Here is a 57,247-nt window from a genome sequence, read left to right on the forward strand (position 1 = left end):
GCGGCCCTCGATCTTGACGGCCCGCACGCCAAGGCGCATCAGCTCGGGCAGCAGGGCCAGCGTGTTCAGGCTGGTCGGCTCCTCGATCGCGTAGTCGCGCTGGCCCTTGACCTCGAAGCGGCCCTTGCACAGCGTCGGGTAGCCGCGCGGCTCATCCGGGCCGTAGCGGTCGATCAGCAGCCCGCCCAGCCGCGCCTCGACGCCGTCGGCCGCGTCCTGCCAGCGCACATGGGAAGGCGGCGAGCAGACGCCGGCATTGTTGGGCGACTGGCCGGTCACATACGAGGACAGCGCGCAGCGTCCCTCGACCATCACGCACAGGCTGCCGAAGCCGAACACCTCGATGTCCACCGCGGTGTGGCGCAGCACCTGGCCGACCTGGGACAGGGTCAGCACGCGCGGCAGCACCGCGCGCTGGATGCCGTAGTGGCGGCGGTAGAAGTCGATCGCCTCGTGGCTGCTGGCCGAGGCCTGCACCGACAGATGCAGGCGCAGCTGCGGATGGGTCTTGCAGGCATAGGCCATCACCGCGATATCGCCGACGATCAGCGCGTCGGCGCCCAGCTCGACCGCGGCATCGACGGCGCGGTACCAGGTCGCGACATCGTCGGCGCGCGCATAGGTGTTCAGCGCCATCAGCACCTGGCGGCCGCGCTGATGCGCATAGGCCACGCCCTCGCGCAACTGCTGGTCGTCGAAGTTCAGTCCTGCGAAGTTGCGCGCATTGGTGGCGTTGCGCAGGCCGAGGTAGACGGCGTCGGCGCCGGCATCAATGGCCAGCTTCAGCGCCCGCAGCGAGCCGGCGGGGCAGACAAGTTCGGGGATGGTGGTCGCGCTCATCGCAGCGGGGTTCCTTGCTTCAGTAGGAGAGGGATTCAGTCCGGGCGTCCGTCGGCGCGCGGCAGGCCCCACCAGCGGCCGTAACGCAAGGTCCAGCCCAGGCAGACGGCGCCCCACAGCAGGGCGGCGGCACTCAGCAGCGGTGCTGCCCGGGCGGCGGCGACCAGCGCAGCGGCAATCCGCAGCAGCACGGCCAGTTGCAGCAGCCAGAACAGGCGCCACAGCGTGTCGTCCGCAACCACACTGCGGCCGCTGTGGCCGCTGCTGACGCGACCGACCATGGCCAGCAGGATCGAGCCGAGGAAGCCCATCGTGTAGGCATGCAAGGGCGCCAGGCCCAGCGACTGCATGCCGCCAGCGCTGAGACCCTCGGACAGGCCGTCCAGCAGCAGGGCCAGGCCCAGCCAGACCAGCCCCAGATGCAGCATGGTCAGCAGGCGCGGCCGCAGACTCTGGTGGCGCGCCCACTGCAGCGCCAGCGCCAGCACGGCCAGGCCGGCTGCGGCCTCGATGCCGGCATGCAGCCACAGCAGGCCGTTCGAGCGCGGCGCCAGCAGGGCCCAGCCGCTTTGCAAGCCGAACAGCAGCAGCCAGCCGCGCAGCGGCCAGGCCTTGGCTTTCGGCAGGGCGGCGCTGCCGAAGAAGGGCAGCGTGCGGTGCAGCACGGTGATGAAGGTCAGGCCGCTGAAGCCCCAGAGCGAGGCGCGACTCAGTGCCGGCAGCCGGCCCGCTTCGCCGCTCGCCAAGGCCAGCGCGGCGGCCCACAGCAGCAGAGCGCCGAGGATGCCGGCGCCGCAGACGATCTGTGCGTGCAGACGATCGGTTTCGCCGCTGGCGCGCAGCAGACCCGAAAAACGCCACAGCAAGCCGCTCCAGCCCCAGGCGACAGCCACCAAGCCGAAGCTGCCCAGCACCCGACCCAGTACGGGATCGGGACCGGCGTGAATGGCCAGCAGGAACAGCAGCCAGCCGCACAGCTGAGCCAGCACCGGCGACAGCAGGGCAGCGGCCGGCAGCGGCGTGCAGGCCAGCCAGCGCGGCCCGGCGGTGAACAGGAAACCGGCAAAGAACAGCGGCATGAAGCCCAGGCTCATCAGCAGGCCGTGGGCCGTGGCCGGCGTCAAGTTCCAGGGCAAGACATGACCCTGCAGCCGGGCCAGCATTGCCAGCGCCCACCACAAGGCGCTGCCAGCCAGCAGCAGCGCGGCGGCTGCGAAGCCAAGGCGATGCGGTGCGCTGAGCAAGCGGGCGGCTTGCCAGCGCTCGCCAGGCTTGCCGAGCTCAGGTCTTGGCGCCATGGGCCAGCGCGCCGTTGGACAGGCGTTGCAAGGCCTGTGCATCGCGGACATGAATGCGGTAGCGGTCCATGTCGATGACCTTCATATCGCAGAGCTGGCGCAGCATGCGCGAGAAGGTCTCGGGTGAGGTGCCCAGCTGCGAGGCGATGGCACGCTTGTGCTGGTTCATCACCACCGCCGATGACTGGTCGCTGGTCTGCAGTTCGTCGATCAGCCAGCCGGCGCAGCGTGCCAGCACACTCTTGGCCAACAGGTCATGGGCATCGCCGGAGACGCGGCGCACCCGCTCGGCCACCGCCGCCAGCAGGCTGCGAGCGATCTCCGGCCGCGTCACGAAGGCCTGCTCGACCTCGCGCACCGGCAGCCAGTAGGCGGATACAGCAGTCTCGGCGCGAGCGCTTTCAAGATAGTTGCCGCCTAGCCAGGCGCTCTCGGCATCTATCCAATGGCCGGCATGAATGGTGCGTGTCTGCCGCCATTGCTGCTGTTCGTCGTGGCAACCGACGCCGACCGTGCCATTGACCAGCAGCCACAAGGCGCTGGCCGGTTCGTCGGCCCGGATGAACAAGGTCTTGGCTGGAATCTTCTGGAACTGGCCCAGCTGAGCCAATTCCAGGGCCGCGGCCGCGCTGAGCAGTCCGGGCCGGAAGGCTTTGCTGAGCGTGCCGCACAGGCCTTCGCGACTGTTGTGCGCGGGCACCAGTCGCACGGCCGCTTCGTTCGGATCGGCGAGGCGATGCTGGAAGTGGTTCATGGCAGTCTCCATCGTTCTAGGTTGAGGGCTTGATGAATGTGGCGGGCGCCGCGCATATCAATTTGCGGCAGCGCAAGCCGGTCAGGGTTTTCGTTTGCGCGGCATCAAACCTGCAGCCGCCTCGCCATCCCGGCCGACATCCAGGGGGGCGCGGCGTTGCTTGCCACGATCAGCGCGTCGACCTGCGGGCGCCCGGCCAGCAATCGTGTTCTCGCCGCCAGCCCCCCCACCATCAGCGCTGTGCCCAGGCCGTTCAGATCGGCGACGCGGCGCGCCACCAGGGCCACACCACGGACACCGCTGCTGGGCTGGCCGCTGCGCGGGTCGAGGATGTGGTGGTAGCGCCGACCATCACGGACGAAACAACGCTCGTAGTCGCCCGAGGCGGCGACGACACCGTCGCTCAGCGCAATCAGGCCCAAAAGTCCTTGCGGCGCCCGCGGCGCACGCGGATCGAGCAGACCGATGCGCCAGTCGCGCCCTTGCAGTTGCCCACTGACCAGCACATCGCCACCGCCGTTGATCATGGCGCCCGCCAGCCCCCGGCTTTGCAGCACCCGCAGACCGGCCTCGAGAATCGGCAGCTTGGCAATGCCGCCCAGATCGATCCGCATACCACGTCGACGCAGATAAGCGCGGCTGCCCGATTCATCGATAAGCACGTCCCGATAATTCACCAGACTCAATTGGCGACGTATTTCATCCGCGCTTGGAATAACTGTTTGTGCTGGATCAAAACCCCATCCTGAAAATGCGCCAACGGTAATATCAAAGGCACCGTTGCTGTATTCGGAAACCTGCCGCGCCGTTTTCAGCACCTGCATCAATTCGGGCGCAACGACCACCGGCTGGAGCCCGGCGGCGAGCTGCAGCGCGCGCACGGCGTTGTCGGCCCGGTAGCGGCTCATCAGGTCGGCCTGGCGTGCCATCTCGGCCCAGGCGGCGGCCAGCGCCGCGCCGCTGCTGGCGGCGTTGCGGCCTTCAACGGTGATCTCTACCCTCGTGCCCATCAGCACGCGCGACTGCTGGACCACGCGCGGGTCGGCCAGCGCCGGACGCAGCCAGGCGGCCGTGGCCAGCAAGGGAAGGGCGCCGAGCAGGCGCCGGCGCCCGGCGTCCGGGCTGGAAGGCTCTGGTGGAAGGGGTGACATCAGCAGGCTCTCACTGCGACTGCGCCACCATGAACTGGACGGCGGCCTTGACCTCGTCGTCGCTCAGCGCGGCGGCGCCACCACGCGCCGGCATCATGCCCTTGGCCCCGGTGAAGCCCTCCAGCGCGTGCTTGTCGAGAACCGCCTGCCCTTGGGCGATGCGCGGGCCCCAATCGGCCTTGTCGCCCGGCTTGGGCGCGCCGGCCACGCCGGCGGCGTGGCACATCGCGCAGGTCTTGCCGTAAATGCTCTTGCCCAGGGCGTTGTCCGCGACGGGGGCGGGCGCTGCGGTCACGGCCGGCGCCGCTGCGGCGCTCGGTGCCGGCGCGTCCTGCTGGCCGCAGCCCATCATGAAGAAGGCCGTCGCCAGCGCCATGGTCAGGTTTTTCTTGCTCATCAGATGCTCCTTGTGTGCATGGCCCGGATTCTAGGAATGAGTAATTATTTAAGGTGCATAAATTTTGCCCTTTATGAAAATGATTGATCTGGATCAGTTAGGCGCCGGGCGGGGCCGACGAACATCCGTCTGCCCAAACACTTACAGGCCCGGTCGGCAGCGCTGGCCGACCATTTCCAGAGGACTTGCAATGACCAAACAAAACGCCTCCCATGCGGCCGCAGCGGCCGGTCTCGGCCGCCGCCGGTTCATCAACACGGCCGCGCTGGCCGGCCTGGCCGGCATCGCCGCCTGTACCGACAAGGCCACCGGCACAGCCACGCCGCCGGCCGGCAGCGCACCGGCCGGTGATGCCGGCCATGGCGCTGCCGGTGCGGTGCATCTGAAACCCGGCGAGCTCGACACTTACTACGGCCTGTGGAGCGGCGGCCATACCGGCGATATGCGGGTGCTGGGCCTGCCTTCGGGTCGCGAGATCACGCGGATTCCCTGCTTCGTGCCGGACGCACTGGTCGGCTGGGGCGTGACCAATGAATCGAAACAGGTGATGGGCACCAAGGCCGACGGCAGCCTCAAGTACACGGTGGCGGACACCCATCACACCCATGCCTCCTACAAGGACGGCAACTACGACGGGCGCTATGCCTGGATCAACGACAAGATCAACAGCCGCATTGCGCGCATTCGGCTTGATCATTTCGTCTGCGACAAGATCACCGAGCTGCCCAATGTGCAGGGCTTCCACGGCATCTTCCCGGACAAGCGCGATCCGGTCGATCCGGCGATCAACTACACGACCCGGGTGTTCTGCGGCGCCGAGTTCTCGATCCCATTGCCCAACAGCGGCAGCGAGGACACGGGCAAGTACCACTCGCTGTTCAGCTGTGTCGATGCCGAGTCGATGGAAGTGCGCTGGCAGGTGTTGATCGACGGCAACTGCGACCTGACCGCGACTTCCTACGACGGCAAGCTGGCGGCTACCAATCAGTACAACACCGAGATGGGCGCCAAGTACGAGGACATGATGTCCTCCGAGCGCGATGCCTGCCTGTTCTTCAACGTCGCCCGCATCGAGGCGGCCGTCAAGGCCGGCAAGTTCAAGACCTATGGCGACTCCAAGGTGCCGGTTGTCGACGGCACGCTGGCCGCCAACAAGGACGCCAAGAGCGCGCTGACCGCCTATGTCTCGGTGCCGAAGAACCCGCACGGCGTCAATGCCAGCCCGGACCAGAAGTATTTCATCTGCGCCGGCAAGCTCTCACCGACCGGCACCGTGATCGAGCTGGCCAAGGTGCTGGACTGGTTCGACGGCAAGCTCGAGAAACTCGATGACGCCATCGTGGCCGAGGTCGAGCTGGGCCTGGGCCCGCTGCACACCGCCTTTGATGGGCGCGGCAATGCCTACACGACCCTGTTCCTCGACAGCCAGGTTGTGAAGTGGAATGTCGAGAAGGCGATCGCCTTCCACAAGGGCGACAAGAGCGCGAAGTATGTGGTCGACCGCATCGATGTGCAGTACCAGCCCGGCCATGTCAACGCCTCGCAGTCCGAGACGATCGCGGCCGACGGCAAGTATCTGGCGGTGGGCTGCAAGTTCTCCAAGGACCGCTTCCTGCCGGTCGGTCCGCTGCATCCGGAGAACGAGCAGCTGATCGACATTTCGGGCGAGAAGATGGTCTTGCTGGCCGACCATCCGGTGCGCGGCGAGCCGCATGACTTCATCATCTTCAAGCGCGAGCTGCTGCGCCCGAAGCAGGTCTATGCGCTCGATGATTTCCCGCTGGCCATCAAGGACCCGAAAGAGTCGGGCGTGTTCCGCAACGGCAAGAAGGTCACGATCAAGATGACCTCGCAGGCGCCGGCCTTCAGTCTGCGCGAGTTCAAGCTCAAGAGGGGGGATGAGGTGACCCTGATCCTGACCAATCTGGACAAGATCGAGGATCTGACGCACGGCTTCGCCATCCCCAAGTACAACGTCAACTTCATCGTCAACCCGCTGGAGACGGCGTCCGTCACCTTCGTGGCCGACAAGCCCGGCGTGTTCTGGTGCTACTGCACCCACTTCTGCCACGCCCTGCACCTCGAGATGCGCAGCCGCATGATCGTCGAGGCCTGAGCCTGAGCGAAGCCCCGGCGCGTCTCGAACGCGCGCCGGGGCTTGGGAAGACCGATAAAACCATGCAGTTCCTCAGACAAGTTTGTGCGGCCGCCCTGGCCGCATTTTTTCTGCTGTTGCCGAGCGCACCGGCCGTCGCCGCCGGCGCCTACGAGGCCCAGCTGCCGACCGAGCTGGCGACGGCGCGCGATCTGTGCGCGCTGCTGCCTTGCGCTGAGGTGTTTCCCGGTGCGATCGCGTTCTCCGAGCGGCTCGGATCGCCGCCCTATGTTGAAGCCTATGGCGCCGGCGAGGGCGGTGGGAAGCACGGCAAGCTGCTGGGCTATGTGATGCTGTCGACCGACATCACCGACACACCGGCCTACTCGGGCAAGCCCGTCGTGACGCTGATCGGCATGGACACGCGCGGCCGCTTCGTCGGCGTCAAGGTGCTAAAGCATTCCGAGCCCATCCTGCTGCTGGGCATTCCCGAATCGGCGCTCTTGAAGTTCAATGAGCAGTACCTGGGCAAGTCGGTGGCCGACAAGCTGGAGATCGGCCAGTCGCGCCCGGACGAGGGCGTGCTGGGACTGGACGCGATCTCGGGCGCCACCGTCACGGTGATCGCGCAGAACCAGGTGATGATGGCCTCTGGTGCCGCAGTGGCGCGCCAGGTCGGCATCCTGGCGCCGACGCGGCGCGAACCGGCCCGCTATGCGCCAGCCAGGCCGGACGCCGGCTGGGCCGAGCTGGTCAAGCAGGGCAGTGTCAAGCGCCTGCAGGTGCGGCCCGAGCAGCTGGGCTTGGACAAGTCCGATGAACCCTTTATCGAGCTGTGGTTCGGTGACCTGAACCATCCCGATATCGCACGCAGCCTGCTCGGCGCGCAGGGCTATGACAATCTCCGCGCTCAATTGAAGGCCGGCGAGCATGCCGTCTTCATCATCCGCACGGCCGGCGCCGAGTCCTTCAAGGGGTCGGGCTTTGTGCGTGGGGGCCTCTACGACCGGGTGCAGGTCAAGCAGGGGGCGGACTCCTTCACCTTCCGCGATCTCGACTACCTGAACCTCTACGGCATCGCCGCTGCCGGCGCGCCGGCCTACACCGAGTCGGCCATCTTCGTGATCCGCTCGTCGGCGTTCTCGGCCGCCTACCCATGGAAACTGTCGCTGCTGGGCAACCGCATCGACCGCGCCACCGGCGCGCGCAGCTTCACCAGTTTCGACACGCCTTTGTGGCTGGCCGACGAGTTGCTCGACGGCGGCCGCCCGGCCATCGAGGAGGCGGCCGCACCCTGGGTCCAGGTGTGGAAGTCGCGCGCCGTCGAGATCGGCCTGTTCGCCGCGCTGCTGATCGCGGTGGCCGTGGTCTATGCCTTCCGGGAGACGCTGACGCGCCGCGCCACCCACAAGAACAAATGGCCGGTCAATGCCTTCAAGTACAGCGCCTGGGCCCTGAGCATCGGCTTCGTCGGCTTCGGCGCCATGGCCCAGCCCTCCATCACCCAGGTGCTGACCTGGTTCCATGCCTTGCTGTTCCAGTGGACCTGGTCGCTGTTCCTGTCCGACCCCTTCATCTTCCTGTTCTGGATCTTCATCATCCTGACCGTGTTCCTGTTCGGGCGCGGACTGTTCTGCGGCTGGCTATGCCCCTTCGGTTCGCTGTCGGAAGCGCTGTACAAGCTCGGCGGCCTGCTCGGCCTGAAGCGCTGGCAGGGTCATCTGCCGCGGGTCTGGCATGAGCGGCTGAAGTGGCTCAAGTACGCGCTCTTCTTCGGCCTGCTGGCGGTGTCGATGTTCTCGATGGGCCTGGCCGAGAGGCTGGCCGAGGTCGAGCCCTTCAAGACCACTTTTCTGGTCGGCATCACGAACCGGGCCTGGCCCTATGGCCTGTTCGTCTGCGCGCTGCTGGGGATTTCGCTGTTCATCGAGCGGCCCTACTGCAAATACATCTGCCCGCTGGGCGCGGCGCTGGCGATGCCCAGCACCTTCCGCTGGTTCGGCCTGAAGCGCAAGCAGGACTGCAACAGCTGCAAGGCCTGCGCGGTCGGCTGCGGCTCGCTGGCCATCGACGCGGACGGCCGTATCGACCACCGCGAGTGCCTGCACTGCCTGGACTGCATGGTGCTGTACACCGATGTCAAGGGCTGCCCGCCGCTGGCCAAGGAGCGCAAGCGCCGCGAGCGCGACGGGCTGGAGATCACGCCGATCGGCCGCAACGGCTACTTCATTCCCATCCATCCGGCGCCAGCCATGCCCGCCAAGGTCGCGAACGGCCCCGACCCGCGCATGCCCACCGAGGCGGTCCGGCCGCCGCACAAGGCCGACGCGCGCGGGCTGCGCTGGCTCTGGCTGGAGCTGGCCGATCATCTGTGGCCCTGGAGCGCCGAGGGCTGGCGCGCGCAACGCGGCCTGCAGATCGCCGGCGTCTCGCTGGCGCTGGCAGCCAGCCTGGTCTGGCTGCTGGCCGGCAGCGGGCGGCTGTCGCCAAGTGCAGTCATCGCCTGGTGGTTCGGCTGGAGCGTCTACGAGGTGCTGATACGCCTGTCGGGCAAGCGTTATGTGAAGGACGGCCCCTGGTGGCAGGCCCACTACCGGCGCGCCTCGTGGATGGACATGCTGAGCTATGTGGGCTTCAAGAACCTGCTGATCGGCGCCGCCCTGTTCCTCAGTCTGAAGGCCCTGGGCCTGCTGCTGCCATGAGGCAATTCCTGACCCTGCTGCTGATGCTGGCCCTGGGCTGTGCCCAGGCGGCGACGCTGCGCGTGCGTCCGGTGGACTCGCTGCAGCAGGCGATCGATGGCGCAGCGGCCGGCGATGTGCTGGAGATCGAGCCCGCCCGCCATGTCGGCAACTTCGTCATCGACAAGCCGCTGACCCTGCGCGGCAGCAATCCCGCGCGGCGGCCGACGCTCAGCGGCGCGCAGCAGGGCGACACCTTGCGCATCACGGCGCCCGATGTGTGGATCGAGAGTCTGATCGTGCGCGACTCGGGCGACAGCCTGAAGGCCCAGAACGCCGGCATCTACATCCGCCCCGGCGCGCACCGCGCCGTGGTGTTGCGCTGCGACCTGAGCTACAACCTGTTCGGCCTGTGGATCGAGAAGGCCAACGATGTGCGCATCGAGGCCAATGTGATCACCGGCAAGCGCGAGTACAACTCCGCGCAGCGCGGCAACGGCGTGCAGCTCTACAACACCCGTGGCGCCCGCATCATCGGCAACAACATCGGCTTCGTGCGCGACGCGCTCTATGTCGACGTCTCGCATCACGCGATCTTCCGCGGCAACAAGCTGCACCACAGCCGCTACGGCAGCCACTACATGAACTCCTACTTCAATCTGTGGGAGGACAACGACAGCTACTACAACCGCGGTGGCCTGGCGCTGATGGAAGTGCGCGACCAGATCGTGCGCAACAACCGCACCTGGGGCAACTCCGACCACGGCATCATGCTGCGCACCCTGCAGGACTCGGTGGTCGAGCGCAATATCGTCGCTGGCAACAATCGCGGCTTCTTCATCTACGACGTCGAATACGCGACCCTGCGTGGCAATCTGGTGGTCGACAACCGCGTCGGTGTTCATCTGGCCGCCGGCTCGACCCGCAACCAGGTTCAGGGCAACGACTTCATCGCCAACCGGGAACAGGTGCGCTATGTCGGCGCGCGCGACGAGGCCTGGGGCGCCCGGTCAGCAGAACCGGACGAAGCCGGCCAGGGCAACCACTGGAGCAACTACCTCGGTTGGGACCGGGACGGCGATGGCGCTGGCGACATTCCCTACGAGGCCAATGACATGGTGGACCGGCTCAGCTGGCGCCACCCCGGCATCAAGCTGCTGCTGGCCAGCCCGGCCGTGCAGGCCCTGCGCCTGGTCGGGCGGCAATTCCCCGTGCTGCGCGTGCCCAGCGTCGTCGACGCCGCGCCGCGCATGCATCCCCAACACAAAGACTGGAGTGCCTGGCGTGACAAGCATTACCCTGGCCCTTGATCGCCCGAGATCAGAACCGACGAACCCGGCGATCGCGCTGCGTGGTGTCAGCAAGCGCTTTGGCGCGGTCACCGCCGTCGACAGCGTCGATCTGCAGGTGCAGCGCGGCGAGCTGTTCGGCCTGATCGGCCACAACGGCGCCGGCAAGAGCACCTTGTTCAAGATGATGCTGGGCCTGATCCCGGTCAGCGCCGGCGCAATCACGGTGGCCGGAGCCGCGGTCAGCGGCCCCGACTTCCGCGCGGCGCGCCGCCAGATCGGCTACCTGCCCGAGAACCTGGTGCTCTACGACAACCTCAGCGGCCTCGAGACGCTGCGCTTCTTCGCCCGGCTCAAGGGCGCGGAGGCAGCCAGCTGCCCGGCGCTGCTGGATCGCGTGGGCCTGGGCAGCAGTGGCGCCAAGCCGGTGCGCGACTACTCCAAGGGCATGCGCCAGCGCCTGGGTTTCGCCCAGGCCCTGCTGGGCCGGCCGCAGGTGCTGTTCCTCGATGAGCCGAGCAATGGTCTGGATCCGTCGGCGATCCGCGATTTCTATGCCGCGCTGCAGGAATTGCGCGCCCAGGGCGTCACGGTGCTGATCACCTCCCACATCCTGGCCGAGCTGCAGCAACGGGTGGACCGACTGGCCATCATGGCCAACGGCCGCATCCAGGCGCTGGGCAGTGTGCAGGCCTTGCGCGAGCAGCAGGATCTGCCGCTGACGATCAGCCTGCGCATCGACCCACCGAGCCTGCCGGCATTGCGGGTGTCGCTGCAGGCGATGCCGGCCTTGCGGCTGAGTGGCAAGAGCGACGGAACGGGCGCGCTGGAGCTGCAATGCCCGCGGGCGCACAAGATGGCGGCGCTGGCCCTGCTGGCGGGCCGGGTGCTGGACCTGCAGATCCGCGAGCCCTCGCTGGAGGATCTGTTCTTCGAGCTGAGGGCTGCCGCATGAGTTTCCTGCCCGATATCGAAGGGCGCCAGGTCATGGCGCTGGCGGCCAAGGAGTTCCGCGACCGCATGCGCAACCGCTGGGTGCTGGCCGTGGCGCTGGTGTTCGCGGTGTTCTCGCTGGTGATCAGCTATTTCGGCGCTGCGGCCCAGGGTCAGCTGGGGCCCCGCTCGATCGAATTCGTGATCGCCAGCCTGGTCAGCCTGGTGATCTATCTGATCCCGTTGATCGCACTGCTGCTGGGCTTCGATGCCATCGTCGGCGAGCGCGAGCGCGGCTCGCTGGACCTGCTGCTGGCCTTGCCGATCACGCGGCTGGAGCTGCTGCTGGGCAAGTATCTGGGTCTGGCCGCGGCGCTGACCCTGTCGACCCTGGCGGGCTTCGCCCTGGTCGCGGGGCTGCTATGGCGCCAGTTCGGCTGGGCCGGCTTGTACCAGTACCTGGGCTTCATGCTCAGCTCGGTGCTGCTGGGCCTGGCCTTCCTGAGCCTGGCGCTGCTGCTGTCGGTGCTGGCGCGCGAGCGCAGCAAGGCCTCGGGTCTGGCGATCGCGCTGTGGTTCGGCTTCGTGCTGGTGTTCGACCTGCTGATTCTGGGCCTGCTGGTGGCCAGCGGCGGCGAGTGGGGCGGCCAGGCCCTGGCCTATGTACTGCTGCTGAACCCCACCGATGTGTTCCGCATCCTCAATGTGTTTTCGCTGGACCAGGTACGCAGTCTTTACGGCCTCGCCAGCATCGTGCCGCCCGCCTTGGCCAATCCCTGGCTGATGGGCGGGGCGATGCTGGCCTGGATTGCTGCGCCGCTGGCCTTGGCAAGCTGGAGATTCAAACCATGACCATCAATCGACGACATCTGATGCTGGCCGCAGTGGCCGGCCTCTCCTGGCTGGCCGGTTGCGGCGAAAAGCGCGATGGCAGCGCCATTGCGTTGGAGATCGAAGCCGGCAGCACCTGCGACCTGGACGGCATGCTGCTGGCGGACTATCCCGGACCCAAGGCTCAGATCCATTTCGCCGGCCAGGCCCAGCCCAGCTGGTACTGCGACACGGTGGAAATGTTCAATACCCTGCTGCGACCCGAGCAGGCGAGGGCCATCCGCGTGGTCTATGTGCAGGATATGGCACTGGCCGACTGGGAGCAGCCGCGCGGCCATTGGTTCGACGCCCGCAGCGGCTTCTATGTGCTGGGCAGCCGGCGGCATGGCTCGATGGGCCCGACGGCGGCGAGCTTTCTCAAGCCCTCCGACGCACAGGCCTTCGCCGCCGCCCACGGCGGCAAGGTGCTGGCCTATGCCGAGGTCAGGCCTGAGATGGTGGACCTCAGTGGCGGCGCGCTGCACGACAGCCGCATGTAGAGCCGATGCCGGGACACCGAGTTCGTAGGCCGCTGGCCTTGCTGAGCCTGTCATTGCTGCTGGGCAATCAGGGCGGTTCAGCGCCCCGGCCGGCGCTGGAGCCCGTTGCCGAGGTCTGCGTGGTTGCGCCGCCGACGCCGCACGACCCTCGTTCGGGCCTGGCGCTGCTGGCGCCGCGATCGGTGCCGGCCGAGGCGCGCTGCCCGGTCTGCGGCATGTTCCCCGCTCGCGCGCCAGACTGGGCGGCCCAGGTGGTCTTCGACAACGGCGACACCCAGTTCTTCGACTCGCCGCTGAGCCTGCTGATCTATCTGCAGGATGTGGGCCGCTACACCCGCGGCCGTCGTGCCGGCGAGATCGCCGGCAGCTATGTGCGGTCCAGCCAGGGCGGGGGCTGGCTGCTGGCTCGCGATGCCATCTATGTGCAGGGCTCGGCCGCACTGGGGCCGATGCGTGCCGGCAATCTGCCGGCCTTTGTCGACCGCGCCAGCGCACAGCGCTTTGCGGCCGAGCAGGGCGGAGCGCTGCTGACCATGGCGCAGATCACGCCGCAGTTGCTGGCGCGGCTGGATGCGCGCCGCGCCGTCCATCGGCATGGAGGCTGATCAGCGCTCGCTGCGCTGCGGTGCCCAGGCCGGATCGATCTCATTGAAGAATGCGCCCTGTTCGGCGTCAGCATAGGGGCCGGTGCCGCTGTGCAGCGCGCGCGAGGCCGGCACGAAGCCGCCGGCATTGACGTCGAACACATGGACCTCGCCGGCCTCGATCACATAGTGCCAGCCATGCAGAGCCAGCTCGCGGCGCTCGACCCGGGCGCGCACCATCGGGTAGTCCATCAGCCGCTCCAGCTGCAGCACAACCGAGCGTTCCTCGGTGCGGCGCAGCGCCTCGTCGGACAGCTGCACCGGCAAGACGGCCTCGCGACCCAGCTCCAGCCAGGCGCGCAGATTGGGCGCCTCGGCCGGCACCTCGCCGTAGAGCGCGCGGATGCCGCCGCAATGGCTGTGGCCGCAGACGATGATGTGCTGCACGTTCAGGGCCAGCACGGCGTACTCGATGGCGGCGGCCGTGCCATGGAGCCCCTGGGAGCCGTCATAGGGCGGCACGAAGGCGCCGACATTGCGCACCAGGAAGAGCTCGCCCGGCCCCGAGCCGGTCAGCATATGGGGCACCAGGCGCGAATCCGAGCAGCCGATGAACAGGGTGCTCGGATGCTGGCCCTGCTCGACCAGGTCCTTGAAGCGGGCCTGGTACTGCGGGAAGAAGTCGGTATTGAAACGCCGCAGCCGCGACAGCAGGTCGTCGGGCATGGTCGGTGGCTACTGCAGCAAGGGCGAGTCGGCGCCCTCGAGGGCCAGGCCGTCGATGCGGGCCGCACCGGCCAGCAGGTTCAGGTACTGGCGCAGGGCTGTCACATAGGCCTGCTGGCGCAGGGTCTGGGCAATTGCGGCCTGCACGGCCTCGAAACCCTGGCGCAGGCCCGGCTCGCGGGCCTCGACCCGCACGATATGGAAGCCGAAGCGGGTGCTGACCAGGCGCGGCAGCACACCGATATGCGCGCTGGCCTCGTCCTGCGCGAACAGGGCGGCGCCGAACTCGGGCGCGCAATCGTCGCGCGTCAGCCAGCCCAGCTCGCCGCCCTCGGCGCCGCTGGGGCAGTTCGAGAACTCGGCGGCCGCCTGCGCGAAGGCCTCGGCATCGACACAGCGCAGCGAGACCAGCAGCCCCTCCGCGCGCTGGCGCAACGCGGCAATGTCCATGCCTTCGGTGACGGCGAACAGGATGTGCCGCGCATGGACCCGCTCACCGATCGCGAAGCGCGCGACATGGGCCTCGAAGAAGCGCCGGCAGGCGGCCTCGTCGGGCTCGGGCAGGCGCAGCTCGCGCTCCAGCAACTGCTCGATCGCCGCCGATGCGGCCTCGCTGAGCAGGCCGTCCAGTGCCGGCACATCGCCCACGGCCAGCAGGCCGGCGCGCTGCGCGGCCTGGCGCAGCAGCTCGCTATAGGCCCGCTGGCGCAGGTCTTCCTGCGCGACGAGTTCGGCGTCGGCGTGCAGGGGCACGCCGTTGATCATCGCGGTCGGCGACGTGGTGGCGGTGGATCCTGTGTTCTTGCCGCCACCGCAGCCGCAACTGCCGCTCCCACATCCTTGTTGCTGTGTGCTCATCTTTTTCTCCTGTGCTCAGTGCTGCTGCTTGTGGCCCGGCGGCAGATTGAGGCGGCGGCTGCGCACCATCTGATAGGGGCGGATCAAATAGGCCAGCGTGCCGAAACCGCTCCAGACATGAACCAGGCGGGTGAAGGGGAAGACCAGGAACACCGTCATGCCCAGGAACATATGCAGCTTGAAGACCCAGGAGGCCCCGGCCAGCAGCTCGACAGCGCCACCGCGGAAGGTGACGATGCGCTGCGCCCATTCGGCCAGCGCCATCATCATGCCGCCGTCCAGGTGCTGGGCCGACAGCGGGATCGTGGCCAGGCCCAGCAGCAGCTGCAGCCACAGCAGGGCCAGCAGCGCGATGTCGCTGGGCTTGCTGTTGCGGCGGATGCGCGCATCCGTCAGGCGGCGGTGCAGCAGCAGACTCAGGCCGATGAAGCCGAGCAGGCCGGCGACGCCGCCGACGATCATTGCCATCAGCTGCTTGGCGCCGGCGCTCATCAAGGGCTCGTAGAGGAAGTGCGGCGTCAGCATGCCGACGGTGTGGCCGAAGAACAGCACCAGGATGCCGACATGGAAGAGATTGCTGCCCCAGCGAAGCGAGCCGGTGCGCAGCAGCTGCGAGGAATCGCTCTTCCAGCTGTACTGGTCGCGGTCGAAGCGCAAGAGGCTGCCGAGCAGGAAGACGGCCAGGCAGATATAGGGGTAGAGGCCGAATAGTGCAAAGTCGAGCGAGTTCATGGACGCACTCCTGGGTTCATGGTGGTCTTCTTGACGATATGGATGGGCTGCGGCGTGCCGGGGCGGCTCTGGCCCTTGCTGCTGCAACCATCGAAGGCGGGTGGCTCGACCCAGGCCTCGTCGAGCGCTTCGTCGGCCGTGATCTGCACCGCCTGCGGCGTCTCGCCGGCCAGCTCCAGCACCGCGCCGATCGCGGCCGCGTAGGGGTTCTCGTGCTTGATCAGGCCGCTGTGGATGGTGTTCAGGATATGGGCCATCTCGCCGAGAAAGGCGCGGGCGGTGGCCGGCGGCTGGGTCGAGGCGAACTCCAGCACCACCGGCAGGTAGTCGGGTAGTTCGCTGGCATCGAAGAACATGCCGCCCGCTTCATAGGTTTGTGCCAGGTCGACCAGGGCCGGCCCACGGTCGCGTGAGTCGCCATGCACATGCTCGAACATATGCAGGCTGGTGGCGCGGCCGCGGTCGAAGCTGTCGACATAGCGGCCCTCGACGGCATAGGCATCGCCTTGCTGCAACGTGCTCATCAGCGCCTTCAGTTCCTGCAGGCGCTCGGCGCTCAGCGCCGCTTCGTCGCGTAGCACCGCATGCAACTCGGGCAGGGCCGAGCGCATCTCGGCCTGCGGGTAGTCCAGCAGGCGCGCGAGCACGCGGCAGGAGCGGGACATCGGGGTGTTGTTCATGTCGGCGTCCTCACAGCGTGGCCTTGATCGGAATCGTGCGTTTCTTGTCGCCACCGAACAGGCTGACATTGCTCTCGCCCTCCGAGCAGCCGTTGCCGAAGCTGAAGCCGCAGCCACCGCGCAGGTCGTAGGCGTTCTCGGCGTACTCGCGGTGGGTGGTGGGGATCACGAAACGGTCCTCATAGTTGGCGATGGCCATGGTCTGGTACATGTCCTCGACCTCGTGCTTCAGCAGGCCCACCTGGTCCAGCACGGCCTTGTTCTCGATGCCGTCCACATGCTTGCCGCGCTGGTAGGCGCGCATCGCCAGCATGCGTTTCAGCGCCCGCTCGACCGGTGCCACATCGCCGGCGGTCAGCAGATTGGCCAGGTACTGCACGGGGATGCGCAGCTGCTTGACGTCTGGGATGTCGCCATTGATGCCGCTGCCCGGAATCTGGCCGGCATTGGCCGCGGCACTGATCGGCGAGAGCGGCGGCACATACCAGACCATGGGCAGGGTGCGGTACTCGGGGTGCAGGGGCAGGGCGACCTTCCAGTCGACGGCCATCTTGTAGACCGGGCTCTTCCTGGCCGATTCCAGCCAAGCCTCGGGAATGCCGTCCTTGCGCGCCTGGGCCTGCACGGCCGGGTCATGCGGGTCGAGGAAGATGTCGAGCTGGGCGCGGTAGAGGTCCTTGTCGTCCTTGACGCTGGCGGCTTCCTGGATGCGGTCGGCGTCATACAGCAGCACGCCCAGATAGCGGATGCGACCGACACAGGTTTCCGAGCAGACGGTGGGCTGGCCGGCCTCGATGCGCGGGTAGCAGAAGATGCACTTCTCGGCCTTGCCACTCTGCCAGTTGTAGTAGATCTTCTTGTACGGGCAACCGGAGACGCACATACGCCAGCCGCGGCACTTGTCCTGATCGATCAGCACGATGCCGTCCTCCTCGCGCTTGTAGATCGAGCCCGAGGGACAGGAGGCCACGCAGGCCGGGTTCAGGCAGTGCTCGCACAGCCGGGGCAGATACATCATGAAGGTGTTCTCGAACTGGCCGTAGATGTCCCTCTGCACCTGCTCGAAGTTGATGTCCTTGCTGCGCTTGGCGAACTCGCCGCCGAGGATTTCCTCCCAGTTGGGCCCCCACTCGATCTTCTGCATGCGCTGGCCGGTGATCAGGCTGCGCGGGCGGGCCGTCGGCGGCGCCTTGCTCTTGGGGGCCGACTGCAGATGGTCGTAGTCGAAGCTGAAGGGCTCGTAGTAGTCGTCGATCTGCGGCAGGTTCGGGTTGGCGAAGATGCGCATCAGCAGCTTCCACTTGCCGCCCTGGCGCGGTTCGATCTGGCCATTGGGCTTGCGGATCCAGCCACCGTTCCAGCGGGCCTGGTTCTCCCATTCCTTCGGGTAGCCGATGCCAGGCTTGGACTCCACATTGTTGAACCAGGCGTACTCCATGCCGGGCCGGTTGGTCCAGACGTTCTTGCAGGTGACCGAGCAGGTGTGGCAGCCGATGCACTTGTCCAGGTTCAGCACCATGCCGATTTGGGCGCGTATCTTCATGCGTGTTCTCCTTCGGTGGCGGCGACCTCGTCGTCCATCCAGTCGATCTTGGACATCTTGCGCACCAGCACGAACTCGTCGCGGTTGGTGCCTATGGTCCCGTAGTAGTTGAAGCCGTAGCTCAGCTGGGCGTAGCCGCCGATCATGTGGGTGGGCTTGGTGACGATGCGGGTCACCGAGTTGTGGATGCCGCCGCGCGTGCCGGTGATCTCGGAGCCCGGCGTGTTGATGATCTTTTCCTGCGAGTGGTACATCATCACCATGCCGTTCTTGACGCGCTGGCTGACCACCGCGCGGGCCGCGATCGCGCCGTTGGCGTTGAACAGTTCGACCCAGTCGTTGTCGACGATGCCGGCGCTCTTCGCGTCGTCCTCGCTGAGCCAGATCACCGAGCCGCCACGGTTGAGCGTCAGCATCATGATGTTGTCGCTATAGGTCGAGTGGATGCCCCATTTCTGGTGCGGCGTGATGAAGTTGAGCGCGATCTCCTTGTTGCCGTTGGGCTTGATGCCCTGCACCTCCACCAGGGTCTTCAGGTCGACCGGCGGGCGATAGCTCGTGAAGCCTTCGCCGAAGGCCTGCATCCAGGGGTGGTCCTGGTAGAACTGCTGGCGGCCCGTCAGCGTGCGCCATGGGATCAGCTCATGCACATTCGTGTAGCCGGCGTTGTAGCTGACCTTCTCGCTCTCCAGGCCCGACCAGGTGGGCGAGGAGATGATCTTGCGCGGTTGCGCCTGGATGTCGCGGAAGCGGATCTTCTCGTCCTCGCGGTGCAGGGCCAGGTGGGTGTGGTCACGGCCGGTCTGCTTGCCCAGCGCCTCCCAGGCCTTGACGGCCACATGGCCGTTGGTCTCGGGCGCCAGCGACAGCACCACCTCGGTGGCATCGATATCGGTCTCTATCCTGGGCATGCCCTGAGTCACACCCTCGTCGCGCACCCGGCCGTTCAGGTCCCCCAGCTGCTCGACCTCGGTCTTGGTGTCCCAACCGATGCCCTTGCCGCCGTTGCCGGCCTTGTTCATCAGCGGACCGAGTGCGGTGAAGCGCTTGTAGAGATTCGGGTAGTCGCGCTCGACCACGGCGATCTGCGGCGCGGTCTTGCCCGGGATCAGCTCGCACTGACCCTTCTTCCATTCGGACACGCCGAAGGGCTGGGCCAGCTCGGCCGGACTGTCATGCATCAGCGGGGTCAGCACCAGCTCCCTTTCGACGCCGAGGTGACCGACGCAGAGCTCGCTGAATTTCTTCGCAAAGCCCTTGTAGATCTCCCAGTCGCTGCGGGCCTGCCAGGCCGGGTCCACCGCGGTGCTGAGCGGGTGGATGAAGGGGTGCATGTCCGAGGTGTTCAGGTCGTTCTTCTCGTACCAGGTGGCGGTCGGCAGCACGATGTCCGAATAGAGGCAGGTCGTGCTCATGCGGAAGTCCAGCGTCACCAGCAGGTCCAGCTTGCCCTCCGGCGCCTTGGCGTGCCACTCGACCTCCTGCGGCTTGGCATCGTCCTGGCCGAGGTCCTTGCCCTGCACGCCATTGGTCGTGCCCAGCAGATGCTTGAGGAAGTATTCGTGGCCCTTGCCCGAGGAGCCGAGGATGTTGGAGCGCCAGACGAACATATTGCGCGGCCAGTTGGCCTCGTGGTCGGGGTCCTCGCAACTCATGCGCAAGGACCCATCCTTGAGCCCCTTGACCGCATAGTCCTTGGCATCCATGCCGGCGATCTGGGCGTCCTTGACGATCTGGATCGGGTTGACCTGCATCTGCGGCGCGCTGGGCAGCCAGCCCATGCGTTCGGCGCGCACGTTGTAGTCGATCAGGCTGCCGCCGTACTGGGCCTTGTCGGCGAGCGGGGACAGCACCTCGGAGACGTCGAGCTTCTCGTAGCGCCACTGGTCGGTGTGGGCGTAGAAGAAGCTGGTGCTGTTCATTTGGCGCGGCGGGCGTATCCAGTCCAGCGCAAAGGCCAGCGCGGTCCAGCCGGTCTGCGGGCGCAGTTTTTCCTGACCGACGTAATGGGCCCAGCCGCCCCCGCTCTGGCCGATGCAGCCGCACATCATCAGCATATTGATGATGCCGCGGTAGTTCATATCGCAGTGGTACCAGTGGTTCATCGCCGCGCCGATGATGACCATCGATTTGCCGCGGGTCTTGTCGGCGGTGTCGGCGAACTCGCGAGCCACCTGGGTGATCAGCTCGCGCTTGACCCCGGTGATGCTCTCGGCCCAGGCCGGGGTGTAGGGCAGGTTGTCGTCGTAGCTGGTGGGCGTGTTGTCGCCAAAGCCCCGGTTGATGCCGTACTGCGCCACCTGCAGGTCGAACACCGTGGCCACCAGGGCTTCGCCGGCGTCCTCATGCTTGCCCAGCTTCAGGCGCACGACCGGCACCTGGCGCGAGAGCACGTCCTGCTGCTTGTTGGCGGTGAACTGCGGCGATTCGACGCCGCCGAAGTAGGGGAAGCCGACCTCGGCCACCTCATGGGCCTGGGCGCCGTCCTCCAGCACCGAGAGCTTCAATCGCACATCGCCATCGTTGCGCGCTTCCTTGCTTTCCAGATTCCATTTGCCCAGATCCGGCCGCTCGCCGGCACCCCAACGGAAGCCGATCGAGCCATTCGGCAGCACCACCTTGCCGAGCGCGTCGAAGGCCAGGGTTTTCCACTCGGGGTTGTTGTCCTGACCCAGCTTGCCGCCGAAGTCGCTGGCGCGCAGATAGCGCTCGGGCACCAGCAACTCGCGGCCGTCGGCCGTGGTCTGCTTCTTCATCTTCACCAGCAGCGGCAGGTCGGTGTAGCGCCGCGCGTAGTCATCGAAGTAGCTCGACCGCTTGTCGAAGTAGAACTCCTTCAGGATCACATGGCCCATCGCCATCGCGATCGCCGCGTCCGTGCCCTGCTTGGGGTGCAGCCAGATATCGGCCAGCTTGGAGATCTCGGCATAGTCCGGCGTGATTGCCACCGTCTTCGCGCCCTTGTAGCGCACCTCGGTGAAGAAGTGTGCGTCCGGCGTGCGCGTCTGCGGTACGTTGGAGCCCCAGGCGATGATGTAGTTGCTGTTGTACCAGTCGGCGCTCTCGGGCACGTCGGTCTGCTCGCCCCAGATCTGCGGGCTGGCCGGCGGCAGGTCGCAGTACCAGTCGTAGAAGCTCATGCAGACGCCGCCCATCAGGCTCAGGTAGCGGCTGCCGGCGGCATAGGAAATCATCGACATCGCCGGGATCGGCGAGAAACCGATCACGCGGTCGGGGCCGTGCTTCTTGATGGTGTAGATGTTGGCGCTGGCGATGATCTCGTTGACCTCGTCCCAGCTCGAGCGGACGAAGCCGCCCAGCCCGCGGTCCTGCTGCCACTCGCGTCGCTGGGCCTGGTTCTCGACCAGGTTCTTCCAGGCATCGACCGGGGTGCGCGCTACATTGCGCGCGGCGCGCCAGTGCTTCAGCAGCGAGCCCCGCACCATCGGGTACTTGACCCGGTTGGCGCTGTACAGATACCAGCTGTAGCTCGCACCGCGGGCGCAGCCGCGTGGCTCATGGTTGGGCAGGTCCGGGCGGGTGCGCGGGTAGTCGGTCTGCTGGGTTTCCCAGGTGACGATGCCACCCTTCACATAGATCTTCCACGAGCAGGAGCCGGTGCAGTTGGTGCCATGGGTGGAGCGCACGATCTTGTCGTGGGCCCAGCGGTTGCGATAGGCGTCTTCCCAGGTCCGGTCTTCGCCGGTGCTGCGGCCGTGGCCGTCGGCGAAGTCCTCCTTGGCCGAGGCGAAGTAGTTGAGGCGGTCGAGAAAGTGACTCATGGTCTTGTTCCTTGGAGCTTCAGGGGTTCTTCACGTACGCATTCGCACGCAGATAGAACCACCAGTTCAGGATCAGGCAGGCCGCGTAGAACACGGCGAAACCGTAGAAGGCGTACTGCGGGGTGCCGGCCTTGATCTGCTGGCCGATCAGCACCGGGGCGATGAAGGCGCCGTAGGCGGCCACCGCCGAGGTCCAGCCCAGCACCGGGCCGGCCTGCTGGCGATCGAAGATGAAGCCGACGCTGCGGAAGGTCGAGCCGTTGCCGATGCCGCTGGCGGCGAACAGCAGGATGAACAGACCCATGAACATCGGGAAATGCTGCTCCGGCGTGGCCGAGCCATAGGCCTGCAGCATCACGTAGCCGACCGCCGCCGAGGCGAACACCATGAGGGCCGAGATGATCTGGGTGACGATGGAGCCGCCCACCTTGTCCGAGATCCAGCCGCCGACGGGCCGCACCGCGGCGCCGACGAAGGGGCCTATCCATGCATAGGTCAGCGCCGAGGGGGCGTTCGGGTTCTTCAGCGTGTGCTGCATCACGCCGGCCGCATCGGGGGCATGGATGAAGCCGAAGATCACCGTGATCGCCAGCGGCAGGGCCATCGAGAAGCCGATGAAGCTGCCGAAGGTCACGACGTACAGCGCCGTCATCGCCCAGGTGTGCTTATTCTTGAAGATCTCGAACTGCTTGGCGACGTTCTCCTTCATCGTGCCGAAGGCGGCCAGCTTCATCACCAGCAGCGCGGCGAGGATGTCCAGCGGGATCGCCACCCACATATTCAGCAGACCCAGTCCGGTGGGCGCCGGCAGGTAGAGATAGAGCATCCCGACGGAGGGGATGAAGGCCAGCGAGTACAGATAGGTGATCTTGGCGAAGGCGAGCAGGGGGTGGCCGGCGGCCGGGGTCACCGTCTTCAGGTTGTTCATGCCGAGCCAGCACAGCAGGGACAGCGGCACCAGGGACAGCACCCAGGCGAAGCCGGCGTTCTGTATCCAGGTGGGCGTGCCGGCGGCGATCTTGCCGAAGATCCAACCGCTGTCCTTCAGCAGCGACTTCGAGTCACCACCCAGCGCACCGAACAGCCCGACGGTCATCACCAGCGGGATCACGATCTGCATGGTCGTGACGCCGAAATTGCCCAGGCCGGCGTTCAGCCCCAGCGCCGTGCCCTGCAGGCGCTTCGGGAAGAAGGTCGAGATATTCGACATCGACGAGGCGAAGTTGCCGCCACCGACACCCGACCACAGCGCCATCAGCTGGAACACCCACAGCGGCCACTCGGGGTGCTGCAGCGCCACGCCGGTGCCGATGGCCGGGGCCAAGAGCATCGCGGTGGTCAGGAAGATGGTGTTGCGCCCGCCGGCCATGCGTATCAGGAAACTGGCCGGGATGCGCATTGTGGCCCCCGAGATGCCGGCGATGGCCGTCAGCGTGAACAGCTCGGCCTGGCTGAAGGGAAAGCCCAGGTTCAGCATCTGCACGGTGATGATGCCCCACATACCCCAGACCGCGAAGCCGCAGAGCAGGGCGGGGATGGAGATCCAGAGATTGCGGTAGGCGATCTTCTTGCCGGTCTTGTTCCAGAACTGTTCGTCCTCGGGGCGCCAGTCCGCGATGTCGGCGCTGCTGCTTTTGTTGCTCATGGTTCTTTTCCGTTGTGCGCTGGGGGTCAGCGCGGGAAGGAGCGGCTGAAGGGCGCGTCGGGCGCCTGCTTGCCCATGACCTCGGTCTTGCGCACCTCGGTCCAGTACATCCAGATCAGCGAGACCCAGACCACGCCGTACATCAGCATGAAGGCGCTGGAGCGGATGCCGGTCAGGTCCATCAGCGCGCCGAACATGATGGGCAGCACGAAGCCACCGAGGCCGCCGGCCAGGCCGACGATGCCGCTGATGGCGCCGATGTTCTGGCCGTAGTCGTCGCTGATGTACTTGAACACGCTGGCCTTGCCGAAGGCCCAGGCGATGCCCAGGATGAACATCAGCGCGGTGAATACATAGACGTTCAGGCCGATGCTGAAGGTCCGGGCGCCGTTGATCGTCTGCACGGTGAACTCGGTCTGCGGGTAGGACAGCAGGAACAGGCAGATCCAGCTGACCCACATGACCCACCAGGTGACGTTGTGGGCGCCATGCCGGTCGCTGAGCCAGCCGCCGATCGCGCGCAGCACACCGCCGGGCAGCGAGAAGCAGGCCGCCAGCAGCGCGGCGACACGGATGTCCAGGCCGTACTCGCCGACGTAGTACTGCACCATCCACAGCGAGAGCGCCACATAGCCGCCGAACACGATGCTGTAGTACTGGCAGTACTTCAGCACCCTGGGGTCCTTCAAGGCCTTCAGCTGGCTGGCGAAGCTGGCCTTGCTGCTAACCAGATGCTGCTCATCCGAGTGGCTGAAGAACCAGAACAGGATGGCCGTGCCGAGCAGCACCGCCGCATAGACATGGGGCACCATGGTCCAGCCGAAGGCCACGACCAGGGCCGGGGCGACGAACTTGTTGACCGCCGCGCCCGAGTTGCCGGCGCCGAACACGCCCATCGCGAAGCCCTGGCGATTCTTCGGGAACCAGCGCGCCACATAGGGCGTGCCGACCGAGAAGCTGCCGCCGGCCAGGCCGACGAACAGGCCGATGGTCAGGAAATGCCAGTAGGCCGTCGCATAGGCCATCAACCAGATCGGGATCACGCAGGCCAGCATCAGGCTGAAGAAGACGATGCGGCCGCCGAACTTGTCGGTCCAGATGCCCAGCGGCACCCGCACCAGCGAGCCGCTGAGCACCGGCATCGCGGTCAGCAGGCCGAACTCGGTGGCGTTCAGCCCGAGCTGCTTCTTGATCGGGATGCCGATCACGCCGAACATCATCCAGACCATGAAGCAGACCGTGAAGGCCAGGGTGCTGACCACCAGCACCGAGAGCGCACGGCCGCCTGGGTTCGAGGGACTTGCTGCAGACATGGAGGAGCTCCTCGTTTTCATGTCTGCCACTGTCGATCTTCGGCCCCGGGCTGAACATCCTTCAGGGGGCGATGGATGTCAGTGCATCGGAACTAGGGCGCTGCAGCGAGCCTCGTTCGAAAGAACTATGCGGCGCCCTGGCTTGATCTGGCGCAAGCCGGATCTCAGCCGCCCAGGCCCTGTTCGCTGCCCCAGACCGCCGCCTGCACCCGCGAGCTCAGCTTGAGCTTGCGCAGGATGTGCTGCACATGGATCTTCACCGTGGTCTCTGCGATGCCCAGCGTGCGGGCCATTTCCTTGTTGCTGGCGCCGCGGGTCAGCTCTTTGAGGATGTCCAGCTCGCGCGGGGACAGCTCGCCCGCCGGCGGCGGCTTGGGTGCACTCGCGCTCGCGGCGCCGCTGTTGCGCAGCGCGTTTAGCAGCTTGTGTGTCATCTCCGGGCTGACCACCGACTCGCCCCGCATCGTGCGACTCAGCGCGGCGGCCAGGTCTTCCCCGTCGATGGTCTTCAGCAGATAGCCCTGCGCGCCGTTACGCAGCGCCGCGCTGAGATCGTCCTCGTCCTCGCTGACGGTCAGCATCAGCACACGCGAGCGCGGCGCCACCTCGCGCAGCGCCGGCAGCAGGCTCACGCCACTGACGCCGGGCATATGGTTGTCCAGCAGGATCAGATCGGGCTGCAGGGCCTGAGCGCAGCGCAGGGCCTCGCCGGCATCCGCCGCCTCGCCCAGCACCTCGATACCTTCCTCCTGGCGCAGCAGCGCGATCAGGCCGCGACGGAACAGCGTGTGGTCGTCGACGACAAGAATGGTGATGGCCGGGCTCATGAGTGCAGGGCGGTCTGAAGGGTTTCGGGGGCGGCTTGCAGCGAGGTCTGCTGGGGCAGCGTCAGGCGCACCAGTGTGCCGCCCTCGGGCAGGCGGGCAATGCGCAGCTGCGCACCGATGCGCTGGGCCCGCTCGCGCATGATCTGCAGGCCGACATGGGTCTGCTCGCTGCCGGCATCGGGCAGCTCGATGCCGCGGCCGTTGTCGCGGATCTCGAAGCTCCAGCGTGGCAGCTGCTCGACGCTGAGGCTGACATGGTCGGCCTCGGCATGCTTGCGCACGTTCGACAGGGCCTCCTGGATGATGTGCAGCACCTGCACCTGATGGTCGGGCGGCAAGGGCAGGCCGTCGCCCTGCAGGCTCAGATGGGTGCCGAGGCCGCTCTGGCGCTCGAATTTGGCCAGCGTGCTGCGCAGTGCGTGTTCGATGTCCTCGTGGCCGGGCCGGGTGCGGAAGTGCACCAGCAGCTCGCGCACATTGGCATAGCATTCCTTCACCCCGGTGTCGATCTCGTTGACGCTGCGCTCCACCTCGGCGAGACGCTGCCTGGCCAGCGCGCCGCGCAGCAGCTGGACCTGGATCTTCAGAAATGCGAGCACCTGGGCGATCGAGTCATGCAGCTCCTGGGCCAGCAGATTGCGTTCCTCGGAGACGGCCATTTCACGGTCGCGCGCCGCCAGCCGCACATTGTCGACCTGGATTGCGAACTGCCCCACCAGCGCATCGAGCAGCAGGCGCTCGGCCTCGCCGAGGCGGCGCTCGCCATAGAAGAAAAGTTCGACCTCGCCGACCATGCGCGTGCCGGCCCGCATAGGCACCGAGATCACGGTCTGGTAACCGGCCGCCTCGCAATGCCCCAGCTTCGGGGCCCCGATGCTCTGAATCGGTATCACGCGGGCGCCGCTCGCCTCGGGCATGGCGCTGCCGCAGGCGCATTCGCCCTTGCGCAGGCAGCGCTCGGCGTCGATCATCGCCTGCGGCAGGCAGGTCTGGCCCATCAGCAGCCAGCGCTGCTCGTCCTGCGCGGCCAGCCGCACCGCGCAGGCATCGGCGCGCGCGATGCGCGCAACCTTGACGGCAAAGGACTGGGCCATTGTTTCCAGGCTGGCATCGGCCTGGCCGGCCATCAGTGCCACATCGTAGAGAGCCTCCAGTCGCTCGTTCTGCTGGGCCAGATGGGCGGTCTTGTCCCTGACCTTGTCTTCGAGCCCCTGATGGGACTCCGCCAGCGCACCCGCCATCTGGTTGAAGCCCTCGGCCAGGCTGGTGAATTCGACCACCGAGCTCTTCTCGTCGACCCGCACACTGAGCTGGCCCGCTGCCATCTGCCGCAAGCCCTCGCGCAGGCGCTGCAATGGCTGGATGATCCAGACATAGGTGCCGGAGACGAACACCACCGAGGCGGCCACCACCAGCACCACCAGGCTGAAGCACAGGCCGCCGAGGATGGCGGTGCGGGCCGCGATGGTCTGCTCGATGGTGCCAACCAGGCCATCGATCGTAGCGACGAAGGCGTCGACCTGCGGTTTCAGACCTTGACCGTCGGCGGTGGTCAAAAGTGCGTGGCGCAAGGCCGGCCATTGCTGCTCGACGGCGGCCAGCTTCTGCAGACACTCTTGTGTACTCGGTACAAACAGAGGCCGCAACGGATCGCCGGTACGAAGTCGCTGCGCCATGGCCTCGAACTCGCGCAAGTCGTTCTGCAGACTCGCCGGCCCTGGTTCGGCCGCTGACAGCGCCATCCGATAGCTCAGCATCCGCATGCGGCCCGCTTCATTGATGGCACCCGCGCCACCTTCGAGCTGCCAGGACACCCAGAGCGTGAACGCGATGGACGCCAAGGCCACCACCAGGAAGCTGGTCTGTATCAGTGCCAGCTTGCCGACCAGGCTGCGTAGAAGACGGTGCATCTATGCAGCGTAGTAGCAACTTGTTCTGGCATTCTTGATGTGGGTCAAGTGGAGCTGGCGCGATTGCCGTATCGCCGGCCCGGGAGCACTCAAACCCGCAGACTTGTTGCCTCAGCGCGAGGAAGCCTGCTAGAGAGTGTTGTGCTGCTGGCCGACCGTGCAGGTAGGAAGGCGCAGACCTTCGATCCACCAGAGCTGGTCGAACAAACTGTTGCGCGCGGGGCCGGCTCGCGCCGGCGTGCTTCATCACGGCGTCACCGGGCCTGAGCACACTGGCGTCCACCGAAGCAGCTTGTGACCGACTTCCCTTGATCCGAGATTCCGATGAGAACGCCTGAAGAAACGCACCCGACGCATCTGTGGTCCACGCTGGCATCGACCCTGGAGCTTGCGGGCTTTGAGCCCAGCGACTTTGAGATGTCGGAGGGGCGCCCGGACGAACTCCGTCATGTCGGGCTGCCCGACCAGCTGCTGACGGTGCGCCGCCGCTCTATCGGTCATCGCCAGCCCTATGCAGTGGCGCCGGGTTGCCCCTGGCTGTTCACCGCGTTTGACGATCTGACGGCCGGACGTTTCGGGCGGCCCTCCTGGAAGACCTTGAGCTGAATCGACATTGCGGTCTTGTTGCGTGCGCAGACGGACTTCTTCTCCATTGCGCTGGTGCGGCTGGGAGGGGGCTGGTCATGGCTGATGAAAGCTCTCTGAAAGCTCTCTGAAAGCGCGTTGTGCCGCCCATTCGCGCCGCAGCGCCCCGGGATTTCAGATGTATGTTCTTTTTGAGTTCAGCTTGTCCTGCAGTAACCGGCAGCTTGACTATCCCACTTGCGAACCGCTTGCAGCGCTTTGATGCACCAACCGAACCGTGGACCGGTCGACCCCTTCTGGAAGTTCTGCGTCTTTCCTGATGTAAGGCCGCTTTTGGCTGAGCAGCCTGTCAAGGTGCTTTCCCAGCTTGTCCCATGCCTGGCGCTTCTCTTCGGCGTAGTCGTGCAGCATGTAGTGTCGTCGCACCTTGCTGCCTTGCAGGACGTGGTTCTGGCATCGGTCGATCACGTTGGGATCCACGCCTAAAGCCTGCATCATCGTGGCCGAGGTGCGGCGCATATCGTGTGGGGTCCACTCGCCCTTGTCGCCGCTGCTTAGCACCAGGCCGTTGTCCATCGGGCGGCGGTTCGGCTTTTTGCCCAGCGCCTTGAACATGAGTTGGCGATCACCCACCTGAGCAGTCACGGCCTGGTGATGAATCGGGGCGCTTTCCTTTTCGGGCGACGGGAAGATCCAGCGAGACTCGCCAGCCATCTCCAGCAGGAGCTCGAACTGCCGCACAGAGAAATCGTTGAGCAGCACCAGGTGGTCGGTTTTCGTGCCGCGCGTGCCCTTGACATTGGCCTTGGGTATGAACCACTCGCGCTTGTCCAGATTGACATGCTCCTGCTCGGCCAGCAGCAATTCGCCAATACGACATGTCGTGCCCAGACACAGCCAAATGGCGCACTGGTGCTTCTTCGCAAGTCCGCGTTGCGAGCGCACCAGTTCTACCCAGGGATTCCAGTCAGGGTCAGGCAGAGGGCGGGCGCGTACAGCGACGCTGTTCTCTCGCTTGCGCCAGTAGCCCCGGTCGGGCGTGGGAATGTTACGGCGGGCGCAGATCTTTGCCAGGCCGCGGTCGGAGATGCCAAGTTGCTGGGCCAGACGCATGATGGGCGTTGCCCATACCCTGTCGTAGAGCGCGTGGCGCGTCATTCCCGCTGCGTCGCTATCCATGGCGGTGAAGATGTCCCGCAGCTCCACCAACTCGTTTTCAGCCAAGACGCGGGTGCGCACATTGTTCAGGTCGTAGTCGGTGTCGACGATCCTCCCGACTTCGATCAGGTCGATGGGGTTGCCCTCGACAAGGAGCCTGCGCCACGGCTGGCGCTTCTCGGCCCAGTGATACATCTGCGCCAGGTTTGTGTAGACGGTGACTGCCAGGCGATTCGCGCCACGGGCGACAATGACACGCAGCAGGTCTCTCAGATCGTGCTCCGTGGTCAGGCGGACCGGTTTCGTCCCGATGAATGGGCGCACGTTCTTGTCCAGTTTCAGGCCAAGTTCGTGGTTGCCGTCCTTGCGCCGCACGCCATCCCGCAGCCATGTGTCGATGAGGTCATTGTTGGTGAGGTCTTCGGCGCGTCTCTGGGCGTCTGCTGCGATGACAGCTTCGACTTGTTGCTGGGCTTCGATCCTGGCAGCCTTCTTTGCGTCGTTCGGGTTGATGCCAGCCTTGACCTTGTTGCGGGCATCGTCGCGATGGCGGCGGATGACTTCGAGGCTGTTGCCGGGCCAGGAGCCGCACTGATACCAAGAGACCTTGCCACCCCACTTGAACGCAAAGCGAAAGCGGACCGCCACTGCGTCTTCGTTTGTGACTCGGACTTCCCCAGTCAAGCCGTCGCTGTCAGCTATGATGTCGCCTTTCCAGTCCAGCGGGATTGCCCGCAGTTCTGCGATCGTCCAGCGCCGGCCCTTGCCGGATTTTGGGTAGCGAGTCGTCATTGGCGGTTCGAGCTCCAGATTCCTTCACAGGTCTGCGTTCTGCCAGGGGTAAACCGTAGGGTAAACCGTGAGCGGGACTTTGTGGGATTTCTTGAAATGTCGCGGGACGGGGGAAGAGAGTTAAGTTGTTGAAGTGTAAGGGATTTTTGGTCTTGGTAGGTCTCGCACAGTGCCCCTAGGTTCGATGGATAGGTACTTTGGGAGCAGAGGGTCGCGAGTTCGAATCCCGCCGCCCCGACCAAGATTTCTCTGCATCATCGGCACCTCTGCCCGTAGCTCAACTGGATAGAGCAGCTGCCTTCTAAGCAGCAGGTCGGGGGTTCGAGTCCCTCCGGGCAGGCCAAATCAGGCCCTCACAAAGCCCCACAACATTGCAAGCCGCCCAGTGAATCATGCACTTGGCGGCTTTTTGCTTGCATCGTCTGCCGACGACCATGGATCGCAGCCCGTCTTGCCATCCTTGCCTCGGCTGTATTCGGCCAGCCCACTGCACTTCTCCGTACCGTCTTCGGCGAACGTTGCAACGATGACGTGGCCGCCCGGCTTGACGGCACGCAGGACCGCATTGACGTGTGCGTCACGCTCTTCGGGTGTCGGCTAAACGAACATGCTAGCGGGATCGTAGAGCGATTGCAGCCGGGGGGATGGCCGGCGCTTGCCGACATCATGCCGCCGACACGATTTGGTTCCGCCCGGCCTGCTTGGCCCGATACAGCCTGCGGTCCACGAGGTCGATGAAGGGGGATGAGTCTTGGCCGGCCGCCGGGATCGTGGTGCCCACACCCATGCTGACCGTGATCAACTGGCCCAGTGGCGAGTTCTCGTGCGGGATTTGGGCTTTGAAGATGGCTTGTCGGCAGCGCTCGGCAACGGCAGCGGCGGCGGCCTCGTCGCTGGCGGGTAGCACCAGGACGAATTCCTCGCCACCGTAGCGGGCAAGAAGATCACGTGGGCGGTTTGCGGCGGCAGCCAGTGCCTGCGCGATGCGCCGCAGGCAGTCATCACCTTCGAGGTGGCCGTGGTGGTCGTTGTAGCGCTTGAAGAAGTCAACATCGAACAAGATCAGCGAGAGCGGCTGGGTGTTGCGTCGGGCCTCTTCCCACTCTTTGGCGAGTACGGCGTCGAACTTGCGCCGATTCGCCACGCCGGTCAGGCTGTCGAGGAAGGAGAGATCCTCGAGTTCCTTCTGCAGGCTCAGCAGCTTTTCCTCGGTTTTCTTGCGCTCCGTGATGTCGAACATGAAACCAATCAGCGAGTCGACAGCCCCGTGCTCGTCGCGCACCACATGCACGACGTCGCGGATCCACACGTACTCGCCGCTGGCGGTCAGCGCCCGGTAGTCGGCCTCGTGGTCCACGCCTGCCTGCGACTGCGAAACGCAGAAGTTGACGACGCGCTCGCGGTCGTCCGGATGCATGCGCGAGGCCCAGTCATTGACGCTGACCCAAGTCGACGGCGCCCAGCCGAGCAGGGCTTCGATCTGCGGGCCGATATAGCTGAAGGTCAAGGTCGCCCAGTCGATCTTCCATGGGATGGCACGGGTGGATTCAAGCAGGGTCCGGTAGACGGCGCCGTTGGATTCGCTAGGGTGCATGGGGGAGGGGGCTGGATGCGACGCGCAAGCATAGCGGCGGGCCGCTGCTGGAACACGGGAGTTTTTCGCGGAGTCGAAACCGAGCTTGGCTGGCGGCACCGCGCTCGATCCTGGCTGGCCAGTGGCTGCTCTCGGCAGGCGGGGCGACTGGGCAGTCCGGCCAGAAGCAGTCTGTCACGCCAATTGCTTGAAGCCGACTTTCACTGGGTCTCCGCGGCATATCGCGCTTTGAGGTCGTCGATCAGCCACCTGCCCGCCGGCCCCGGTGGCTCCGACGCCCGATGAAATGCAGCCATCGTGAGTGCGAAGCCATTGGGCAGCATGTCCTCCACGTCGAGCGACACCAGCGTCCCTTCCGCAAGGTCCTTGCGCACCATATGCTCCGGCATGTTTCCCCAACCAACGCTGTCCCTGAGGAATGCGTGCTTGGTGGAGAGATCCGCCAGCCGCCAGGTCGCCGCCGACTTCACGCCGTAGTCGTGGCCCGCGCTCAACTCCGAGCGATCGGTGAGAACCAGTTGAACGTGCTTGGTCAACGCCGCTTTCGGTATCCGGCGCTTGAAACTTGCAAGCGGATGATCGGGTGCGGCCACCGTGACTAGCGACAACTGACCGATGCCTTCGCTGACGAGCGACGGGAACACCATCGGCAGCGGCGCGAGAATTCCCAAGTTGCAGCGCCCGTCGACAACCGGTTGATAGCCCGCGCCCAGGCCCTCCACGAACACACGCAGCGGCGTGAGCGGGAATCGGCTGGCAAACGCCTTGGCGGCAGCACTGACGACTGCAGTCGGAAAAAACACGTCCACCACGACCGAAAGTTCCGCTTCCAGCCCCGCCGCCATCAACTTGGCGCGAGCCTTCAGCGTGTCGACACCCGACACGATGTTGCGCGCGTCCGTCAACAGGAGGAGGCCTTCTGGGGTGAGCTTCGGGTAGCGGCCCGATCGGTCGAACAGCACGACACCAATCTGCGCTTCAAGGCTGTTGACCCAACCGCTCACCGCGGACTGCACACGGTTGAGTCTTCGCGCCGCCGCCGAAAAGCTCCCCTCATCGACGGCGGTCACGAAGGTTCGAAGCTGATCTAGAGACACGCCATCCAGCATTCAAGGCTCCACCCATCTTTAATTGAGATGGATTGCATCTCAATATACCGTCTTCTCAGATGGTGTGCCTGGTTTCAAGATTCAGGCCAAGGGAACAGATCGTCCCCGGACCCCGGCGCGGAAGCAAAAGGGTCGGACTTCCTTACCGGATTCTTAGAGGCCTTGCCATGCAACTCCTTCCTCTCGACCCCAGCGTGCTCGGCCCGCGGTGGCGTCTATGCCGCAGGCAGTCCGGCAGCCGCGCTTGAGCACCAGGAGAGCTAGCTCATCGGCTTGCTGGCCTTCATCGGTGTGGTCGATGTCGCCGTCGTCCGCGCCGAAGGTCTTGCGATGGGGCCGCAAGCCAAGGATGCCGCCATCGCGCATGCCGGCATACCAGCCATCTCGGCGTGAGCCGCAGGCGGCTCAACCATAACGTTCAATCACAAGGAATTTTCATGACCTACTCCATCATCGGCTCGGGCAACGTCGGCTCAGCACTGGCCCGGCAGTTCGCGCGCAGCGGGATCGCTGTCGCCGTCGCGAATGCTCGCGGGCCGGACTCCATCGAGGCACTGGAAAAGGAGTTCGCCGGCTATGTGACCGCGCAGAGTCTGCAAGATGCAGTCAGGGCCGATGTCGTCATCCTGGCGATTCCCTTCGCTGCTCACGAAGCGGTGGCCCGTGCGGGTGCACCGTGGACCGGCAGAATCGTGGTTGACGCCATGAACACCTACGGGGTGCCACCCGAAGCGCTGAGTGGTCAACCTTCGAGTTTGGTGGTGGCGTCCGCCTTCGGCGGGGCACATGTGGTCAAGTCGCTGAACCAACTCCCAGCCAAGCTGCTGGCATCGGACCCTGTCGAGCATGGCGGACGAAGGGTCATGTTTCTGGCCGGGGACGACGGACGCGCCGTGGGTGTGGTCGCGAAGCTTGTCGGCGATCTCGGGTTCGCGCCCATCGCCCTCGGCACGCTGGCGGGCGTCGGCACTCTGCTGGACAAAGGCGGTGCGCTCATCCTTCAGAACCTGGTGAAACAGGGGTAGGAAGAGTCCAGAGCTGCTGTTCGAGCAGCGGGAGTGACCAGGCCCTCGCCGTCCACCGGGTCATCTCAGCCTTTGATCTGATGCCGGCCCAAGCGCAGGTGTGTCGCCTGTTGCACACCGCACATTCGCAAGTTGGCATTGCCAAGATACTGAGGGTCGCTCCCACCACCGTCACCGATCACGTCCAAAAAGTCTACGATCGACTGGACATGCGCTCGGTCATGAAGCGGGTGACGCTCATGAACAGACGGGCGTAGCAATTGGCATCACGGCAAAGCTAAGGTGGTTGAGCCAAGCTGCGCCAACAAGGGCCTGTCGAGCTTCGGCGAGATCCATGGCAACGACTGGAGGTGAATCATGGCGACCAAGATCGCGTTCGTTTCCTGCGCCTACGGGACCTACCGCAAGACCCAGCCGGCGTGGGAGGACATACTGGCCGCCAAGCCAGACCTGCTGCTTATGCTGGGCGACAACGCCTACATGAGCTGGTACGGCAGCACCTGGGACTTCAAGGCCTTGGAGGACTGCTATCGCGCGCAGTTTGCCGTCAAGGAGTTCCGCGTCGTCATCGAGTCGGTGCCCACTCTGGCGATCTGGGACGATCACGATTGCGGCCCCGACGACACCCTCGGCGCCGAGGCACCGCCTCAGTACGTCGCCACGACGCGCGAGATGTTCGATCGCTGGTTTGGGTTCGCGCGCAATAACAATCGACCGCATATGTATTGCACTTATGACGATCTGCCTGAGGTCAAGATCGTGATGCTGGATATACGGACCTATCGCACCAGCTCTAAGGCGGCCAACCCGACTTTGCTCGGCGATGCACAGGAGAAATGGCTGTGGAAGCAGCTAGACCCGGCCAGGACCGAACAGAAGCGGTTCAACATCATCGGCTCGGGCACGGGGTTCAGCGTGGGCAAGCCCGAGCATCGGGTGGCGGACTACAGGTCCGTGGCCGACGGCATTCGGTCCAGGTTGGCGTTTCATCCGGGCAGCGCCGGCTCCCTGGGGCGTCGGGCACTGTTCCTCGCCGGAGACGTTCACTACAACAAGTTCGTTTCGCACCCGGAAGGGTTCCATGAAGCGATCTCTTCGGGCGTGGCCTGCTTCATCCGCAAGACCTACACGGAGGACGAGTTCGTGCCCGAGCGCTACGCGGACAACTGGGGGCTGATTACCATCGGCGATACGCAGATTCACGTGGACTTTCACGCCAACCCTCACACCACGGGAGGCGCGTCGCGCCGGGTCATCGCCATCGAGGACTGGACCGTCGCCAAGAAGTGATGATCGAGCGATTCAATCTCCTGCCTCGCCTGCTATGCGCAAAAACTTCGGATGTCTCCCAGAGTTCGGGATTGTGAACTGGACGCCCTGAAGACCGGCCGCTCGGCACCTGCACGCGTGAATGGCTGCTGTCAGCGTTGGCTGCGAACTGGCAGTGCCGTCCAAAGCCAGTCGCCTGCGAACGCCGGTGGTGAAGAGTCGATACGGGCTTAGCTGCTGGCGTTCGCTGCCGCCGAGATCGGCAAAGCAAGGTGCACCGAGTCATGAGGTGTGCGATGCCGCACAGACGCCCCGTAGCGCCGAGGCAACCATGCAGGCACAAGTCCCGTGCATTCCGTCGGGACATTCTGGAGTAGCCCTCATGAACCTCATCATTTGGCTGGTACTTGGCGGTGTCATCGGATGGCTGGCCAGCATGCTGATGAAAACCAATGACCAGCAAGGCATCATCCTCAACGTCATTGTCGGCATCGCCGGCGCCATGCTCGCCGGTTGGTTTGTTTCGCCGCTTGTCGGTGTGGGCACGATCAATCAGGCCGATTTCAGCATGCCGGCCTTGATCGTCTCGTTCGTCGGCGCTGCCGCCTTGCTGGCCATCATCGGTCTTCTTCGACGCGGCAGCTCGAGTTGATGCATCAGATGTGCCTATCCACCGCAGCAGGCCGGCCTTGTGACATTGCGGCAGGCTGCGACGACGCCGATGCATGGGGCAATCCGCCTTTCCTCGGACCCCTGGCGCGCCAGTTGCCATTTGCAAGAAACGTCGGCGCTGTTGCCGGCGTATTGAAGGAGTTGATATGGACCAGCCCATTCGCAATCAGACGACCGGCGATTCGACGCCAAAGTCATCGCAAACAGAACTGCCAAAGACAAGCGTCCCCGAGCCCAAGCATCGTGACGACAAAATCCCCGGCAAGGCCTATCACGGCAACGAGAATCCGCCCCACTCAGGCCCCCACACACCGGATCAAGCCATTACCCCGCAGAACGGGGAATAGCGGAACATCATGAAGAACCCTGTCAACGCCCGTGCGGCGTCTTTGGCTGCATTCGAAGCCGCAAAGCCAGCATGCGACCGAGTGACGGTGGCCACCGAAGTGCAGCACCGGCCGGGCAGTTTCGAGTCGTACAAGTTCAGCAACGATGCCGGCAGCCGGATCTACAAGGTCTATGTTCCGCGGGGGGAGCCCGACCGGCCGCACCCGATGATGGTGATGCTGCATGGCTGCTCCCAGTCGGCCGACGACTTCGCAGCGGAAACCCAGATGAACCGCTTTGCGGACGAGTATGGGTTCATCGTCGTGTATCCCCAGCAAGCCGCGGGCGCGAATGCCGCGAAGTGTTGGAACTGGTTCAATCCGCAAGACCAGCTGCGGGGTGCTGGCGAGCCGTCGCTGATCGCTGGCATCGTCGGCGAGGTGGTGCAGAGGAACGGCGCCGACCCATGCCGCATCTTTGTTGCGGGCTTGTCGGCCGGTGCGGCGATGGCGGTGGTGCTGGGTGAGACTTACCCGGAACTGTTCGCCGGTGTCGGTGCCCATTCGGGTCTGCCCTACGCCATTGCGCATGACATCCCCTCGGCCATGGCCGCCACGAGGGGCAGGGGCGGCGGGGCCACAGGGCTGAACGCATCGCGCGCTGCCTCAGCGCCGTCGCACCGGACCATTTCGCACGCCGTGCCGGTCATTGTGTTCCACGGTGATCGCGACCACACGGTGCAGCCCGCGAATGGTGCCTACATCGTGCAGCAGGCGCACGATGCGCACGTCGTTCAAGCCGGGGATCCGGGTCTGCGCATCAAGAAGCTATCCGGCGTCACAGCAGGCGGGCAGCGCTTCAGCCGCGCCGTCCATGCCGACAGCAGGGGACAGGCGAGGATAGAAAGCTGGACCTTGCACGGTGCAGGCCACGCCTGGTCTGGTGGCCACACCAACGGTTCCTACAAGGATGCTGCCGGCCCTGATGCTTCGGCGGAGATGGTGCGCTTCTTTCTGGCGCTCTCCAGATGTCGTCCCAAATCCGGCAAGAGAAATTCGCCACAGCAATGAACTCGGGCACGGCATCCAGAAACGGGGGAAGCATGTGGGTCTTTAGGATTGGGGCGGCCCGCCTGACTGTGATGGTCACTTCCTCACATCATGCCTATCCCGCCTTCTGAATCCCTTGTGCCGGTCCGCATCGGGCCCATTCTGGACACGGCGCTCGACCAGAGCCAGGCCATCAAGGCCGAGGTGAAAGCCTGTGCCGAGGATCTGGGGCTGGCAAACGGCGTGGCCCAGGCATTGATGGCGAAGGGGGTGACCACGCTTCCCGCCGCTCAGGCGTTGCGCACGGGCGTTTCGGTCGAAAAAAGAGTCCAGCGCTGCGTCGACGAGCTGCAGCTGGTCACCGAGCACCTTGCCCATGGCGTGGACGCAGTCCGGGCCGTCGAGCGGACGCTGGACCAGTCCCGCCTCGCGCTGGCGAAGTCCGAGGCCGAACTGGCGGAGATCAGGCAGGCCGGTGGCGTGGGCCGCGCGCCGCCTATGGCACATCAGCGCAACCCTTTGGGGGGCGCTGAGGATGCCGCCACCGGTCTGTCTGGCCCTCTGCTGGATCCACGGGTGCAGGCTCGCTTTGAGACTCTGACGCCTCGTGAGCGCGAGGTCTTCGAGCTGCTCGTGACCGGCCTGAGCAGCAAACTGATCGCGCGGGAACTGGGCGGGAGCTATCGCACCATAGAGATTCATCGCTCACAGATCATGCGGAAGATGGCGGCGCGCCATCTGCCTGAGCTCGTGCGCATGTCCATCGAGTCCTTGGAGCCGCGCAGGCTTGGCACTGGCTAGGTGCGCCTACGTATGGGATGTTGGTCGCCAAGTCCCTATGGTTCGAGCACGATGCCAACCCGAGCCCGCGCCGACCGCCGTTCCAAAGTGCCCCGCCGAATCTTGAACGGTTCTCCCCATGATGCCCTCGTCGCCGGCTGACACCGCCGGGCCCGACGAGACCGGCATGGCGCCGCTGCACCATGCCTCGGAGTCCTTGCTCAACGCCTTGCCCGCCCATATCGCCGTGCTCGACGCCGACGGCATCATCATTTCGGTGAACGAGGCCTGGCGCAGGTTTGCGGGGCAGAACGGCCTGCGCGATGCCGCCCATGGGCTAGGGCGTAACTACTTGGACAGCTGCGCAGCGGCCCCAGGACCGGGGGCTGCGGAGATCTGGGCGGTGGCCACCGGTTTGCGCGCCGTGCTGCATGGCGAACGCAGCAGCTTCACGATCGAGTACCGTTGCGATTCACCGTCGGAGCGGCGCTGGTTCATGCTCATGGCAACACCGGTGGACCCGGCCCACCGGGCGGGCGCGGTGGTCATGCATGTTGACGTCAGCGCGCGTGCAAGGGCGGAGGAAGAAACGCTGCGCAGCAAGGAGTTGCTGCAAGTGGTGGCCGACGGCACCCCCGACATCGTCTATGTCAAAGACATGCGAGGGCGCTACAAGCTGTGCAATAGAGCGCTTGGCACCTTCACGGGCCGCCCGCTGAATCAGATCTTGGGCTGCGACGACCGCGCCTTGTACGGCAGCACCGAAGCTGAGCAACTGATCGAAGATGACCGTGCGATGTTCACCAGCGCCACGGTCCAGGAGACGGAGAAGTGGCTCACCGGGGTGAACGGTCGACGTCTTTTCCATTCGACGAGGGTCCCTTACCGCGATGCTCAGGGGGCCTTGATCGGCATCATTGGCATCGCGCGCGACGTCACCGATGACCGGCTCGCCCAGCAAGAGTTGCGCGACAGCAAGGCGATGCTGGACATCGCCGGACGGGTTGCCAAGGTCGGGGGCTGGATTTACGACCTGACTCAACGGCGCCTTCACTGGTCCGACATCGTCGCAAACCTGCACGATGAGCCGGTTGGCTACTCACCACCACCCGAGCTTGGCTGGGCCGCTTTCGTGCCCGAGCACCTGGCGATGGTTCGCCAGGCCGTCGAGCGCTGCATTGCGTCCGGTGTGCCCTATGACCTTGAGGCCGAGAAGATATCGGCCACCGGACGCCGTTTCTGGGTTCGCACCATCGGAGAAGCGGTCCGCAATGCCGAAGGGCGGATTTTCAGGATTCAGGGCGCCTTGCAGGACATCACGGAGCGCAAGGTGTCGGCGCTGCGGACGCAGAAACTGGCAGACCGATTGAGCAACACGCTCGAGAGCATCACCGACGCCTTCTTCACGGTGGATCGCGACTGGCGCTTCACCTACATCAACCGCGAGGCCGAGCGGCTGTGGGGGCGCCAGCGCGACACCTTGCTGGGGCGTGTCTTGTGGGACATCTATCCGGACGCCCGGGGCTCGGTGTTCGAGCGCCACTATGACCGGGCGATGAAGGGCGAGACGGGCCTCAGTTTCGAGGCCTTGTACCCACCGATGCGGATGTGGTTCGGGGTCGATTGTCACCCCCTGGACGATGGGCTCTCGGTCTACTTTCGCGACGTCACCGAAACTCGCGCGGCCCGTCAGCAGCTGAAGTTGCTGGAGGCCAGTGTGGCCCAGTTGAACGACATCGTCATCATCAGCGAGCCGGACCCGACATTGCTTCACGGACTGCGTATCGTGTTCGTGAACGACGCATTCGTTCGCCTGACGTGCTATGCGCGGGCGGAGGTGATAGGCCGCTCACCGGCCTTGCTTGATGGACCTCTGACCGATGTTTCAGAACTGGGCCGCATGCGCTGTGCGGTCGAGCGCTTCGAGTCGGCGCACCTGGAGCTGATGAAATACACCAAGGACGGCAGGCACTATCCGATCGAGTTGGACATCACGCCGGTTGCCTCGGCGGGCGAGGGCTTCACGCACTTCATTTCCGTGATGCGCGACATCAGCGAACGCCGGCGCAGCGAGGGCGCCTTGCGCGAGCTGAATGCGGGGCTGGAGGACAGAGTTCGCCACCGTACCCTGGAACTGGAGCGCGCACGTGAACTCGCCGAGCAGGCGAACCGGGCCAAGTCCTCCTTTCTTGCGATGATGAGCCACGAGATCCGCACGCCGATGAACGGGGTCATCGGCATGATCGACGTGCTCGAGGAGAGCAGCCTGCATCCGAACCAGCGCGAGCTGGTGAAGACCGCCCGGGAGTCGGCCTACGCCTTGCTGGCCATCGTCGACGATGTGCTTGATTTCTCGAAGATCGAGGCCGGCCTGTTCGAGATTGATCGCGAACCGATGCAGGTCGAAGCTGTGCTCGAAAGCGTTTGCGATACGCTGCGCCGCCTGTCCGAGAACCAGGGCGTCGGGCTGCGCTTGTCCGTCGATCCCCGGCTGCCTTCACACACGCTGGGCGATGCCGGCCGGCTGCGCCAGGTGCTGGTCAATCTGGTCGGGAATGCCATCAAGTTCAGCAGCGGGCAGGATCGCCAGGGGAGGGTGTGCTTGCGCGCCCAGCGCGCCACAGCCGACGACAGCGACATGCTGGAGCTGATCGTCTCGGACAACGGCGTCGGCATGGACACCGCGACCGTGGCCCGCCTGTTTTCGCCCTTCACGCAGGCCGATGCCAGCACGACGCGACGTTTTGGCGGCACCGGTCTGGGGCTCAGCATCTCGCAGCGCCTGGTGGAGATGATGGGCGGGTCCATCGCGGTCAACAGTCAATTGGACCAGGGGGCCACCTTCACGGTGCGATTGCCGATTGAAATGCCATTGGCAAGCGACGCCTTTACCGAGTTGCCTGCCTGGCCGCCGCTGCTGGGCCTGCCTTGCCTGGTGTTGGGGACGGCCGACCAGGCCGGCGACCTCGCCGAGTATCTGAGCCATGCCGGATGTGCTGCGCGGCGCGCGTCCACGCTTGCCGAGACCCTGATCTGGCTGCGAACTGTCGGCCCGGGCCGCTGCGTGCTTGTTGTCGCCGACCCGCCCGAGGCCATCGACCGGGTTCTGGCCGCCTGCCGGGCGGCCGCTCTCGATTGTCACGAGACGATGCTGGCCTTTGTCGTCATCGAGGCCGGGCGACGGCACCGGCCGCGCCGGCTGCAAGCGGATCAGCTGGGCCTGGACGGTGACTGCCTGCACCGGGCCGTCTTTCTTCGCAGCGTTGCGCTTGCGGCCGCCCCGGAGACGGTCGACGAACACGCCGAGGATTCCGCCCAAGGCAACAGCCGTTTTGCCAGGTCAGAGCCTGATGCGAGGCCGGCGGCGGACCCGTTGATCCTGGTCGCCGAGGACAATGAAATCAATCAGAAAGTGCTCGCGAAGCAGCTCGCTCTGCTCGGCTATCGCGCCGAGATGGTCGGCAATGGCCTTGAGGCCCTGGACCACTGGCGGCGCGGGGGGCACGCCTTGCTGCTGACCGATCTGCACATGCCGGACATGGACGGCTATACCTTGGCCGCAGCGGTGCGCGCCGAAGAAGGCGGCGGGCGCCGCCTGCCCATCATTGCCCTGACCGCCAATGCCTTGCGCGACGAAGAACTGCGCTGCCGCCAGGCCGGCATGGATGGATACCTGACCAAACCGGTGCGGCTGGCGCAGTTGAAGTCCGCCATCGATGCCTGGTTGTTCCCGTTGCAGCAGGCGGGCGAGGCGGCGCCCCATGCCCCGGCGGGGACAAGGCCTCCGGCTGACCTGAGTGTGCTGACGGAGTTGATTGGCGGCGACTTGCAGGTGATGCGCGAAGTGCTGGATGCCTTTCGTGCCAACACAGAGCGTTCGGCGCTGGAACTCGGGCAGGCACAGCGTGAGGGGGCTTTTCAGGGCATGGCCGACATTGCCCACAAGCTCAAGTCCGCAGCGAGGGCCATAGGCGCAGCACGGCTGGGGCAGATCTGTGCCGACATCGAGGGAGCGGCCACCAGCAGCCCCCGCAATGCGGCCTTGAGCACCTTGATGGCCGCGTTTGACAAGGAGCTGCGCGCCGTCCACCACTTCCTCGACGCACACCGGGATGGTCATGCCTGAACACCTGCCTGATATCTGGCCGACTTTTGTGCCGACCCTGCCGCTGGGGCTCGGGCCGCCCGAAGGCCCCATGCCCTCGGGCAGTGTCCGCAAGCCGCATCGCCAGCCCAGTCTGCTGCTGGTCGACGACGACCCGTTCATGCTCGGCATGCAGTCGCGCATGCTGCGCAGCATGGGCTTCACGATGATAGGCACGGCGGCCAGCGCGGAGGCCGCGCTGGCGCTGCTCAGCGAAGGGCGTGCGGTCGTCGACGTGGTGATCTGCGACCTGAACATGCCCGGTGTTGACGGCCTGGAGTTTCTGCGCCGTCTTGGCGATGCCGACTTCCGGGGCAACATCATCCTGCTCAGCGGCGAAGGCCCCCGCATCATCCACGCCGTGCAGAAGCTGCTCTCCAGCCGTTCTCTGCGGATACTGGGAGCGTTGGAGAAGCCCGCCGGTCGCACGTCGCTGCGCATGCTGCTGGATCTTTGGCAGCCCGAGGCGGAGCCGACAGCCCTGGCTCAGCCGCCCGTTTTTTCTGCCGCCGACCTGCTTGCCGCGCAGCAGGCCGAGCAATGGGTGCTGCACTACCAGCCCAAGGTTGAGCTGCGCAGCGGCGCGCTGATCGGCGTGGAGGCGCTGCTGCGCTGGAATCATCCGCTGCATGGACTCGTCTACCCGGACCGCTTCATCGATCTGGCCGAGGACTGCGGTGCCATCGGGCCGCTGACCGACTGGGTGCTGCACACGGCGCTTGCGCAACTCGCGCTGTGGCACCGCAGTGGGCTGCAGATCCACATGGCGGTCAATGTGTCGATGGAGAGTCTGCGTGCCGCTGATTTTGCGCCCAGGCTGGGCGCGCTCGTGCGCCTGGGCAATCTGTCACCGCAGGACCTGATGCTCGAAGTGACCGAGAGCCGCGTCATGGCCATTTCCTCGGCCCAGCTCGAGACGCTGGTGCGCCTGTGTATGCAGCGTTTCGGTCTGTCGATCGATGATTTCGGCACGGGTCATTCATCGCTGGCGCAGTTGCGCGATGTGCCGTTCACCGAACTGAAGATTGATCGGGGCTTTGTGCATGGCGCGGCTCAAAACCAGCTCATCAGGCCGATGCTGGAAGGCAGCATCGGCATCGCGCAGCGCCTGGGTCTGCAGACCGTTGCCGAAGGCGTGGAGACCGATGAGGATTGGGCCTTGCTGCGCGCTATCGGATGCGACATCGCGCAGGGCTACTTTATCGCCAGGCCCATGCCAAGCGAAAACCTGGCTGCCTGGTTGGCGGAGTGGCTGCTGAGACGGCCCCAACTCCTTGCCCCATGAAGCGCGCGACGGATGAGGCAAAAGTCCTGCTGGCGTCTGACCAGGCCGACGATGCAAGGCGGCCCCATCACCAGCCGGGAGGCAGAGGCCTGCAGCAACTCGTCGTTGCGGACGAAAAGCGGGTTCAGCAAGGGCATACCGTGGCGTGGCGAGCGGATGGCCGCGGTGTCGCCGTGGGCGTCTGAGCCCAGAAGCATCAGAATCTTGGGAGTTCAAGGTATCAGACACGCCCAGGAATCCGATGAAACGTTACGAGGCCTATGCCGAGTCCATTGCCCAGCGCATCCGCAGCGGCAGCCTGAAGCCCGGCGATCGCCTGCCCTCGGTGCGTGAGGTCCGGGGGCAGCAGGGGCTCAGCGCCTCGACGGTTTTCTCGGCCTATTACCTGTTGGAAACCCAGGGGCTGGTCGAGGCGCGGGCGCGTTCTGGCTATTACGTGCTGAGCCGGCCCACCCTTGGCGAGCCGGAGCCCGCCGCCAGCGAACCGCTGAGTCACAGCATGACGGTGGATGTGTCGGCTCTGGTGTTCCAGGTGCTGGCCCAGGCGCGCCAGCGCGAGCTGGTGCCGCTGGGGTCGGCATTTCCGTCGCCGACCCTGTTTCCGCTGGAGGTGTTGGCGCGCGGCATGGGGCGGGCGATGCGGGCCATGGATCCGTGGCGCACCGTGGAGGACATGTCACCGGGCAGTGGCGAGCTGCGGCACCAGATCTCGCTGCGCTATGGCCTGGCCGGCATCGATGTGCCGCCGTCCGAGATCGTCGTGAGCAATGGCGCAATGGAAGCGTTGAACCTCTGCCTGGAGGTGAGCACGCAGCCGGGCGATGTGGTGGCCATCGAGACCCCGTGCTTCTATGCCGCGCTGCAGGCCCTGGAGCGGCGCGGGCTGCGGGCGGTGGAGGTGGAGACCCATCCGCGCAGCGGCGTGGATCTGGACTCGCTGCAGCGCGTGCTGGCACAGCATCCGGTCAAGGCCTGCTGGTTCATGCCGACCTTCCAGAACCCGATGGGCGGCACCATGCCTGATGATGCCAAGGCCAGGCTGGTCGAGATGCTGAGCGCGCGGCGCATTCCGCTGATCGAGGACGATGTCTATGGCGAGCTGCACCACGGCCCGCGCCGCCCGCCGCCGGCCAAGGCCTGGGACCGCGAGGGCTGGGTGATGCACTGCGGCTCCTTCTCGAAATCGCTGGCACCGGGCTACCGGGTGGGCTGGGTGGCGGGCGGGCGTTTCGCGACCGCGCTGGGGCGGCACAAGCTGATGAGCTCGCTGGCGGTCGCCTTGCCCTCGCAGCTGGCGCTGCAGGAGTTCCTGCAGCAAAACAGCGTCGACCGCCATCTGCGCAGCCTGCGGCATGCGCTCAGCCGCCAGCAGGCCTCGGCGCTGCGCGTCATTGCGCGCGAGTTCCCTGCCGGCACCCGGGTGACCCGGCCCGAGGGCGGCTATTTTCTGTGGGTCGAGCTGCCGGCCGCCGTGGACGCGCTGGAGGTGCATCGCCGCGCGATGGCCTGCGGCGTCGGTGTCGCACCCGGGCATCTGTTCTCCGCCGACCGGCGCTACCGCCACCATCTGCGCATCAACCATGGCTATCCGGGCGACAGCCGTTTCGAAGCGGCGCTGTGCAGCCTGGGGCGCATCGTCAGCGAGCTGGCCTTGAAGTGAGGGCTTGTGCGACCATAGGGGCTGTAGCACCGGCAAAGCCGGGCACACCGGGTGTCCCCATCGACACGCGGAGGACTGCAGTTTTAAGGAGGCCGCAGTTGAAAGCACTACTCGCTACCGCCGTTGCGGAACTCGCGCGCGACACCTCTCGGGGATCGAATGGCGCGGCAAAACCACCCCTGGCGCGTGCGTTGCACGCCATCCGCACCCATCTGGACATGGATGTCGCCTTCATTTCGGAGATGGTGGAGGGCCGCCGGGTCTTTCGCCATGTCGATGCGCGCCCGGGAATTGATTTGGTGCAGGTCGGCAATTCCGATCCCTTGGAAGACAGCTACTGCCAGCGCGTCATCGATGGCCGGCTGCCCGAGCTGATGACCGACGCCTGCTTGAACGCCGAGGCCCTGAGCCTGCCGGTGACGCGGGCCTTGCCGGTCGGCGCGCATCTGAGCGTGCCGATCCGGCTCGGCGATGGGCAGGTCTATGGCACCTTCTGCTGTTTCAGCCATGCGCCGGACAGCAGTCTGACGGCCCGCGATCTGGCGATGATGCGTGTCCTGGCCGAGATGGTCGCCGAGCAGATCCAGGAGGAGCTGTCGACACGCCAGGCCATCCAGGTGCTGGATCAGCGCATCGACACGGTGCTGGAGTCCGGCGGCTTGCAGATGGTCTACCAACCCATCTTCGATGTGCAAACGAATCGTGCCATCGGCTTCGAGTCGCTGGCGCGCTTCTCCTCGGACCCCTACCGGTCGCCGGATGTCTGGTTTTCCGAAGCCGCGATGGTCAAGCGCGAACTGGAACTGGAGTCCCAGGCGATTCGCATCGCGCTGGGCGCCTTGCCGCAACTGCCCCCTGATGTGTATGTCGCCGTCAACGCCTCTCCCGAGATGATTGTCAAAGGCGATGTCGCCGGCATGCTGAAAGGACTGCCGCTGGACAGAATCGTGGTCGAGGTCACGGAGCACCAGGCCGTCGAGCGCTACGAGGATATCGCCGCCGTGATGAGGCCTCTGCAGGCGCAGGGCCTGCGCGTCGCCATCGACGATGCCGGCGCCGGCTACGCCAGCTTCAGGCACATTCTGAATCTGCACCCCCATATCGTGAAGCTCGACATCAGCATCACGCGCGCCATCGACACCGATCACTCGCGACGCGCGCTGGCGGCGGCGCTGCGCGGATTTGCGCTCGAGACCGGCTGCAGCATCGTCGCCGAGGGCGTAGAGACCTCGTCCGAGCTGGACACCCTCCGAGGACTGGGCATCAACAGTGCGCAGGGCTATCACCTGGGCCGACCGATGCTGCTGCAGCAGGCGCAAGCGCTGATCCATTGAGCTTGGGCATGCGTTGTTGGCTTGCGCTGCTTCAGAACACCGCATGATCCCCGCGCTCCGGCAGCGCGGCCGAGCCTTGGGCCAGCTCGGCATAAAAGCCCCCCAGCGTCTGCCGCCCGGTCGAGGGTGTGGCTGCGGCGTCATAGCGGCCGCTGGCCGGGTCCAGCACCAGCATGGACTCCGTCGCGTAGTAGCGGCCGATGCGGGCCAGCTCGGCCTTGACGGCCAGTGACGGCAGCACCCGGCCCAGGCCGGCGAGCACGGCGATGATGGTGTCGAGCAGCGCGACCGGCACCTGCTTGAAGCGTGGCTCGCGGCCCAGCGCCGCGAACAGCAGCTCGCCCTGCTGGCGTGGCGTCAGGGCAGGGCCGGGGCCGCCGATCGGCAGGATGCGGTTGCGGCGGGCCGGGTCCTGCAGGCAGTCGGCGAGGTAGTCGGCCAGGTCGGTGTCGCTGATCGGCTTGCAGGCGTTCAGACGGCCGTCGCCGAAGACCAGAAAAGGCTTGCCCCGGCGCACCCGCTCGATCTGGCCCGACAGCGATTTGAAGAAGGCGGTGGGCCGCACGATGCTGTAACTCAGCCCCGATGAGATCAGCGCCTGTTCGAAGGCCAGCTTGGCCTGTTGGAAGGCTAGCAGCGGTTTTTGCACGCAGATCGCCGACAGCAGCACCATCTGCGTGACGCCCGCTTGCTGCGCCGCTGCCAGCGCGTGCAGATGGGCCTGGTGGTCGATGGCCCAGGCGTCGTGTGGTGCGCCGTTGCGCGAGGCCAGGCAGGAGACCAGGGCGTCGAAGCGCTCGCCGCGAAAGCCGTCGGTGGCCAGCGAGGCGGGCGAGCCGACGTCGCCGAAGCGGACCGTGGCGCCGGCCAGCAGGCGTTCGCTGTCGCTGCGTGCCATCCGGCCTCCGACACCGGCGCGCGGGCGTACCAGGCAGACGACTTCGTGGCCGCGCCGCAGCAAGGACCGCACCGTGGCCTGGCCGATGGTGCCGGTGGCACCCAGCATCAAGAGGCGCTGGGCCGTCATGACCCGACCCCCGTTGCCCGACGCGGCATTCGGAAGGGCAGCAGCGCCTGAACCCAGGGCTGGCGAAAGCGTTGCAGCGACAGGCTTTCATGCACGGCCAGGCCGCCGTCCAGCGGGTCGCGCAGCAGCGAGCGGCTGTAGAAAGGGCCGCTCTCCAGCGTGGCCAGCAGCTCGGGCGCCTGCGCGGCGCGCGTGCTGCGCGCCAGCCCCCAGGCCGTGCCCGGCAGCGGGCAGTCGGGCGGCAGCGGCCGCTGGGCGATGCGCCCTTGCGCATCGATATCCAGCGCCAGCGCGCGCCGCTCGCCGCTCAGCGGCTGAACCTCATAGAGCACCCGACAGCCCGCATGTCCGCCCAGCGCGGCGCGCGACCACTGCCAGCTGTGGAAGTCCTGCTCCAGCGGTCGGCTGCCGAGGTTGGCATCGAGATAGGCATCCCCTTGCCAGCGCAGGCCGCGCGGCGCCTCGAAATCCAGCTCGACCCGCGCCACCGGGCTGATCGGCTGCCACAGATGCCGGCCGGCGGCGTCCAGCGCAAAGGCCCGGCCCGGCAGCAACTGCGGCTGCAGACGGATCTGGCCGCGCAGGCGCCGGGGCCAGGGCGCCGTCCATTCATCGACCTCGATCTGCAGCGTGCCATCGTCCTGCCAGGCCAGACGGCTGGGGCCGATCTGCAGCTGCTCGGCGCTGCGCCGTAGCTGCGGCTCGCCGCGCTCGGTCATGGCCCACAGGCGCTGGTAGCCGGCGCGGCCCGGCGGGCGGTGGTAGAGCGCGATATTCAGCGCGCAATGGGCAACGGGCCGCACCGCCTCGCCCTGGCGCCGCCGTGCCCAGGCGTAGTAGGGTGAGAACACGCTGCCGACGAAGGCGATCAGGGTCAGCGCATAGGCGCTGCCGTCAGGCTGCGGGTCGCTCAGCGCGTCGAGATACCACCAGGCGTAAGCAGGGCCCCGTCCGTCGCGCGCGCCCAGCGGCGTGTCGAATGCAGGGCCGCGCAGATCTGCTCGGCGGCCCGCTGGCCCGACAGCGCCGCCATCGGCACGCCCGGCCCCGGATGCACCGAGCCCCCCGCCAGGAACAGGCCCGGCACCCGCGTGCGGCCATCCGGGCGCGCGAAGAAGCTGGCCCGCCAGCCCTGGCTGGCCGGGCCGTAGAGCGCGCCCCCGGTCGCCGGGAACCGCTGTGCAAAGTCCTGCGGCCGGGTGCACAGCGGCGCATGCGGGCTCGGCTTCAGTCGCAGGCCCGCACGGCCCAGTTGATCCCACATCGCTTGCTGGCATCGCGCAATCTCCGGTTCGGTCAGCGCGCGGGCGCTGGCGGGGGCCATGGCTGGGGCCATAGCGGGGGCATTCACGAGACACATCAGTCGCTCGGCCCGCTGCGGCGGGCGGCCGCTGGCATCGCCGGCGCGGTCCTGGGCGCAGACATAGACGGTCGGCGTCCCGGGCAAGTGGCCCTGGGCGATCGCGTCGAACTCGGCGCGGTAGTGCTCGGCCGGGCCGAAAAACACATTGTGGTGAGACAGCTCGAAACCGCCGGCCTCGACCTCAGCCAGCAGGTGCCAGGTCAGCGCCGACAGCGAGCGCGGCGGCGGTATCGCCGGCAGGCTCAGCGCCTGCTGCACCGGCCGGCCGAGCAGACCGCTGGCCAGCGCCTGGGCGTCACCGTTGAACAGCACCGCGTCGGCGCTTAGGCGCTCGCCGTCCTGTAGCTCGACGCCGCCGACCCCGCCGTCCGCACGCATCAGCAACTGCCGCACCTCGCAGCCATAACGGTAGCTCACGCCCTGCTGCCGGCCGGCTGCGGCCAGGGCCTGGGCCAGCCGATACATGCCTCCCTCGATCTGCCAGACCGCCTCGCGCTCGACATGGGCCACCAGCATCAGCGTGGCCGGCGCCTCGAAGGGCGAGGAGCCGCAGTAGGTGGCGTAGCGGCCGAAGAGCTGGCGCAGCCGCGGGTCATGGAAGTAGCGGCCCAGCGCCGTCCACAAGCTGGTGAAGGGCGAGATGCGCAGCAGCTGCCGCAGGCCGGAAGGCCCTTGCTGGCGCAGCACGCGCCAGGCCAGGGAGCCGGGCGTGGGCCGGCTGCTCTGCATGAAGGGCCGGTCCAGGGTCTGGTAGACGGCGCCGGCGCGCTCGCAGAAGGCGCGGTAGCGCTGCGCCTCGGCCGCGCCGCTGAACTCGGCAATGGCCGCAACGCTGGTCTCCAGATCGGCCGACAGGTCCAGGCGCTGATCGGGCCCCCAGGCATGGCGGGCCAGCACGCTGCAGCGGCGCAGGCTCAGGTGCTGATCCAGGCTCAGGCCCAGATGCTCGAACAGCGCGTCGAAGACCCAGCGCATCGTCAGCACCGTGGGGCCGCCGTCCAGGCTTTGGGGCCCCAGCTCGATCTGGCGCATCTTGCCGCCGGGCGCGGCCGCCCGCTCCAGCAGCTGCACCTCGATGCCGCTGCGCGCCATCAGGGCTGCGGCCGTCAGCCCGCCGATGCCGGCGCCCACCACCAGCACCCGGGGCGGACGAAGCGGGGTACAGGGCAGGGCATTGACGCGCATTGACGCAATCTCCATGTGTGTCTATTCTGATTGACACATATTAATGTAATTCGCTTGCGACATGCGGTCGTTCTGCGGGTTCCGTCAGCAAAGGCCTCGCCCATGCACATGCCCTATCCAGACCGAATCGAACGCGCGCTGCGCGCCAGCCTGAGCGTCAGTCTGCAAAGCGGCCACCCGCCCAAGCTGGCCGCCGCGATGCAGCATGCGGTGTTTCCCGGCGGCGCGCGCATCCGGCCGACGCTGTGCCTGGCGGTGGCCCAGGCCTGCGGCGAGGACGATCCCGGCCTCAGCGAGGGCGCGGCGGCGGCCATCGAGCTGCTGCACTGCGCCTCGCTGGTGCATGACGACCTGCCTTGCTTCGATGCGGCGGACACGCGGCGCGGCCGGCCCTCGGTGCAGCGCGCCTTCGGCGAGCGGCTGGCCGTGCTGGCCGGCGATGCGCTGATCATCGCGGCCTTCGAGGTGCTCGGTGCCCGGGCGCGCCGCCATCTCTCGCGCCTGCCGGCGCTGCTGCGCACGGTCTGCCACGGTGTCGGCATGCCCATGGGCATCGTCGCCGGCCAGGCCTGGGAGTGCGAGCCGCAGCTCTCGCTGCGCGACTACCAGCAGGCCAAGACCGGCGCCTTGTTCGCCGCCGCCACCATGGCCGGCGCGCAGGCGGCCGGTGCCGACGGCACGCCCTGGCGCGCTTTAGGCGAGCAGCTGGGCCAGGCCTACCAGGTGGCCGACGACATCCGCGATGTGGCCCTGGACCCCAGCGCCACCGGCAAGCCCGGTGGGCAAGACCTGGCCCTGGGGCGGCCCAGCATGGCGCGCGAGCTGGGGCTGGAGGGCGCGCTGGCCGAGTTTCACCGCCTGATCCAGGCGACCCTGCTGACCGTGCCGGTCTGCCCGGGGGCGGCGCAGTTTCGCCAGCTGATCCGGCACGAGGCCGAGCGCCTGGTGCCGCCGCATTTGCTGGAGCGGGTAGCTGAGTCGCAAGTCCAGGCGGCCTGAGCGATGAGCACAGCCCAGGCTCATTGGAGCGATGCGCCGCTGGCCTGGCGCGACCGGCTGCTGAGCAGCGCCGGCTTTCGGCGCTGGGCCGAGGCCTTTGTGCCGACGCGCTGGATCGCGCGCCGGCGCGCCGCCGCGCTGTTCGACCTGCTGGCCGGCTTTGTCTACTCGCAGGTGCTGCTGGCCTGCGTGCAGCTGCGCCTGTTTGATCTGCTGGCCGCGCAGGGGCCGCTGACGCTGGCCGCGCTGGCGCAGCGCCTGAGCCTGCCGCAGCCCGGCACCGAGCGGCTGGTGCTGGCGGCCGTGTCGCTGCGGCTGCTGGACGCGCGTTCTGAGAGTCGCTATGGCCTGGGTGCCTTGGGCGCCGCCATGGTGGGCAACACCGCCGTGGCGGCCATGGTCGAGCACCATGGCGCGCTGTACCGCGACCTGGCGGACCCGGTGGCGCTGCTGCGCGGCGAGCGGGCCTCGGCGCAGCTGGCCGGCTTCTGGCCCTACGCGGGATCGGCGGCGCCTGGCGGTCTGCCCGCGCCGCAGCTGGCCGCCTACTCGGCGCTGATGGCGGCCTCGCAGCCGCTGGTGGCCGAGCAGGTCTTGCAGGCCTACCCGCTGCGGCGCCATCGCCGCCTGCTCGATGTCGGCGGCGGCGACGGCGCGTTTGCCTGCGCCGCGGCCGCGCACGCACCGGGCCTGCAGTTGCAGGTCTTCGACCTGCCCGGCGTGGCGCTGCGGGCACGCGAACGCTTCGAGCGCACCGGCCTGGCCGCGCGCTGCAGCGCCGTGGGCGGCGACTTCTTCCGCGACGCCTTGCCGCCGGGCGCGGACCTGATCACGCTGCTGCGCGTCGTGCATGACCACGATGACGCCCAGGTGCTGATCCTGCTGCGCGCGGTGCGCCAGGCCCTGGCTGCCGGCGGGCGTCTGCTGCTTGCCGAGCCGCTGGCCGAGACGCCGGGGGCCGAGGCCATGGGACATGCCTATTTCGGTTTCTACCTGATGGCCATGGGCCAGGGCCGGCCGCGCAGCGAGGCAAGGCTGCGTGGACTGGCGATACAGGCCGGCTTCGGCCGGGTCCGGCGGCTGCGCACCCGCATGCCTTTGCAGACCGGACTGTTGCTGCTTGATCGGAGCTGACAGTTCTGAGTGTAAATATTAGTTGACGTTTTGCTGTGTCTGCTTAAGATGACTTCATGGGATCGAGAGATTCCGTCCTAAGGAGATCCGCTGATGAACACCCTGGCCGTGGTGATTGACCGCCCCGAGCATCTGAGCCTCGCTCAGCTGCGGCTGCCGGCGATGGAAGACGGCGATGTGGTGGTCGAGGTGGAGTGGAGCGGCATCAGCACCGGCACCGAGCGCCTGATCTGGACCGGCACCATGCCCATGTTCCCTGGCATGGGATACCCGCTCGTGCCGGGTTATGAGGCGGTCGGCCGTGTCATCGCGGTCAGCCCGCAGAGCACGCAGTGGATAGGCCAGCGGGTCTTCGTGCCCGGCGCGCGCTGCTTCGGCGAGGTCAAGGGCCTGTTCGGCGGCTCGGCCTCGCGCCTGGTGGTGCCCGGTGCCAAGGTCGTGCCGGTCGAGGAAAAACTCGGCGAGCAGGCGGTGCTGCTGGCGCTGGCCGCGACCGCCTATCACAGCGTCGCCGGCGGCGGCCAGGATGTGCCGTTTGCGCCGCCCGACCTGATCGTCGGCCACGGCGTGCTGGGCCGGCTGCTGGCGCGCATGAATGTGGCGGCCGGCATCACCGACTTCACGGTCTGGGAAACCAACCCCAAGCGCGCCGACGGCGCGATGGGCTACTCGGTCACCCACCCCGACGAGGACAAGCGCCGCGACTACAAGGCCATCTACGACGTCAGCGGCGACTCGGGCCTGCTCGACACGCTGATCGCCCGACTCGCACCCGGCGGCGAGGTGGTGCTGGCGGGCTTTTATTCGAAGCCGCTGTCGCTGAACTTTGCGCCGGCCTTCATGCGCGAGGCGCGCATCCGCGTCGCCGCCGAATGGAAGCGGCCCGACATGCTGGCGGTCAACGCCTTGCTGCACGCCGGCCGGCTGTCGCTGGACGGTTTGCTGACCCACTGCGAGCCGGCCGAGCAGGCCGGCAGCGCCTACAGCCAAGCCTTCAACGATGCCGGCTGCCTGAAGATGGTTCTGGACTGGAGACACCACGCATGAGCAACACGAGCATCCCGGCGCTTGCGCCGATGGTCTTCCAACGCAGGGCCAGTCAGTCCGACGCACTGCGCGCCGAGGCCGCCATCGAGCCCGATGCCGTGGCCACCGGCCCGGTCACCAAGACCACGCAGATCATCGCGATCTACGGCAAGGGCGGCATCGGCAAGAGTTTCACGCTGGCCAATCTCAGCTACATGATGGCCCAGCAGGGCAAGAAGGTGCTCTTGATCGGCTGCGACCCGAAGAGCGACACCACCAGCCTGCTGTTCGGCGGCAAGGCCTGCCCCACCATCATCGAGACCAGCAGCAAGAAGAAGCTGGCCGGCGAGGCGGTGGCCATCGGCGACGTCTGCTTCAAGCGCGACGGCGTCTATGCGATGGAGCTGGGTGGTCCGGAGGTCGGTCGCGGCTGCGGCGGGCGCGGCATCATCCACGGCTTCGAGACGCTGGAGAAGCTGGGCTTCCACGACTGGGGTTTTGACTACGTGCTCCTGGACTTCCTCGGCGACGTGGTCTGCGGCGGCTTCGGCCTGCCGATCGCGCGCGATATGTGCCAGAAGGTCATCGTCGTTGCGTCCAACGACTTGCAGAGCCTGTACGTGGCCAACAACGTTTGCAGCGCGGTGGAGTACTTCCGCAAGCTGGGTGGCAATGTCGGCGTGGCCGGCATGGTGATCAACAAGGACGACGGCACCGGCGAGGCCGCCGCCTTCGCGCAAGCCGTGGGCATCCCGGTGCTGGCGGCGATTCCCGCCCACGAGGACATCCGCCGCAAGAGCGCCAGCTACGAAATCATCGGCCGGCCCGGCACGCAATGGGCCTCGCTGTTCGAGACCCTGGCCACCAATGTCGGCGAGGCGCCGCCGGTGCGGCCCAAGCCGCAGACTCAGGACCAGCTGCTGGGCCTGTTCTCGGCCGAGGTGACCGGGCGCGATTTCAAGATGGAGCCGGCCACGCTGTTCGACATGGTCGGCAAGACCGAGTTGATCAAGCCGACGCTTGAAGTGATCTACGACGCGGCCTGATCATGTCTAACTGCCACGCCGCTCCCGAACTCGCCCTGGCCGAAGGGAAGGCCAACAGCGACGCCACGCGCGAGACCCTGGAGCGCTACGCCGCCGACTACCCCAAGGGCCCGCACGACCAGCCGCAGAGCATGTGTCCGGCCTTCGGCGCGCTGCGCGTGGGCCTGCGCATGCGGCGCACCGCCACCATCCTCAGCGGTTCGGCCTGCTGCGTCTACGGCCTGACCTTCACCTCGCACTTCTACGGCGCCAAGCGCAGCGTCGGCTATGTGCCCTTCAACAGCGAGAGCCTGGTGACCGGCAAGTTGTTCGAGGACATCCGCGACGCGGTCCATGCCCAGGCCGACCCGGCCAGGCTCGACGCGCTGGTCGTGATCAATCTTTGCGTGCCCACCGCCAGCGGCGTGCCGCTGCAGCTGCTGCCCAAGCAGATCAAGGGCGTGCGCATCATCGGCGTCGATGTGCCGGGCTTTGGCGTGCCCACCCATGCCGAGGCCAAGGATGTGCTGGCCGGAGCGATGCTGAAGTACGCGCGTGGCGAGGCCGAGGCTGGGCCGGTCGCCGCACCGACCGGCTGGCGCGAGAAGAAGCTGCAGACCGGGCGGCCCACGGTGAGCCTGCTCGGCGAGATGTTCCCGGCCGACCCGGTGGTGCTGGGCATGCTGCTGGAGCCCATGGGCCTGGCGGCCGGCCCGGTGGTGCCGACGCGCGAATGGCGCGAGCTTTATGCGGCGCTGGACTGCACGGTGGCTGCGGCTATCCACCCCTTCTACACGGCCTGCGTGCGCGAGTTCGAGGCCGCCGGCCGGCCGGTGATCGGCTCGGCACCGGTGGGCCATGACGGCACCGAGGCCTGGCTGCAGGCCATTGGCGTCGCAGCCAATGTGCCGCAGGCGCTGATAGCCGCAGCCAAGCAGAAGTTCCTGCCGGCGATCAAAGGCGCGCTGGCGCGCACGCCGATCAAGGGCCGAGTCACGGTCAGCGGCTACGAGGGCTCGGAGCTGCTGGTGGCGCGGCTGCTGGTCGAAAGCGGCGCCGAGGTGCCTTATGTGGGCACCGCCTGCCCGCGCACCCGCTGGAGCGACCCGGACCGCGAGTGGCTGACCTCGCGCGGCGTGCATGTGCAGTACCGCGCCTCGCTGGAGCAGGACCTGGCGGCGCTGGCCGAGTGCAAGCCCGATCTGGCCATTGGCACGACGCCGGTGGTGCAGAAGGCCAAGCAGCTGGCGCTGCCGGCGCTGTACTTCACCAACCTGATCTCGGCCCGCCCGCTGATGGGCCCGGCCGGCGCCGGCTCGCTGGCCCAGGTGGTCAATGCGGCGATGAACAACAAGCACCGCTTCGACCAGATGCGCGAATTCTTCGGCGAGGTGGGCTCCGGCCATGCGGCCGGTATCTGGGAAGAAGTGCCACGCGACCGTCCCGATTTCAAGGCCGACACGCGTCGCCAGGTCATCAAGCTGATCAAGCGCCGCAAGGCGGAGGAGATGATTTGATGTGCGATCACCTGAACCCCCGCAGCGCCCGCCTGGTCTGCCTGGCGCGCGTCCTTCCTCGGCCGCGCCGCCGGATCGTCCATCGCGGCCCGCTGCGCTCGATCGCGGCGCGCTACTGCGGCTTTCGCCGCTGCGTTGAATGGGGCAGCGCCACATGCTAGTGCTGGACCACGACCGGGCCGGCGGCTACTGGGGTGCCGTCTATGTGTTCACCGCGATCAAGGGCCTGCAGGTCGTGATCGACGGGCCGGTCGGTTGCGAGAACCTGCCGGTGACCTCGGTGCTGCACTACACCGACGCCTTGCCGCCGCATGAGCTGCCCATTGTCGTGACCGGCCTGGCCGAGGAACAACTGGGCCGCGAAGGCACCGAGGGCTCGATGAAGCGCGCCCATGCGACCTTGGACCCGGACCTGCCCAGCGTGGTGGTGACCGGCTCGATCGCCGAGATGATCGGCGGCGGCGTCACGCCCGAGGGCACGACGATTGCGCGTTTTCTGCCGCGCACCATCGACGAGGACCAGTGGCAGTGCGCGAACCGCGCGATGTTCTGGCTCTGGACCGAGCACGGGGTCAAGAAGGTGCCGGCGCGCACGCCCTTCGATCAGCGAGCCGCCAACGAGAAACCGCGCGTCAACCTGATCGGCCCCTGCTACGGCCAGTTCAACAGCGCCAGCGATCTGCACGAGATCCGCCGCCTGGTCGAGGGCATAGGCGCCGATGTCAATATGGTGTTCCCGCTGGGCAGCCATCTGGCCGATGTCGCGAATCTGGTGCATGCCGACGTCAACGTCTGCATGTACCGCGAGTTCGGCCGCATGCTCTGCGAGGCGCTGGAGCGGCCCTGGCTGCAGGCTCCGATCGGCCTGCACAGCACGACTGCCTTTCTGCGCGAGCTGGGCCGCCTGCTGCATCTGGACCCCGAGCCCTTCATCGAGCGCGAGAAGCACACGACGATCAAGCCGATCTGGGATCTGTGGCGCTCGGTGACGCAGGACTTCTTCGCCACCGCCAGCTTTGCGGTGGTGGCCAGCGAGACCTATGCGCGCGGGCTGCGGCATTTCTTCGAGGACGAGCTGGGCCTGCCCTGCAATTTCGCGGTGGCGCGCAAGCCTGGCGAGAAGACCGACAACGACGCGATCCGCGCGCTGGTGCATCAGAAGCCGCCGCTGGTGATGTATGGCAGCTTCAACGAGCGCATGTATATGGCCGAGGCTGGTACTGGACCGGGAAAAGGGCCGATGAAGCCCGCCTTCATTCCCGCCTCCTTCCCCGGCGCCATCATCCGCCGCGCCACCGGCACGCCTTTCATGGGCTATGCCGGCGCGACCTATCTGGTGCAGGAGTTCTGCAACGCGCTGTTCGATGCGCTCTTCCACATCCTGCCGCTGGGCACCGAGCTCGACCAGGCCGAGGCCACGCCGGCCCGGGCCCTGCCCGAGATGGGCTGGACGCTGCAAGCCAAGGAGCTGCTCGACGAGCTGCTGGAGGCGCAGCCGGTGCTGCTGCGCATTTCGGCGGCCAAGCGCCTGCGCGACCGCGCCGAGGCGGCGGCGCGTGCGCGGGGGGCGGCAGCAGTTGCCGTTGACGACATCGAAGGGCACACCCGACAACTGGCCGCCGCAGCCATCGGAGCGCTCACGTGAACACAAGTCTTGCCGGGGGCTTCTCTGCCCTGGAAGTCCCTGCCGCGCGGGAGCTGCGCGGTACTGGCCGCAAGGCTTTTTTGAGGAGCTATCGCTATGGCTGACAACAGAACAGGCTCGTTATCCGGGCTGACT

General features: G+C 66.5%; 47 protein-coding genes and 1 tRNA gene (2 of these 48 cut by a window edge). 27 read left to right on the top strand and 21 right to left on the bottom strand.

From position 1 onward, the window contains the following. From ubiU to O5M90_RS00855, 5 genes are all read right to left on the bottom strand, one after another. Positions 1 to 840, bottom strand: the 5' portion of a protein-coding gene (gene ubiU, locus O5M90_RS00835) for a ubiquinone anaerobic biosynthesis protein UbiU (protein ID WP_269841793.1). 174 nt of this gene lie to the left of the window's left edge; 840 of the gene's 1,014 nt are visible here — the first part of the coding sequence; it begins with the start codon at positions 838 to 840; its stop codon lies off the left edge, out of view. Positions 841 to 875: 35 nt separating this feature from the next. Continuing rightward, on the bottom strand, positions 876 to 2,138 hold the full coding sequence (locus tag O5M90_RS00840) for an NnrS family protein (RefSeq protein ID WP_269841792.1): 1,263 nt from the start codon (positions 2,136 to 2,138) through the stop codon (positions 876 to 878). Continuing rightward, positions 2,122 to 2,892, bottom strand: a complete 771-nt coding sequence (locus O5M90_RS00845) for a Crp/Fnr family transcriptional regulator (RefSeq protein WP_269841791.1) — start codon at positions 2,890 to 2,892, stop codon at positions 2,122 to 2,124. The genes O5M90_RS00840 and O5M90_RS00845 overlap by 17 nt, the downstream gene beginning before the upstream one ends. A 104-nt stretch (positions 2,893 to 2,996) precedes the next feature. Beyond that, complete coding sequence (locus tag O5M90_RS00850; RefSeq protein ID WP_440401773.1) at positions 2,997 to 4,043, bottom strand: FAD:protein FMN transferase; 1,047 nt, start codon at positions 4,041 to 4,043, stop codon at positions 2,997 to 2,999. Between the two features lie 10 nt (positions 4,044 to 4,053). Beyond that, entirely contained in the window at positions 4,054 to 4,440 is a 387-nt protein-coding gene (locus tag O5M90_RS00855) for a c-type cytochrome (protein WP_269841790.1), read from the bottom strand. 190 nt (positions 4,441 to 4,630) lie between these two features. On the opposite strand from O5M90_RS00855, the gene nosZ reads away from it, so the two are divergent. The 7 genes from nosZ to O5M90_RS00890 all read left to right on the top strand — a co-directional run bounded on the left by nosZ (position 4,631) and on the right by O5M90_RS00890 (position 13,413). After that, entirely contained in the window at positions 4,631 to 6,556 is a 1,926-nt protein-coding gene (nosZ, locus tag O5M90_RS00860) for a TAT-dependent nitrous-oxide reductase (protein WP_440401774.1), read from the top strand. A gap of 62 nt (positions 6,557 to 6,618) precedes the next feature. After that, positions 6,619 to 9,237 (top strand): NosR/NirI family protein, encoded by a 2,619-nt coding sequence (locus O5M90_RS00865; protein ID WP_269841789.1) that lies wholly within the window; start codon positions 6,619 to 6,621, stop codon positions 9,235 to 9,237. Next, entirely contained in the window at positions 9,234 to 10,526 is a 1,293-nt protein-coding gene (locus O5M90_RS00870; protein ID WP_262973476.1) for a nitrous oxide reductase family maturation protein NosD, read from the top strand. The genes O5M90_RS00865 and O5M90_RS00870 overlap by 4 nt, the downstream gene beginning before the upstream one ends. Next, complete coding sequence (locus tag O5M90_RS00875; RefSeq protein ID WP_440402504.1) at positions 10,516 to 11,460, top strand: ABC transporter ATP-binding protein; 945 nt, start codon at positions 10,516 to 10,518, stop codon at positions 11,458 to 11,460. The genes O5M90_RS00870 and O5M90_RS00875 overlap by 11 nt, the downstream gene beginning before the upstream one ends. Then, complete coding sequence (locus O5M90_RS00880) at positions 11,457 to 12,290, top strand: ABC transporter permease (protein ID WP_269841788.1); 834 nt, start codon at positions 11,457 to 11,459, stop codon at positions 12,288 to 12,290. The genes O5M90_RS00875 and O5M90_RS00880 overlap by 4 nt, the downstream gene beginning before the upstream one ends. Then, positions 12,287 to 12,808, top strand: a complete 522-nt coding sequence (locus tag O5M90_RS00885; protein ID WP_269841787.1) for a nitrous oxide reductase accessory protein NosL — start codon at positions 12,287 to 12,289, stop codon at positions 12,806 to 12,808. Before O5M90_RS00880 ends, O5M90_RS00885 begins: the two co-directional genes overlap by 4 nt. 5 nt (positions 12,809 to 12,813) lie before the next feature. Further along, positions 12,814 to 13,413: a nitrous oxide reductase accessory protein NosL gene (locus O5M90_RS00890; RefSeq protein WP_440401775.1), complete on the top strand. Its 600-nt coding sequence runs from the start codon at positions 12,814 to 12,816 to the stop codon at positions 13,411 to 13,413. Here O5M90_RS00890 and O5M90_RS00895 read toward each other — a convergent pair whose 3' ends face one another. The 10 genes from O5M90_RS00895 to O5M90_RS00940 all read right to left on the bottom strand — a co-directional run bounded on the left by O5M90_RS00895 (position 13,414) and on the right by O5M90_RS00940 (position 27,408). Beyond that, positions 13,414 to 14,118, bottom strand: a complete 705-nt coding sequence (locus O5M90_RS00895; protein ID WP_262973471.1) for a carbonic anhydrase — start codon at positions 14,116 to 14,118, stop codon at positions 13,414 to 13,416. 9 nt (positions 14,119 to 14,127) lie between these two features. Continuing rightward, a complete protein-coding gene (locus O5M90_RS00900) occupies positions 14,128 to 14,976 on the bottom strand; it encodes a peptidylprolyl isomerase (protein WP_137943196.1) in 849 nt (282 codons plus the stop codon). 15 nt (positions 14,977 to 14,991) lie between these two features. Then, a complete protein-coding gene (gene narI, locus O5M90_RS00905; RefSeq protein ID WP_137943195.1) occupies positions 14,992 to 15,708 on the bottom strand; it encodes a respiratory nitrate reductase subunit gamma in 717 nt (238 codons plus the stop codon). Next, complete coding sequence (gene narJ / locus O5M90_RS00910) at positions 15,705 to 16,388, bottom strand: nitrate reductase molybdenum cofactor assembly chaperone (RefSeq protein WP_269841786.1); 684 nt, start codon at positions 16,386 to 16,388, stop codon at positions 15,705 to 15,707. Before narJ ends, narI begins: the two co-directional genes overlap by 4 nt. Positions 16,389 to 16,398: 10 nt before the next feature. After that, entirely contained in the window at positions 16,399 to 17,931 is a 1,533-nt protein-coding gene (gene narH / locus O5M90_RS00915) for a nitrate reductase subunit beta (RefSeq protein ID WP_269841785.1), read from the bottom strand. Next, entirely contained in the window at positions 17,928 to 21,713 is a 3,786-nt protein-coding gene (locus O5M90_RS00920; protein WP_269841784.1) for a nitrate reductase subunit alpha, read from the bottom strand. The genes narH and O5M90_RS00920 overlap by 4 nt, the downstream gene beginning before the upstream one ends. A gap of 19 nt (positions 21,714 to 21,732) precedes the next feature. After that, positions 21,733 to 23,358, bottom strand: coding sequence for an MFS transporter (locus tag O5M90_RS00925; protein WP_137943192.1), 1,626 nt, complete (start codon positions 23,356 to 23,358; stop codon positions 21,733 to 21,735). A 26-nt stretch (positions 23,359 to 23,384) separates the two neighbouring features. Continuing rightward, positions 23,385 to 24,671, bottom strand: a complete 1,287-nt coding sequence (locus O5M90_RS00930) for an MFS transporter (RefSeq protein ID WP_269841783.1) — start codon at positions 24,669 to 24,671, stop codon at positions 23,385 to 23,387. A 164-nt stretch (positions 24,672 to 24,835) separates the two neighbouring features. Beyond that, entirely contained in the window at positions 24,836 to 25,498 is a 663-nt protein-coding gene (locus O5M90_RS00935) for a response regulator (protein WP_137943190.1), read from the bottom strand. Next, positions 25,495 to 27,408 (bottom strand): type IV pili methyl-accepting chemotaxis transducer N-terminal domain-containing protein, encoded by a 1,914-nt coding sequence (locus O5M90_RS00940; protein WP_262973465.1) that lies wholly within the window; start codon positions 27,406 to 27,408, stop codon positions 25,495 to 25,497. Before O5M90_RS00940 ends, O5M90_RS00935 begins: the two co-directional genes overlap by 4 nt. 324 nt (positions 27,409 to 27,732) lie before the next feature. Here O5M90_RS00940 and O5M90_RS00945 point away from each other — a divergent pair, with 324 nt between their 5' ends. Continuing rightward, positions 27,733 to 28,014 carry a hypothetical protein gene (locus O5M90_RS00945; RefSeq protein WP_262973464.1) on the top strand — a complete coding sequence of 94 codons (282 nt, stop codon included), beginning with the start codon at positions 27,733 to 27,735 and terminating at the stop codon, positions 28,012 to 28,014. 207 nt (positions 28,015 to 28,221) lie between these two features. On the opposite strand, the gene O5M90_RS00950 is transcribed toward O5M90_RS00945, so the two are convergent. Next, positions 28,222 to 29,943: a site-specific integrase gene (locus O5M90_RS00950; RefSeq protein WP_269841782.1), complete on the bottom strand. Its 1,722-nt coding sequence runs from the start codon at positions 29,941 to 29,943 to the stop codon at positions 28,222 to 28,224. A 266-nt stretch (positions 29,944 to 30,209) separates the two neighbouring features. On the opposite strand from O5M90_RS00950, the gene O5M90_RS00955 reads away from it, so the two are divergent. Beyond that, positions 30,210 to 30,286, top strand: a tRNA-Arg gene (locus O5M90_RS00955). A gap of 321 nt (positions 30,287 to 30,607) precedes the next feature. Here O5M90_RS00955 and O5M90_RS00960 read toward each other — a convergent pair. Next, positions 30,608 to 31,537 carry a GGDEF domain-containing protein gene (locus O5M90_RS00960; RefSeq protein WP_262968285.1) on the bottom strand — a complete coding sequence of 310 codons (930 nt, stop codon included), beginning with the start codon at positions 31,535 to 31,537 and terminating at the stop codon, positions 30,608 to 30,610. Between the two features lie 200 nt (positions 31,538 to 31,737). After that, positions 31,738 to 32,646 (bottom strand): LysR family transcriptional regulator, encoded by a 909-nt coding sequence (locus tag O5M90_RS00965; protein ID WP_269841781.1) that lies wholly within the window; start codon positions 32,644 to 32,646, stop codon positions 31,738 to 31,740. 437 nt (positions 32,647 to 33,083) lie between these two features. Here O5M90_RS00965 and O5M90_RS00970 point away from each other — a divergent pair, with 437 nt between their 5' ends. The 10 genes from O5M90_RS00970 to O5M90_RS01015 all read left to right on the top strand — a co-directional run bounded on the left by O5M90_RS00970 (position 33,084) and on the right by O5M90_RS01015 (position 46,191). Beyond that, complete coding sequence (locus O5M90_RS00970) at positions 33,084 to 33,671, top strand: NADPH-dependent F420 reductase (RefSeq protein WP_269841780.1); 588 nt, start codon at positions 33,084 to 33,086, stop codon at positions 33,669 to 33,671. Between the two features lie 357 nt (positions 33,672 to 34,028). Then, the gene (locus tag O5M90_RS00975; protein WP_269841779.1) at positions 34,029 to 34,961 is read left to right on the top strand and encodes an alkaline phosphatase D family protein; all 933 of its coding nucleotides are present in this window, start codon (positions 34,029 to 34,031) and stop codon (positions 34,959 to 34,961) included. A gap of 361 nt (positions 34,962 to 35,322) precedes the next feature. Further along, complete coding sequence (locus O5M90_RS00980; RefSeq protein WP_269841778.1) at positions 35,323 to 35,592, top strand: GlsB/YeaQ/YmgE family stress response membrane protein; 270 nt, start codon at positions 35,323 to 35,325, stop codon at positions 35,590 to 35,592. A gap of 166 nt (positions 35,593 to 35,758) precedes the next feature. Then, positions 35,759 to 35,959: a hypothetical protein gene (locus O5M90_RS00985; protein ID WP_269841777.1), complete on the top strand. Its 201-nt coding sequence runs from the start codon at positions 35,759 to 35,761 to the stop codon at positions 35,957 to 35,959. Between the two features lie 9 nt (positions 35,960 to 35,968). Beyond that, a complete protein-coding gene (locus O5M90_RS00990; RefSeq protein WP_440401776.1) occupies positions 35,969 to 37,009 on the top strand; it encodes an extracellular catalytic domain type 1 short-chain-length polyhydroxyalkanoate depolymerase in 1,041 nt (346 codons plus the stop codon). Between the two features lie 90 nt (positions 37,010 to 37,099). Next, a complete protein-coding gene (locus O5M90_RS00995; protein ID WP_440401777.1) occupies positions 37,100 to 37,789 on the top strand; it encodes a response regulator transcription factor in 690 nt (229 codons plus the stop codon). 118 nt (positions 37,790 to 37,907) lie between these two features. After that, on the top strand, positions 37,908 to 41,894 hold the full coding sequence (locus tag O5M90_RS01000) for a PAS domain-containing protein (RefSeq protein ID WP_440401778.1): 3,987 nt from the start codon (positions 37,908 to 37,910) through the stop codon (positions 41,892 to 41,894). Continuing rightward, positions 41,887 to 43,197, top strand: coding sequence for an EAL domain-containing response regulator (locus tag O5M90_RS01005; protein ID WP_269841770.1), 1,311 nt, complete (start codon positions 41,887 to 41,889; stop codon positions 43,195 to 43,197). The genes O5M90_RS01000 and O5M90_RS01005 overlap by 8 nt, the downstream gene beginning before the upstream one ends. Before the next feature lie 241 nt (positions 43,198 to 43,438). Beyond that, on the top strand, positions 43,439 to 44,857 hold the full coding sequence (locus O5M90_RS01010) for an aminotransferase-like domain-containing protein (protein WP_269841769.1): 1,419 nt from the start codon (positions 43,439 to 43,441) through the stop codon (positions 44,855 to 44,857). A 191-nt stretch (positions 44,858 to 45,048) separates the two neighbouring features. Further along, a complete protein-coding gene (locus tag O5M90_RS01015) occupies positions 45,049 to 46,191 on the top strand; it encodes a sensor domain-containing phosphodiesterase (protein ID WP_269841768.1) in 1,143 nt (380 codons plus the stop codon). Positions 46,192 to 46,222: 31 nt separating this feature from the next. Here O5M90_RS01015 and O5M90_RS01020 read toward each other — a convergent pair whose 3' ends face one another. Genes O5M90_RS01020 through crtD form a run of 3 tightly spaced genes read right to left on the bottom strand, consistent with a single transcriptional unit; the run spans position 46,223 to position 49,781 of the window. Then, on the bottom strand, positions 46,223 to 47,218 hold the full coding sequence (locus O5M90_RS01020) for an NAD(P)H-binding protein (protein ID WP_269841767.1): 996 nt from the start codon (positions 47,216 to 47,218) through the stop codon (positions 46,223 to 46,225). Then, positions 47,215 to 48,069: a carotenoid 1,2-hydratase gene (locus O5M90_RS01025; RefSeq protein WP_269841766.1), complete on the bottom strand. Its 855-nt coding sequence runs from the start codon at positions 48,067 to 48,069 to the stop codon at positions 47,215 to 47,217. Before O5M90_RS01025 ends, O5M90_RS01020 begins: the two co-directional genes overlap by 4 nt. A 59-nt stretch (positions 48,070 to 48,128) precedes the next feature. Continuing rightward, positions 48,129 to 49,781 (bottom strand): 1-hydroxycarotenoid 3,4-desaturase CrtD, encoded by a 1,653-nt coding sequence (gene crtD, locus O5M90_RS01030; protein WP_269841765.1) that lies wholly within the window; start codon positions 49,779 to 49,781, stop codon positions 48,129 to 48,131. 87 nt (positions 49,782 to 49,868) lie between these two features. On the opposite strand from crtD, the gene O5M90_RS01035 reads away from it, so the two are divergent. The 8 genes from O5M90_RS01035 to pufB form a co-directional block, all read left to right on the top strand. Next, on the top strand, positions 49,869 to 50,765 hold the full coding sequence (locus tag O5M90_RS01035) for a polyprenyl synthetase family protein (RefSeq protein ID WP_269841764.1): 897 nt from the start codon (positions 49,869 to 49,871) through the stop codon (positions 50,763 to 50,765). 3 nt (positions 50,766 to 50,768) lie between these two features. Continuing rightward, positions 50,769 to 51,899 carry a methyltransferase gene (locus O5M90_RS01040; protein WP_269841763.1) on the top strand — a complete coding sequence of 377 codons (1,131 nt, stop codon included), beginning with the start codon at positions 50,769 to 50,771 and terminating at the stop codon, positions 51,897 to 51,899. 93 nt (positions 51,900 to 51,992) lie between these two features. After that, the gene (gene bchC / locus O5M90_RS01045; RefSeq protein ID WP_269841762.1) at positions 51,993 to 52,946 is read left to right on the top strand and encodes a chlorophyll synthesis pathway protein BchC; all 954 of its coding nucleotides are present in this window, start codon (positions 51,993 to 51,995) and stop codon (positions 52,944 to 52,946) included. Further along, entirely contained in the window at positions 52,943 to 53,971 is a 1,029-nt protein-coding gene (locus tag O5M90_RS01050) for a chlorophyllide a reductase iron protein subunit X (RefSeq protein WP_269841761.1), read from the top strand. Before bchC ends, O5M90_RS01050 begins: the two co-directional genes overlap by 4 nt. A 2-nt stretch (positions 53,972 to 53,973) precedes the next feature. Further along, positions 53,974 to 55,467, top strand: a complete 1,494-nt coding sequence (gene bchY / locus O5M90_RS01055; RefSeq protein WP_269841760.1) for a chlorophyllide a reductase subunit Y — start codon at positions 53,974 to 53,976, stop codon at positions 55,465 to 55,467. Continuing rightward, complete coding sequence (locus tag O5M90_RS01060) at positions 55,467 to 55,628, top strand: hypothetical protein (RefSeq protein ID WP_440401779.1); 162 nt, start codon at positions 55,467 to 55,469, stop codon at positions 55,626 to 55,628. The genes bchY and O5M90_RS01060 overlap by 1 nt, the downstream gene beginning before the upstream one ends. Beyond that, complete coding sequence (gene bchZ, locus O5M90_RS01065; protein WP_440401780.1) at positions 55,622 to 57,112, top strand: chlorophyllide a reductase subunit Z; 1,491 nt, start codon at positions 55,622 to 55,624, stop codon at positions 57,110 to 57,112. Before O5M90_RS01060 ends, bchZ begins: the two co-directional genes overlap by 7 nt. A gap of 96 nt (positions 57,113 to 57,208) precedes the next feature. Further along, on the top strand, positions 57,209 to 57,247 hold the beginning of the coding sequence (gene pufB, locus O5M90_RS01070) for a light-harvesting antenna LH1, beta subunit (RefSeq protein ID WP_137940796.1). 111 nt of this gene lie beyond the right edge of the window; the window shows 39 of its 150 coding nt (coding positions 1–39); the start codon lies at positions 57,209 to 57,211; the stop codon falls past the right edge of the window.

This window comes from Paucibacter sp. M5-1, from assembly GCF_027498415.2.
Taxonomy (GTDB): Bacteria; Pseudomonadota; Gammaproteobacteria; order Burkholderiales; family Burkholderiaceae_C; genus Roseateles_E.

Bases quoted from the DNA above. Each gene is read 5' to 3' on its own strand.
- bchC (WP_269841762.1), top strand. From the start codon at position 51,993: ATGAACACCCTGGCCGTGGTGATTGACCGCCCCGAGCATCTGAGCCTC.
- bchY (WP_269841760.1), top strand. From the start codon at position 53,974: ATGTCTAACTGCCACGCCGCTCCCGAACTCGCCCTGGCCGAAGGGAAG.
- O5M90_RS01005 (WP_269841770.1), top strand. From the start codon at position 41,887: ATGCCTGAACACCTGCCTGATATCTGGCCGACTTTTGTGCCGACCCTG.
- O5M90_RS00935 (WP_137943190.1), bottom strand. From the start codon at position 25,498: ATGAGCCCGGCCATCACCATTCTTGTCGTCGACGACCACACGCTGTTC.
- O5M90_RS01010 (WP_269841769.1), top strand. From the start codon at position 43,439: ATGAAACGTTACGAGGCCTATGCCGAGTCCATTGCCCAGCGCATCCGC.
- O5M90_RS00930 (WP_269841783.1), bottom strand. From the start codon at position 24,671: ATGTCTGCAGCAAGTCCCTCGAACCCAGGCGGCCGTGCGCTCTCGGTG.
- O5M90_RS00950 (WP_269841782.1), bottom strand. From the start codon at position 29,943: ATGACGACTCGCTACCCAAAATCCGGCAAGGGCCGGCGCTGGACGATC.
- O5M90_RS01020 (WP_269841767.1), bottom strand. From the start codon at position 47,218: ATGACGGCCCAGCGCCTCTTGATGCTGGGTGCCACCGGCACCATCGGC.
- O5M90_RS00890 (WP_440401775.1), top strand. From the start codon at position 12,814: ATGCCGGGACACCGAGTTCGTAGGCCGCTGGCCTTGCTGAGCCTGTCA.
- narH (WP_269841785.1), bottom strand. From the start codon at position 17,931: ATGAAGATACGCGCCCAAATCGGCATGGTGCTGAACCTGGACAAGTGC.
- O5M90_RS00960 (WP_262968285.1), bottom strand. From the start codon at position 31,537: ATGCACCCTAGCGAATCCAACGGCGCCGTCTACCGGACCCTGCTTGAA.
- O5M90_RS01060 (WP_440401779.1), top strand. From the start codon at position 55,467: ATGTGCGATCACCTGAACCCCCGCAGCGCCCGCCTGGTCTGCCTGGCG.
- O5M90_RS00995 (WP_440401777.1), top strand. From the start codon at position 37,100: ATGCCTATCCCGCCTTCTGAATCCCTTGTGCCGGTCCGCATCGGGCCC.
- O5M90_RS00945 (WP_262973464.1), top strand. From the start codon at position 27,733: ATGAGAACGCCTGAAGAAACGCACCCGACGCATCTGTGGTCCACGCTG.
- O5M90_RS00970 (WP_269841780.1), top strand. From the start codon at position 33,084: ATGACCTACTCCATCATCGGCTCGGGCAACGTCGGCTCAGCACTGGCC.
- bchZ (WP_440401780.1), top strand. From the start codon at position 55,622: ATGCTAGTGCTGGACCACGACCGGGCCGGCGGCTACTGGGGTGCCGTC.
- O5M90_RS00980 (WP_269841778.1), top strand. From the start codon at position 35,323: ATGAACCTCATCATTTGGCTGGTACTTGGCGGTGTCATCGGATGGCTG.
- O5M90_RS00865 (WP_269841789.1), top strand. From the start codon at position 6,619: ATGCAGTTCCTCAGACAAGTTTGTGCGGCCGCCCTGGCCGCATTTTTT.
- O5M90_RS00900 (WP_137943196.1), bottom strand. From the start codon at position 14,976: ATGAGCACACAGCAACAAGGATGTGGGAGCGGCAGTTGCGGCTGCGGT.
- O5M90_RS00920 (WP_269841784.1), bottom strand. From the start codon at position 21,713: ATGAGTCACTTTCTCGACCGCCTCAACTACTTCGCCTCGGCCAAGGAG.
- O5M90_RS00985 (WP_269841777.1), top strand. From the start codon at position 35,759: ATGGACCAGCCCATTCGCAATCAGACGACCGGCGATTCGACGCCAAAG.
- O5M90_RS00870 (WP_262973476.1), top strand. From the start codon at position 9,234: ATGAGGCAATTCCTGACCCTGCTGCTGATGCTGGCCCTGGGCTGTGCC.
- O5M90_RS01035 (WP_269841764.1), top strand. From the start codon at position 49,869: ATGCACATGCCCTATCCAGACCGAATCGAACGCGCGCTGCGCGCCAGC.
- O5M90_RS00885 (WP_269841787.1), top strand. From the start codon at position 12,287: ATGACCATCAATCGACGACATCTGATGCTGGCCGCAGTGGCCGGCCTC.
- O5M90_RS00975 (WP_269841779.1), top strand. From the start codon at position 34,029: ATGGCGACCAAGATCGCGTTCGTTTCCTGCGCCTACGGGACCTACCGC.
- O5M90_RS00990 (WP_440401776.1), top strand. From the start codon at position 35,969: ATGAAGAACCCTGTCAACGCCCGTGCGGCGTCTTTGGCTGCATTCGAA.
- O5M90_RS01050 (WP_269841761.1), top strand. From the start codon at position 52,943: ATGAGCAACACGAGCATCCCGGCGCTTGCGCCGATGGTCTTCCAACGC.
- O5M90_RS00940 (WP_262973465.1), bottom strand. From the start codon at position 27,408: ATGCACCGTCTTCTACGCAGCCTGGTCGGCAAGCTGGCACTGATACAG.
- O5M90_RS00845 (WP_269841791.1), bottom strand. From the start codon at position 2,892: ATGAACCACTTCCAGCATCGCCTCGCCGATCCGAACGAAGCGGCCGTG.
- narJ (WP_269841786.1), bottom strand. From the start codon at position 16,388: ATGAACAACACCCCGATGTCCCGCTCCTGCCGCGTGCTCGCGCGCCTG.
- O5M90_RS01040 (WP_269841763.1), top strand. From the start codon at position 50,769: ATGAGCACAGCCCAGGCTCATTGGAGCGATGCGCCGCTGGCCTGGCGC.
- O5M90_RS00840 (WP_269841792.1), bottom strand. From the start codon at position 2,138: ATGGCGCCAAGACCTGAGCTCGGCAAGCCTGGCGAGCGCTGGCAAGCC.
- O5M90_RS00895 (WP_262973471.1), bottom strand. From the start codon at position 14,118: ATGCCCGACGACCTGCTGTCGCGGCTGCGGCGTTTCAATACCGACTTC.
- nosZ (WP_440401774.1), top strand. From the start codon at position 4,631: ATGACCAAACAAAACGCCTCCCATGCGGCCGCAGCGGCCGGTCTCGGC.
- O5M90_RS00850 (WP_440401773.1), bottom strand. From the start codon at position 4,043: ATGTCACCCCTTCCACCAGAGCCTTCCAGCCCGGACGCCGGGCGCCGG.
- O5M90_RS01000 (WP_440401778.1), top strand. From the start codon at position 37,908: ATGATGCCCTCGTCGCCGGCTGACACCGCCGGGCCCGACGAGACCGGC.
- O5M90_RS00880 (WP_269841788.1), top strand. From the start codon at position 11,457: ATGAGTTTCCTGCCCGATATCGAAGGGCGCCAGGTCATGGCGCTGGCG.
- narI (WP_137943195.1), bottom strand. From the start codon at position 15,708: ATGAACTCGCTCGACTTTGCACTATTCGGCCTCTACCCCTATATCTGC.
- crtD (WP_269841765.1), bottom strand. From the start codon at position 49,781: ATGGAGATTGCGTCAATGCGCGTCAATGCCCTGCCCTGTACCCCGCTT.
- O5M90_RS00925 (WP_137943192.1), bottom strand. From the start codon at position 23,358: ATGAGCAACAAAAGCAGCAGCGCCGACATCGCGGACTGGCGCCCCGAG.
- O5M90_RS00855 (WP_269841790.1), bottom strand. From the start codon at position 4,440: ATGAGCAAGAAAAACCTGACCATGGCGCTGGCGACGGCCTTCTTCATG.
- O5M90_RS00965 (WP_269841781.1), bottom strand. From the start codon at position 32,646: ATGCTGGATGGCGTGTCTCTAGATCAGCTTCGAACCTTCGTGACCGCC.